General features: G+C 41.7%; 52 protein-coding genes and 1 rRNA gene (2 of these 53 running past the window's edge). 36 read left to right on the forward strand and 17 right to left on the reverse strand.

Features of this window, described 5'->3' with window-relative positions; translation table 11 throughout:
• The 8 genes from QSJ37_RS09120 to dnaA all read right to left on the reverse strand — a co-directional run.
• Positions 1-123: ribosomal RNA gene (locus QSJ37_RS09120) — 16S ribosomal RNA — on the reverse strand; it reaches 1,435 nt to the left of the window's first position.
• 402 nt (positions 124-525) lie between these two features.
• Positions 526-1,605 (reverse strand): HD-GYP domain-containing protein, encoded by a 1,080-nt coding sequence (locus QSJ37_RS09125; protein ID WP_285754846.1) that lies wholly within the window; start codon positions 1,603-1,605, stop codon positions 526-528.
• A gap of 124 nt (positions 1,606-1,729) precedes the next feature.
• The gene (gyrA, locus tag QSJ37_RS09130; RefSeq protein ID WP_285754847.1) at positions 1,730-4,207 is read right to left on the reverse strand and encodes a DNA gyrase subunit A; all 2,478 of its coding nucleotides are present in this window, start codon (positions 4,205-4,207) and stop codon (positions 1,730-1,732) included.
• A 62-nt stretch (positions 4,208-4,269) separates the two neighbouring features.
• Positions 4,270-6,192: a DNA topoisomerase (ATP-hydrolyzing) subunit B gene (gene gyrB / locus QSJ37_RS09135; protein ID WP_483313591.1), complete on the reverse strand. Its 1,923-nt coding sequence runs from the start codon at positions 6,190-6,192 to the stop codon at positions 4,270-4,272.
• A gap of 38 nt (positions 6,193-6,230) precedes the next feature.
• Positions 6,231-7,355, reverse strand: coding sequence for a DNA replication/repair protein RecF (recF, locus tag QSJ37_RS09140; protein ID WP_012748783.1), 1,125 nt, complete (start codon positions 7,353-7,355; stop codon positions 6,231-6,233).
• A gap of 11 nt (positions 7,356-7,366) precedes the next feature.
• On the reverse strand, positions 7,367-7,588 hold the full coding sequence (yaaA, locus tag QSJ37_RS09145) for a S4 domain-containing protein YaaA (RefSeq protein WP_285754848.1): 222 nt from the start codon (positions 7,586-7,588) through the stop codon (positions 7,367-7,369).
• A 102-nt stretch (positions 7,589-7,690) separates the two neighbouring features.
• Positions 7,691-8,827 (reverse strand): DNA polymerase III subunit beta, encoded by a 1,137-nt coding sequence (dnaN, locus tag QSJ37_RS09150; protein ID WP_062754547.1) that lies wholly within the window; start codon positions 8,825-8,827, stop codon positions 7,691-7,693.
• A gap of 177 nt (positions 8,828-9,004) precedes the next feature.
• Positions 9,005-10,357 carry a chromosomal replication initiator protein DnaA gene (gene dnaA / locus QSJ37_RS09155; protein WP_062679405.1) on the reverse strand — a complete coding sequence of 451 codons (1,353 nt, stop codon included), beginning with the start codon at positions 10,355-10,357 and terminating at the stop codon, positions 9,005-9,007.
• 468 nt (positions 10,358-10,825) lie between these two features.
• Here dnaA and rpmH point away from each other — a divergent pair, with 468 nt between their 5' ends.
• From rpmH to QSJ37_RS09210, 11 genes are all read left to right on the forward strand, one after another.
• On the forward strand, positions 10,826-10,960 hold the full coding sequence (rpmH, locus tag QSJ37_RS09160) for a 50S ribosomal protein L34 (protein ID WP_015865427.1): 135 nt from the start codon (positions 10,826-10,828) through the stop codon (positions 10,958-10,960).
• 79 nt (positions 10,961-11,039) lie between these two features.
• Entirely contained in the window at positions 11,040-11,390 is a 351-nt protein-coding gene (rnpA, locus tag QSJ37_RS09165) for a ribonuclease P protein component (RefSeq protein ID WP_015865426.1), read from the forward strand.
• Positions 11,391-11,513: 123 nt separating this feature from the next.
• Complete coding sequence (spoIIIJ, locus tag QSJ37_RS09170; RefSeq protein WP_285754849.1) at positions 11,514-12,281, forward strand: YidC family membrane integrase SpoIIIJ; 768 nt, start codon at positions 11,514-11,516, stop codon at positions 12,279-12,281.
• Positions 12,278-12,901 (forward strand): RNA-binding cell elongation regulator Jag/EloR, encoded by a 624-nt coding sequence (gene jag, locus QSJ37_RS09175; protein ID WP_285754850.1) that lies wholly within the window; start codon positions 12,278-12,280, stop codon positions 12,899-12,901. The genes spoIIIJ and jag overlap by 4 nt, the downstream gene beginning before the upstream one ends.
• Positions 12,902-13,138: 237 nt before the next feature.
• Positions 13,139-14,524, forward strand: coding sequence for a tRNA uridine-5-carboxymethylaminomethyl(34) synthesis GTPase MnmE (mnmE, locus tag QSJ37_RS09180; RefSeq protein WP_015865423.1), 1,386 nt, complete (start codon positions 13,139-13,141; stop codon positions 14,522-14,524).
• A gap of 21 nt (positions 14,525-14,545) precedes the next feature.
• The gene (gene mnmG / locus QSJ37_RS09185) at positions 14,546-16,435 is read left to right on the forward strand and encodes a tRNA uridine-5-carboxymethylaminomethyl(34) synthesis enzyme MnmG (RefSeq protein WP_285754851.1); all 1,890 of its coding nucleotides are present in this window, start codon (positions 14,546-14,548) and stop codon (positions 16,433-16,435) included.
• 22 nt (positions 16,436-16,457) lie between these two features.
• The gene (rsmG, locus tag QSJ37_RS09190; RefSeq protein WP_285754852.1) at positions 16,458-17,174 is read left to right on the forward strand and encodes a 16S rRNA (guanine(527)-N(7))-methyltransferase RsmG; all 717 of its coding nucleotides are present in this window, start codon (positions 16,458-16,460) and stop codon (positions 17,172-17,174) included.
• Between the two features lie 46 nt (positions 17,175-17,220).
• Positions 17,221-18,066, forward strand: coding sequence for a nucleoid occlusion protein (gene noc, locus QSJ37_RS09195; protein WP_285754853.1), 846 nt, complete (start codon positions 17,221-17,223; stop codon positions 18,064-18,066).
• Between the two features lie 137 nt (positions 18,067-18,203).
• Positions 18,204-18,965 carry a ParA family protein gene (locus QSJ37_RS09200; protein WP_015865419.1) on the forward strand — a complete coding sequence of 254 codons (762 nt, stop codon included), beginning with the start codon at positions 18,204-18,206 and terminating at the stop codon, positions 18,963-18,965.
• Entirely contained in the window at positions 18,958-19,815 is an 858-nt protein-coding gene (locus QSJ37_RS09205; RefSeq protein WP_285754855.1) for a ParB/RepB/Spo0J family partition protein, read from the forward strand. The genes QSJ37_RS09200 and QSJ37_RS09205 overlap by 8 nt, the downstream gene beginning before the upstream one ends.
• Positions 19,816-19,874: 59 nt before the next feature.
• Positions 19,875-20,576: a DUF554 domain-containing protein gene (locus tag QSJ37_RS09210; protein WP_015865417.1), complete on the forward strand. Its 702-nt coding sequence runs from the start codon at positions 19,875-19,877 to the stop codon at positions 20,574-20,576.
• 53 nt (positions 20,577-20,629) lie between these two features.
• Here the strand turns inward: QSJ37_RS09210 and yyaC are convergent, their stop codons facing one another.
• A complete protein-coding gene (gene yyaC, locus QSJ37_RS09215; RefSeq protein ID WP_285756091.1) occupies positions 20,630-21,253 on the reverse strand; it encodes a spore protease YyaC in 624 nt (207 codons plus the stop codon).
• A gap of 148 nt (positions 21,254-21,401) precedes the next feature.
• Between yyaC and QSJ37_RS09220 the strand changes: the two genes are divergently transcribed.
• From QSJ37_RS09220 to rlmH, 20 genes are all read left to right on the forward strand, one after another.
• Positions 21,402-22,301 (forward strand): mechanosensitive ion channel family protein, encoded by a 900-nt coding sequence (locus tag QSJ37_RS09220; protein WP_285754858.1) that lies wholly within the window; start codon positions 21,402-21,404, stop codon positions 22,299-22,301.
• 21 nt (positions 22,302-22,322) lie between these two features.
• Positions 22,323-22,520, forward strand: coding sequence for a DUF951 domain-containing protein (locus tag QSJ37_RS09225; protein ID WP_015865414.1), 198 nt, complete (start codon positions 22,323-22,325; stop codon positions 22,518-22,520).
• A gap of 41 nt (positions 22,521-22,561) precedes the next feature.
• A complete protein-coding gene (locus QSJ37_RS09230) occupies positions 22,562-24,571 on the forward strand; it encodes a molybdopterin-dependent oxidoreductase (RefSeq protein WP_285754860.1) in 2,010 nt (669 codons plus the stop codon).
• An 84-nt stretch (positions 24,572-24,655) separates the two neighbouring features.
• Positions 24,656-25,756 carry a redox-regulated ATPase YchF gene (gene ychF / locus QSJ37_RS09235; protein ID WP_285754862.1) on the forward strand — a complete coding sequence of 367 codons (1,101 nt, stop codon included), beginning with the start codon at positions 24,656-24,658 and terminating at the stop codon, positions 25,754-25,756.
• 104 nt (positions 25,757-25,860) lie between these two features.
• Positions 25,861-26,148: a 30S ribosomal protein S6 gene (rpsF, locus tag QSJ37_RS09240; RefSeq protein WP_285754863.1), complete on the forward strand. Its 288-nt coding sequence runs from the start codon at positions 25,861-25,863 to the stop codon at positions 26,146-26,148.
• 30 nt (positions 26,149-26,178) lie between these two features.
• A complete protein-coding gene (gene ssb, locus QSJ37_RS09245; RefSeq protein ID WP_081189413.1) occupies positions 26,179-26,673 on the forward strand; it encodes a single-stranded DNA-binding protein in 495 nt (164 codons plus the stop codon).
• 54 nt (positions 26,674-26,727) lie between these two features.
• Positions 26,728-26,967, forward strand: coding sequence for a 30S ribosomal protein S18 (gene rpsR / locus QSJ37_RS09250; protein ID WP_003253854.1), 240 nt, complete (start codon positions 26,728-26,730; stop codon positions 26,965-26,967).
• A 94-nt stretch (positions 26,968-27,061) separates the two neighbouring features.
• Positions 27,062-27,988 carry a YybS family protein gene (locus QSJ37_RS09255; protein WP_285754864.1) on the forward strand — a complete coding sequence of 309 codons (927 nt, stop codon included), beginning with the start codon at positions 27,062-27,064 and terminating at the stop codon, positions 27,986-27,988.
• A gap of 47 nt (positions 27,989-28,035) precedes the next feature.
• The gene (locus QSJ37_RS09260) at positions 28,036-30,012 is read left to right on the forward strand and encodes a DHH family phosphoesterase (RefSeq protein WP_285754865.1); all 1,977 of its coding nucleotides are present in this window, start codon (positions 28,036-28,038) and stop codon (positions 30,010-30,012) included.
• Positions 30,009-30,458, forward strand: coding sequence for a 50S ribosomal protein L9 (gene rplI, locus QSJ37_RS09265; protein WP_062679393.1), 450 nt, complete (start codon positions 30,009-30,011; stop codon positions 30,456-30,458). Before QSJ37_RS09260 ends, rplI begins: the two co-directional genes overlap by 4 nt.
• Before the next feature lie 125 nt (positions 30,459-30,583).
• Positions 30,584-31,948, forward strand: coding sequence for a replicative DNA helicase (gene dnaB, locus QSJ37_RS09270; RefSeq protein WP_285754866.1), 1,365 nt, complete (start codon positions 30,584-30,586; stop codon positions 31,946-31,948).
• 287 nt (positions 31,949-32,235) lie between these two features.
• Complete coding sequence (locus tag QSJ37_RS09275) at positions 32,236-33,522, forward strand: adenylosuccinate synthase (RefSeq protein ID WP_285754867.1); 1,287 nt, start codon at positions 32,236-32,238, stop codon at positions 33,520-33,522.
• Between the two features lie 176 nt (positions 33,523-33,698).
• Entirely contained in the window at positions 33,699-34,406 is a 708-nt protein-coding gene (yycF, locus tag QSJ37_RS09280; RefSeq protein ID WP_285756093.1) for a response regulator YycF, read from the forward strand.
• A 9-nt stretch (positions 34,407-34,415) separates the two neighbouring features.
• On the forward strand, positions 34,416-36,242 hold the full coding sequence (gene walK, locus QSJ37_RS09285; protein WP_285754869.1) for a cell wall metabolism sensor histidine kinase WalK: 1,827 nt from the start codon (positions 34,416-34,418) through the stop codon (positions 36,240-36,242).
• Complete coding sequence (locus QSJ37_RS09290; protein ID WP_285756094.1) at positions 36,235-37,584, forward strand: YycH family regulatory protein; 1,350 nt, start codon at positions 36,235-36,237, stop codon at positions 37,582-37,584. The genes walK and QSJ37_RS09290 overlap by 8 nt, the downstream gene beginning before the upstream one ends.
• Positions 37,571-38,353, forward strand: a complete 783-nt coding sequence (locus QSJ37_RS09295; RefSeq protein ID WP_285754870.1) for a two-component system regulatory protein YycI — start codon at positions 37,571-37,573, stop codon at positions 38,351-38,353. Before QSJ37_RS09290 ends, QSJ37_RS09295 begins: the two co-directional genes overlap by 14 nt.
• Before the next feature lie 5 nt (positions 38,354-38,358).
• Positions 38,359-39,153: an MBL fold metallo-hydrolase gene (locus QSJ37_RS09300; protein ID WP_015865401.1), complete on the forward strand. Its 795-nt coding sequence runs from the start codon at positions 38,359-38,361 to the stop codon at positions 39,151-39,153.
• 161 nt (positions 39,154-39,314) lie between these two features.
• Positions 39,315-40,526 carry a S1C family serine protease gene (locus QSJ37_RS09305; protein WP_285754872.1) on the forward strand — a complete coding sequence of 404 codons (1,212 nt, stop codon included), beginning with the start codon at positions 39,315-39,317 and terminating at the stop codon, positions 40,524-40,526.
• Between the two features lie 76 nt (positions 40,527-40,602).
• Positions 40,603-40,758, forward strand: coding sequence for a CxxH/CxxC protein (locus QSJ37_RS09310; protein ID WP_015865399.1), 156 nt, complete (start codon positions 40,603-40,605; stop codon positions 40,756-40,758).
• Between the two features lie 84 nt (positions 40,759-40,842).
• On the forward strand, positions 40,843-41,322 hold the full coding sequence (gene rlmH / locus QSJ37_RS09315) for a 23S rRNA (pseudouridine(1915)-N(3))-methyltransferase RlmH (RefSeq protein WP_285754874.1): 480 nt from the start codon (positions 40,843-40,845) through the stop codon (positions 41,320-41,322).
• Between the two features lie 91 nt (positions 41,323-41,413).
• On the opposite strand, the gene QSJ37_RS09320 is transcribed toward rlmH, so the two are convergent.
• The 3 genes from QSJ37_RS09320 to QSJ37_RS09330 all read right to left on the reverse strand — a co-directional run bounded on the left by QSJ37_RS09320 (position 41,414) and on the right by QSJ37_RS09330 (position 44,235).
• Positions 41,414-41,851 carry an OsmC family protein gene (locus QSJ37_RS09320; protein WP_285754875.1) on the reverse strand — a complete coding sequence of 146 codons (438 nt, stop codon included), beginning with the start codon at positions 41,849-41,851 and terminating at the stop codon, positions 41,414-41,416.
• A 607-nt stretch (positions 41,852-42,458) separates the two neighbouring features.
• Positions 42,459-42,848 (reverse strand): diguanylate cyclase domain-containing protein, encoded by a 390-nt coding sequence (locus QSJ37_RS09325; RefSeq protein ID WP_285754878.1) that lies wholly within the window; start codon positions 42,846-42,848, stop codon positions 42,459-42,461.
• 217 nt (positions 42,849-43,065) lie between these two features.
• Positions 43,066-44,235: an IS256 family transposase gene (locus QSJ37_RS09330; RefSeq protein WP_285754879.1), complete on the reverse strand. Its 1,170-nt coding sequence runs from the start codon at positions 44,233-44,235 to the stop codon at positions 43,066-43,068.
• Positions 44,236-44,591: 356 nt separating this feature from the next.
• On the opposite strand from QSJ37_RS09330, the gene desB reads away from it, so the two are divergent.
• The 4 genes from desB to QSJ37_RS09350 all read left to right on the forward strand — a co-directional run bounded on the left by desB (position 44,592) and on the right by QSJ37_RS09350 (position 50,077).
• Positions 44,592-45,731: a Delta(10) desaturase DesB gene (gene desB, locus QSJ37_RS09335; RefSeq protein ID WP_285754880.1), complete on the forward strand. Its 1,140-nt coding sequence runs from the start codon at positions 44,592-44,594 to the stop codon at positions 45,729-45,731.
• Positions 45,732-46,079: 348 nt separating this feature from the next.
• On the forward strand, positions 46,080-47,336 hold the full coding sequence (locus QSJ37_RS09340; protein ID WP_285754881.1) for a GntP family permease: 1,257 nt from the start codon (positions 46,080-46,082) through the stop codon (positions 47,334-47,336).
• 30 nt (positions 47,337-47,366) lie between these two features.
• Positions 47,367-48,509 (forward strand): glycerate kinase, encoded by a 1,143-nt coding sequence (locus QSJ37_RS09345; protein WP_285754883.1) that lies wholly within the window; start codon positions 47,367-47,369, stop codon positions 48,507-48,509.
• A gap of 104 nt (positions 48,510-48,613) precedes the next feature.
• The gene (locus QSJ37_RS09350; RefSeq protein WP_081189699.1) at positions 48,614-50,077 is read left to right on the forward strand and encodes an alanine/glycine:cation symporter family protein; all 1,464 of its coding nucleotides are present in this window, start codon (positions 48,614-48,616) and stop codon (positions 50,075-50,077) included.
• Positions 50,078-50,111: 34 nt separating this feature from the next.
• On the opposite strand, the gene manA is transcribed toward QSJ37_RS09350, so the two are convergent.
• The 5 genes from manA to QSJ37_RS09375 form a co-directional block, all read right to left on the reverse strand.
• Positions 50,112-51,086, reverse strand: a complete 975-nt coding sequence (gene manA / locus QSJ37_RS09355; RefSeq protein ID WP_171698820.1) for a mannose-6-phosphate isomerase, class I — start codon at positions 51,084-51,086, stop codon at positions 50,112-50,114.
• 64 nt (positions 51,087-51,150) lie between these two features.
• Positions 51,151-51,603: a PTS sugar transporter subunit IIA gene (locus QSJ37_RS09360; protein ID WP_081189698.1), complete on the reverse strand. Its 453-nt coding sequence runs from the start codon at positions 51,601-51,603 to the stop codon at positions 51,151-51,153.
• 19 nt (positions 51,604-51,622) lie between these two features.
• Positions 51,623-53,575 carry a BglG family transcription antiterminator gene (locus tag QSJ37_RS09365; RefSeq protein ID WP_285754888.1) on the reverse strand — a complete coding sequence of 651 codons (1,953 nt, stop codon included), beginning with the start codon at positions 53,573-53,575 and terminating at the stop codon, positions 51,623-51,625.
• 72 nt (positions 53,576-53,647) lie between these two features.
• Entirely contained in the window at positions 53,648-55,051 is a 1,404-nt protein-coding gene (locus tag QSJ37_RS09370) for a PTS fructose transporter subunit IIC (protein ID WP_081189696.1), read from the reverse strand.
• Positions 55,052-55,195: 144 nt separating this feature from the next.
• Positions 55,196-56,719 (reverse strand): FAD-dependent oxidoreductase, encoded by a 1,524-nt coding sequence (locus QSJ37_RS09375; RefSeq protein ID WP_285756095.1) that lies wholly within the window; start codon positions 56,717-56,719, stop codon positions 55,196-55,198.
• Positions 56,720-56,935: 216 nt separating this feature from the next.
• Here QSJ37_RS09375 and QSJ37_RS09380 point away from each other — a divergent pair, with 216 nt between their 5' ends.
• Positions 56,936-57,671: the 5' portion of an ATP-binding protein gene (locus tag QSJ37_RS09380; RefSeq protein ID WP_285754891.1), read on the forward strand. It continues 647 nt past the right edge of the window; only the first 736 of its 1,383 coding nucleotides appear in the window; its start codon is at positions 56,936-56,938; its stop codon lies off the right edge, out of view.

A 57,671-nucleotide genomic window follows, 5' to 3' on the forward strand; every position in this document is an offset into this window, starting at 1 on the left:
ACGTGTTACTCACCCGTCCGCCGCTAACCGAACAGAAGCAAGCTTCCGTTCGGTCCGCTCGACTTGCATGTATTAGGCACGCCGCCAGCGTTCGTCCTGAGCCAGGATCAAACTCTCCAAAAAGAAAGTTGATTAGCTTTTAATTCGGCACTGACACCAAAGGTGTCAAGCCGCCTCCGCTTTTCTTATTGTCTAGCTTCAGCGCCTAGCTCTCTTGTGCCAAATAACCTTCCCCCTCGAAGTGCAAGCACTTCATCGGGTGAAGAACATTTGGCTTCGAGAGCTGATCGCGTCGCTTCAGCTTTTCTTATTGACGCTTGCGTTTTGTTTAGTTTTCAAGGAACTTCAAACTCTAAATGATGACAGCTATTAAATAATAACTAAAAGCAAAATAAAAGTCAACATGTTTTTTATAAACATTTATAAATTTATTTGTTTTTTCTTCAAGACAGGCTTTATTCTATCACTATTATTGCTGTTGTTCAAGAGTATTTTTCTAGAAAAAATTTTTTGCTCCATCCATCGTTAATCAATAACTTCTTCAATATGAATATCTCGATGTTCACTTAGAGAAAGAAATTCGTCTTTATCTACGATTTTGACAATTGGTCTTGTTGGCGCTTCCCGCTGCATAAAAACAATTTCCGCCATTTCACCGTTCGATAATTTGACAACTTTCCCTATATGAAAATTTATCAAACTGTCCAGTAGTATTTGTATCGCTTCCATACTCAATTTACCAAAGTGCTCGACTTGAATTTTTTCAAGTGCTTTAAAAGGCGATTGTTTTCGTCGATAAAGACGTTCGGACGTCATCGCGTGATAAACGTCAGCTACGGCTACTATTTTACTATAAGGGTGAATTTGCCGATCACGAATTCCAAACGGATAGCCCGTTCCATCATTGCGTTCATGATGCTGCAATACAGTTAGCTTTACTCCTTCTTTTAATGACGTTATTTTTCGAACCATTCGATAGCCAAACACGGTATGTCGCTTTACTTCTTCATATTCGCTAGTAGTAAGCGCAGATTTCTTCGCTAAAATTCTCTGATCAACCTTCGCCATGCCACAGTCAGATAATATACCCGCCAGCACAATTTGATAACAGTCCCCTTTACTATAATCTAATTGTTTTGCTAAAAATCCAGATAATAAACCAACACTGACAGCGTGATGGTATAAATAGTCTTCTTTTGTGGCATAACGATATAGCGTTAATAGCTCTTTTCGATTATGTACAAATCTATCGAATAAAGGGATAATAATGTCTCTTATTTCCCCTATATCGATAGGAAAGCCTGACTGCCAAGATTGAAATGCTTTTTTATATTTTTGAACCGCTTTCAGATAAAGCGATATCGGCTGCTCATTGCTAGTGTTATCGCCATCATGCTGTCCAAACAATTCAGCTGGTCTAAATGGATTGCCATTTGCCAGAACTGGTCTGACGCACACTTCCTCAATCAAAAATTTTTCCAGTACATTTAATAACGCTGGCGTCAGTACAGTATTTTTGGGCATAATTGTCTTTTTTGTTTTACCTAGTACATCTTCAGCAAGAATACATCCTTCTTGCAATTGATGAAGTTTCGCCCGGATCATTGTACTACACTCCTACTTTCGTCCTTTATTCCATAATCTTATACTAACATTGATGGTACGATAGTTGTAGTGCTTTACATAAAAAATGGCTCAAAAGGCAACACCTTTCGAGCCATTACAGCAATTAATGATTCTCTTCTTCGTCTACTTCATTTTCTTTCTCTTCTTTTGGAACTTTCGCTACGGTAGCAACATATTCATGTTCATCATCGTCGGATAAGCGAATTAATTTTACGCCTTGTGTATTTCTTCCCATTCGTGAAATGTCACTGACCGCAATACGAATAAGAATGCCTCCTGCAGTAATGAGCATTAAGTCTTCTTCACCAGTCACCGTCTTCACCGCAACAACCGAACCATTTTTCTCCGTAATGTTGCACGTTTTGAGTCCTTTTCCGCCACGGCTTTGTATACGATATTCCGAAGCCGGGGTACGCTTGCCATAGCCCTTTTTCGTAACGACTAATACATCGCAATCATCTTCTAAAATTTCCATGCCAACAACTTCATCGCCATCTTCGAGGGTAATAGCTTTAACTCCTGTTGCGCTTCGTCCCATTGTTCGTACATCGGTCTCTGGAAAACGAATGAGCATTCCGTTTTTTGTCCCGACAATAATATGTTTCGAACCGTCGGTTAACTTCGCGGAAATCAACTCATCTCCTTCACGCAAATGAATGGCGATTAGACCATTGTTACGAATATGGGCAAACGAAGATAATGGCGAGCGTTTGGCGATTCCTTGTTTTGTTGTAAAGAACAAATATAAATTATCATCAAATTCATTGTTAATAGGGATAATGGTGTTAATCCACTCGTCTTTATCAAGTTCTAAAAGATTAATGATTGGGATTCCTCTAGCGGTTCGACCAAATTCAGGAATTTCGTATCCTTTCGCCTGGTATACTTTTCCTTTATTTGTAAAGAATAAAACAGTATCATGGGTCGATGTGATCAAAAGATGTTCCACAAAGTCATCTTCGCTCGTATGCATTCCTTGGACGCCTCGTCCGCCTCGTTTTTGGCTTTTATACGTTGAAACAGGAAGACGTTTAATATAGCCTTTATGCGTGAGCGTAATGACGATGTTTTCGCGCGGAATTAAATCTTCATCGTCAAATTCTTCGATTCCTCCAATGACGATTTCTGTTCTCCGCTCATCGTTAAACCGCTCTTTAATTTCCGTTAATTCATCGCGAATAATTTGTAAAACTTTCTCTTCATCGGCTAAAATTGCTTTTAATTCGGCAATTAAGCGAATAAGATCTTGATATTCTTGTTCGATTTTTTCTCTTTCCAATCCTGTCAATCGTTGCAAGCGCATGTCTAAAATCGCCTGTGCCTGTCTTTCGCTGAGCGAAAATTGCTGCATAAGTCCTTCTCTAGCGATTTCTGTCGTTTGCGAGCTGCGGATTAAGTTAATCACTTCATCGAGATGATCAAGAGCAATACGCAATCCTTCTAAAATATGGGCACGCGCCTCCGCTTTTTTCAATTCATATGCCGTGCGGCGGCGAATGACGGTTTTTTGATGATCTAAATAATGCTGCAAGCATTCTTTTAAGTTTAATACTTTCGGCTGGCCGTCAACAAGCGCGAGCATGTTAATACCAAAGCTCGTTTGCAGTGCCGTATGTTTGTATAAATTGTTTAATATTACTTTCGAGTTCGCGTCTCTTCGCACTTCGATGACAATTCGCATTCCGCTGCGGTCCGATTCATCGCGCAAATCAGTAATGCCGTCAATTTTCTTTTCACGGACAAGCTCGGCAATGCGTTCAATTAATTTTGCCTTGTTGACTTGATAAGGGAGCTCGCGGACAATGATCATTTCTTTCCCGTTTGATTGTTGTTCAATCTCGACTTTGGCGCGCAATGTAATCGAACCTCGGCCTGTTTCATACGCTTTGCGGATGCCGCTGCGTCCAATGATTTGCCCTGCTGTTGGAAAATCCGGTCCTGGAATATATTCCATTAAATCCGCTACAGTCATATCAGGATTTTTACTTAACGCCAAAATCGCGTCGACCACCTCGCCGAGCTGATGCGGCGGGATGTTCGTGGCCATCCCGACAGCGATCCCTGACGAACCGTTTACTAGTAAATTTGGGAAGCGCGACGGCAATACGACAGGCTCTTTTTCCGAACCATCATAGTTATCTTGATAATCAATTGTATCTTTGTTAATGTCACGCAGCATTTCCATCGCGATTTTGGACATGCGCGCTTCCGTGTAACGCATCGCTGCAGCCGCATCGCCGTCAATGGAACCAAAGTTTCCATGACCATCTACAAGCACATAACGATAGTTAAAATCTTGTGCCATGCGAACCATCGTATCATACACCGCTGCGTCACCGTGAGGGTGATATTTACCGATGACTTCACCGACGATGCGGGCAGATTTTTTATAAGGCTTGTCCGCGGTCATTCCGAGGTCATGCATTGCATATAAAATACGGCGGTGCACCGGTTTTAACCCATCGCGTACATCAGGTAATGCGCGCGATACGATGACGCTCATCGCATAGTCAAGAAACGAAGAGCGCATCTCTTGGCTAATATTGACTTCGCGGATGCGCGGATTTTGATTTTCTGACATTCATAAAAACCTCCCTTATAAAAAATTTTCGGCGGGGAGGGTGATTGCTCAACACTCTCCGATTAAATGTCTAAGTTTTTCACATATCGCGCATTTTCTTCAATAAACTGCCTTCTCGGTTCTACTTTGTCTCCCATTAAAATCTCGAATGTTTCGTCTGCTTCAATCGCATCTTGCAAACTAACTTGAAGAAGCGTTCTTGTCTCTGGATTCATCGTTGTTTCCCATAATTGTTCCGGATTCATTTCTCCAAGACCTTTATAACGTTGAATCGTCGGTTTCGGATTTTCCGGCAATTCCGCAAGAATTTTTTCAAGCTGCCGATCATTATACGCGTATTTTACCTGCTTGCCTTGTTCAATCTTATAAAGCGGAGGCTGGGCGATGTATACATATCCCCGCTCGATAAATTCGCGCATATAACGATAAAAGAAAGTAAGCAATAATGTGCGGATATGTGCCCCATCGACATCAGCATCTGTCATAATAATGATTTTATGGTAACGCGCTTTCGTAATATCAAAATCTTCACCAATTCCCGTACCTAACGCAGTGATGATGGCGCGAACTTCATTGTTCGATAAAATTTTGTCAAGCCGCGCTTTTTCGACATTGATAATTTTCCCGCGCAACGGCAAAATCGCTTGAAAATGGCGGTCTCTCCCTTGCTTTGCCGAACCGCCGGCAGAGTCTCCTTCGACCACATACAATTCACTGATAGAAGGGTCTTTCGAGGAACAATCCGCTAGTTTCCCAGGCAAGTTAGAAATTTCAAGAGCGCTTTTTCGTCTTGTAAGCTCACGCGCTTTTTTCGCCGCTAACCGTGCCCGCGCCGCCATCATGCCTTTTTCGACAATTTTTCTTGCTATCGTTGGATTTTCTAATAAAAATGTTTCAAATTGTTCCGAGAAAATTGCATCGGTAACCGCCCGTGCATCACTGTTTCCAAGTTTTGTTTTTGTTTGTCCTTCAAACTGCGGGGACGGATGTTTAATCGAAACGATCGCTGTCAATCCTTCGCGAACATCTTCTCCGGTTAAATTAGGGTCATTATCTTTCAAAATTTGATGTTTGCGTGCGTAATCGTTAATAATGCGCGTCAATGCTGTTTTAAAACCGGATTCGTGCGTTCCGCCTTCATGTGTGTGAATGTTGTTAACAAAAGAATAAATATTGCTACTATAACTATCGTTATATTGGAGAGCAATTTCCACATAAATACCATCGCGCTCACCAATGATATAAATCGGTTCCTCATGAAGCACTTCACGCGTCCGGTTTAAATGTTTAACGTAAGATTTAATACCGCCTTCGTAATGATATTCGTTTTTCCGATTTTCTACTCGCTTATCTTCAAGCGTAATTTTAAGGCCTCGATTTAGGAAAGCAAGCTCACGAAGACGGGTTGCTAACGTTTCATAATCAAATTCTGTCGTTTCCGTAAAAATTTCCGGATCAGGCTTAAAACGAACGGTGGTACCTGTCCGATCCGTTTCTCCAATCACTTCTAAATCCGTACAAGGTACGCCGCGTTGATATTTTTGATAATGGATTTTCCCGTCCCTGTGTACATATACTTCCAATTCTTCGGATAGAGCGTTAACGACAGAAGCGCCGACGCCATGAAGTCCGCCCGACACTTTATAACCGCCGCCGCCAAACTTTCCTCCTGCATGAAGCACGGTCATAATGACTTCGACAGCAGGGCGCCCCATTTTCTCTTGAATATCAACAGGAATGCCACGACCGTTATCCGTAACAGTAATGCTATTATCTTTTTCAATCGTAACGTTAATTTCTGTACAGTAACCAGCTAAAGCTTCATCGATGCTATTATCTACAATCTCCCATACGAGATGATGCAGCCCTTTTGGACCCGTGGAACCAATATACATCCCCGGCCGTTTACGGACTGCTTCCAGCCCTTCTAATACTTGAATTTGGCTCGCATCATACGTATGTTCGACTTTTTGTTCCATTGTCATGCGAATCACCTACGCTTTCTTTCCAAACGTTCAAAAGATTAATCACAAAGAGGGGCGGTAATGTGACCGGAATGGACTTTGTAAATTGCTGCTTCCTTGATGATGTCATGTTCGATTCCTTCAATGCTTGTTGTCGTCACAAACGTTTGCACTTTTTTCCGAATTGTATCAAGAAGGTGGGTTTGCCGAAAGTCATCTAGTTCAGATAGCACATCATCAAGTAAAAGAATGGGGTAATCACCAATTTCGGAAAAAATCAATTCGATTTCTGCCAACTTGATGGATAATGCTGTTGTGCGTTGTTGCCCTTGAGAACCAAATATTTGGACATCTTTTCCGTTCACGCTAAATGCAATATCATCACGATGCGGACCAGCAAGCGTCATTCCTCGCTGGATTTCTCTTTCTTTTATTGTAGCAAACTTTTCACTATATGCTTCTATTATTCTAGACAATTCTATCTTTTCTGATACATCAACAGAAGGTCGATATTGAATTTGTAATGTTTCTAATCCGCGGCTAATTTCGTGATGAATTGGCGCCGCCCATTTTTGCAGCAAAAGCAAAAATTCATACCGCTTTAGCGTGATTTTAGCTGCCAGCGGAATGAGCTGTTCTGTTAAGATATCTAGTACTGTTTCATCTTGCTGCTCGCGCGTTTGCAACATTTTTAAATAATGGTTTCGCTGCTGCAAAAGCTTTTGGTATTGGCTCAAATCATGTATATAAACAGGGGATACTTGCCCAATTTCCATATCGACAAAACGCCGTCTCACTTGCGGGCTTCCTTTTACTAAATTTAAATCTTCCGGGGCAAACATCACGATATTCAAATGACCAACATATTGACTTAATCGCTGCTGTTCAATATGGTTGCATTTCGCTTTTTTTCCTTTTTTTGAAATAATAAGTTCAAGCGATAGCGCCCCATTTTTTTTCATTGCCTTTCCTTCTATTTTAGCATAGTCTTCGTCCCAGCGAATGAGATCTTTGTCGTTTGTTGTCCTGTGCGACTTCGCCATCGCCAATACATAGATGGCCTCCATCATGTTTGTTTTCCCTTGAGCATTCTCCCCTAAAATAATATTTACGTTATTGGCAAATTCTATCGTTTCACTCTCGTAATTACGATAATTTTTTAGCGATAAATGTGTTAAAAACAACGGCCCTTCACCTACTCTGCCCTTGTTACAATAAACGTTCCGAGTCCTTTGACTTCGACTATATCCCCATTTTTTAATTTCCGTCCACGCCGATTTTCTCTTTCTCCGTTGACAAGCACTTCATTCGTTTGCAGAAACCATTTCACAGCACCGCCTGTCCCAACGGCTTGAATGAGTTTTAGCAATTGACCAAGCGTAATCGTTTCTGTCGTAATCGTTACTCTTTTCTCCATTCATCATCGCTCGCTTTCTAAAAACTGCCCATCTCTTTATTTTAACGAAAAAATAAAATATTAGCAAAGAAAGCTGCTAGAACTTAGCAGCTTTCATAAACATTAATACGTTCTTACTGGTAAAATAAGCTGAAGCATGGAGTCGCTATGGAGAGGACGAAGTAAAAATGGACGCATTGCACCAGTAAAGCTAATTTGAATGTCGGTGCCATCAAGCGCTTTTAGCGCATCCATCATATATTTTGCGCTAAAGGAGATCTTTAATTCCTCTCCTTCGATCGATTCGCTTTGAATTTCTTCCGTTACTTTTCCGATTTCCGGAGAAATAGAAGAAATTTCAATAATGCCGTCATTTAGCGTTGTCAGTTTCACAACATTGTTTCTTCCTTCTCTTGCTAATAAAGATGCGCGGTCAATAGCTTGTAAAAACTCTTTTGCGTTAACGATAATATCGGTTTTGCTATCTGTTGGAATAAGCCGGGTAGTTTCTGGATAATTTCCATCAAGCAATCGAGAGAAAAACAATAAATGTTTTGTTTTAAATAAAATTTGATTCGCCGTGATGACAATATCAACCGGGTCGTTGCTATCATCTAAGATTTTGCTCAATTCATTTAAACTTTTTCCCGGAATGACGACGTTATACGATTGCTGGTTTTCCGTTTCTATTTTCGCTTTTCGTAATGCAAGACGATGGCTATCTGTTGCAGTACAGATTAATTCCCCATTTTCGATTCTCCAATTTACACCTGTCAAGATCGGTCTTGTCTCTGAAGTAGAAACAGCAAATACTGTTTGACGAATGATTGTTTTTAACAAGTCAGTAGGAATTTTAAAAACATTTTCTTCCTCAATTTGTGGAAGTCTTGGATACTCTTCCGCGTCAAGCCCGTTTAAACTGAACTCCGCTTTTCCGGAACGGATCACCGTTAAAAAATTAGGCTGTACTTCAATTTCAATCGTATTTTCTGGTAGTTTTTTTACGATTTCTGAAAAAAAGCGAGCTTGCAGCACAATACTTCCGGTTTCTACTACTTCGACAAGCACTTTGTCTTCTTCTTCCGTAGGAATAAAAGATTCAATCGAAATGTCGGAATCGCTTCCTGTTAATGTTACTCCTTGTGAAGTTGCCGCAATTTTAATTCCAGTCAAAATCGGAATCGTCGTACGGGGGGACACAGCTTTCATAACATCTTGAACACTTTGAACTAGCGCTTCTCGATCAATTTTGATTTTCATCACGTAAGGCCTCCTACAATGATTAGGGAAATAAATTATTTTTTTATAATAAAATAAAAAAGAATAAAATCGTAATACTAGTAATAATGCTTGTTGAAATGTGGATAAGTAAAAAAAGTAAAGGAAACACAGTCTGTCCACATGTGGATAGACTGTGTGTAACCATTCGCTAGTTATTCACAATTGTTTTAATTTCTCTTCAATCTCTTTTATATGTTTTTGCAGCTGGGCATCTGTTTGGAGAAGCTTAGAAATTTTTTCATGAGCATGAATGACCGTCGTATGGTCACGGCCTCCAAATTCATCTCCAATTTTCGGCAATGAACAATCGGTAAGTTCTCGCGAAAGGTACATAGCGATTTGGCGCGGAAAAGCGACAGATTTCGTTCTTTTCTTAGCTTTAAAATCTTCTAGTTTAATATTGAAATGCTGGCCGACGACGCGCTGAATATCTTGAATGGTAATAACTTTTGGTTTTGTACTCGGAATAATATCTTTTAACGCCTCTGCCGCTAAATCAGCAGTAATTTCTTTATTGATCAGTGATGAGTAAGCTACAACGCGTATGAGGGCTCCTTCCAGCTCGCGAATGTTAGAGTCAATTTGATTAGCGATATACAGCATCACTTCATTCGGAATATCAAATCCTTCCGCTTTTGCTTTCTTTCTGAGGATAGCGATCCTCGTTTCTAAATCGGGAGGAGTGATATCCGTAATAAGCCCCCATTCAAACCGTGAGCGAAGACGGTCTTCCAATGTCGGAATCTCTTTTGGCGGTCGATCGCTGGAGATAACGATTTGTTTACTTTCTTCATGCAATGTATTAAACGTATGGAAAAATTCCTCTTGAGTTTGTTCTTTTCCCGCTAAAAACTGAATATCATCAATTAATAGGACATCAACGTTCCGATATTTGTTGCGAAAATCGTCGGGACGATTGTCACGAATCGCGTTGATAAACTCGTTTGTAAATTTTTCTGATGATAAATACACTACTTTCGCGGACGGATTATGTTCAATGACGTAATGGCCGATCGCGTGCATTAAATGCGTTTTACCTAAGCCAACCCCGCCGTAAATAAATAGCGGATTATATGCTTTCGCCGGCGCTTCTGCCACCGCTAAAGAAGCTGCATGGGCAAAACGATTGCCGGAACCGATGACAAACGTGTCGAACGTATATTTTGGATTCAGCATGCTTTGCGGAAAATCCGTTGATTCCTCGTATGACTTTCGGTGCTTTTTCGAAGATCGCTGAAATTCAAAATCATCTTCGGATTGATTAGGAGGAGTAATGAACTTGATCAACAGTTCTTCTCCAGTGATGTCGTAAATGGTTTCAGCAATCAAGCGAGAGTAGCGGGAATCAAGCCAGTCTCTTGCAAACTCGTTTGGGGCTATGATGACAAGCGTGTCACCTCGTAAAGAGTGGGCTTTTGTTGATTTTAACCAAGTTTCAAAGCTTGGCTTGCTAATTTTCTTTTCGATTTCCCCGAGCACACGATTCCATAAATCATGGATGTTTTCCACCCGTTGCCCCCTCCTTTGAGTCGTTTAAAAAAAGAATCTGTGGAAACAACATAATAATAAGGAAAAAAGATGGTATTTCGACAAAATCCACTACATGTGGATAACTTTATAAACAAGTTGTGAAAAAACATATCCACAATATATCCACAAAATGTGGATAAATTTTTTTATTCACACAATTATCCATAATGAAAACACAATAATAATAGCAAATAAACTAGCATGTTGCAATGGATTTTTAAAATTATCCACAAAAGAAAGGCGTTGTGAAAAAATAATTATCCACATAGGTAAAAGATGTGAAAAAATTGTCGATAAATTATGTGGATATGTAAGATGGTGTCTAAAAAAATTATCCACAACCTCGTGAACGAGAGAAAAATCCTGGAGCGGTTGACATTTTGCTAGATTGTTCAATATAATTAGAAAGACTGCCCGTAACAGTTATTCCTCAGGGAGGTGTCATAGATGAAACGGACATACCAACCAAATAAACGGAAGCGCAGCAAAGTTCATGGGTTCCGTGCGCGCATGAGTACGAGAAACGGCAGAAAAGTGCTTGCGCGTCGTCGTCGTAAAGGAAGAAAAGTATTATCCGCATAGGCCACTGAAACTTCAGTGGTCTTTTTTCTCAAGAGGATAGTGATTATAGAAACTGAAAAAGGTGGAGTGTTTCCGCACGATGAAGAAAAAGTATCGCATAAAGAAAAACAAAGAATTTCAAGAAGTGTTCCAGCGCGGTACATCGATGGCGAATCGACAGTTTGTTATTTATATGCTTGACCGTCCTGAACAACCGTATTTCCGGATCGGTTTATCAGTGAGTAAAAAACTTGGGAAGGCGGTTGTAAGAAATCGAATTAAACGTTACATTCGACAAGTTTTTTTGGAGATGAAAGACGATATTATGCCTCAAAAAGATTATGTGATTATTGCTAGGCTCCCAGTTGCAGAAATGACATATTTTGAGGTGAAGAAAAGCTTGCTGCATGTATTGCGCAAGGCGGGCGCGCTGAAAAGAGATATAAAATAAGGCATCTATTTTACTCCCGATGCTACGGTTTCTCGCTGAAAAAAGAGCGCCCACTTTGTTTGAAATGATGCTAAAATACATATTTAGGGTAATGTGAATTTGTTGGTTAGGAGGAAAAAGATAGTGAAGAGGCGAATTTGGTTAACGGTTGGGTTAATGGCATTGCTTGCACTCATATCGGGCTGTACGCAAATTAACGAACCAATTACGCCGGAGAGCAAAGGTTTTTGGAATGAGTATATCGTTTACCCGCTCTCTTGGCTAATTAAATATGTCGCTAATGCTTTAGGCGGAAACTTTGGATTGTCGATTGTTATTGTAACCATCTTCATCCGTTTGCTTATTTTACCGTTAATGATCCAGCAAACAAAAAATGCGAAAGCGATGCAAGCGCTACAACCGGAAATACAAAAGCTTCGGGAAAAATATAGCTCTAAAGATATGCAAACACAACAAAAGCTCCAGCAAGAAATGATGTTGTTGTTTCAAAAGCACGGTGTAAATCCGATGGCAGGTTGTTTCCCAATTCTTATTCAAATGCCGATTTTAATTGGATTTTATCATGCCATTATGCGTACGAGAGAAATTGCAGAACATAACTTTTTATGGTTTGATCTCGGTGAAAAAGACCCATATTATATTTTACCGATTGTCGCAGGGATTACGACATTTATCCAACAAAAAATAATGATGGCTGGCGCTGGACAACAAAATCCGCAAATGGCAATGATGCTTTGGATGATGCCGATTATGATCGTGATTTTCGCAATTAATTTCCCAGCTGCTTTATCGCTTTATTGGGTAGTCGGGAATATTTTCTCTATTGTGCAAACGTACTTCATTAAAGGGCCGAATGTGGACTCTGCTCATTCAGGAGGAAAGAAAAAGTGAAAGAAGTAACCGCGACCGCCGCAACCGTAGATGAAGCTGTGCAGTTAGCGCTGCAACAGCTCGGTGTTTCGAGGGATCGTGCAGAAATTACGGTGTTGGATAAAGGAAGAAAAGGGCTGTTTGGGATTTTTGGAAGCAGACCTGCAGTGGTAAAAGCAAAACTTATGATAGATCCAGTAGAAGAAGCAGAGTTATTTTTAAAAAATGTTGTAAAACAGATGGGAGTAACAGCAGCAAAAATAGAGAAGCAACAAGATGGCAAGCGGGTAACATTCATGATCACAGGAGAACAAGTAGGTTTATTGATCGGAAAACATGGACAAACATTAAATTCATTGCAATTATTGACTCAACTTGTCGCAAACCGCTACGCAAAAGAATATGTTTCCATTATCGTCGATGCGGAAAATTATCGGGAGAGAAGAGAAAAAACGCTGATTCAGCTGGCGCGGAAGTTGGCGGAAAAAGCGATAAAAACTGGAAAAGAAGTAAAGTTGGAGCCGCTTCCAGCGCATGAACGAAAAATTATTCATAATGCATTAGCGAACTATAAAAACGTAACTACCTATTCGGTTGGAGAAGAACCACATCGTTATGTTGTAGTATCTCCAATCATGTAAATCCACATTGATGAAAAGGGGGCTATCTCTGAAACAAGCGAGGCAGCCTCTTTTTCTTCTTTTTTTGTTTACATTTTTTAGGTTTAAGGATGAGCACTTCATGTTGTTATTCACATGTGGATAAGTTAAAATTGAAATGATTAACGAAAAAAATGTGGATAGATCGTTATTGACAACGGTAGTTGTCTAACATATAGATAGATTGGCTTTTTGTCAGCAAAAAGAGGTGAGGAATTGATGGAATTTGATACGATTGCTGCGATCTCCACGCCGATGGGAGAGGGAGCAATCGCGATTGTCAGACTGAGCGGCGACGAAGCGATTGCGATCGCTGACCGCATTTTTCAAAGTCCAAGCGGAAAACGTCTTAAAGACGTTCCGTCACATACGATTCATTACGGTCATATTGTGGATCCAAAAAGCGGCCAGACGGTCGAAGAGGTAATGGTATCAGTGATGCGAGCGCCAAAGACGTTTACAAGGGAAGATGTTGTTGAAATTAATTGCCACGGCGGTTTAGTATCGGTTAATCGTGTGCTGCAGCTCGTATTAACCAATGGGGCGCGGCTTGCTGAGCCAGGAGAATTTACAAAACGCGCATTTTTAAACGGACGGATTGACTTATCTCAAGCGGAAGCGGTCATTGATTTGATTCGGGCGAAAACGGACCGAGCGATGAACGTGGCGCTGCAGCAAATGGAAGGACGCTTATCAAAATTAATTCGTGAACTGCGGCAGACGATTTTAGAAACACTTGCCCATGTGGAAGTGAATATTGATTATCCGGAATATGATGATGTGGAAGAGATGACGCCGCATCTGTTAATGGAGAAGGCGCAATACGTGCGGGAGCAAATTGAAAAATTGCTGCAAACCGCGCAACAAGGCAAAATTCTGCGCGAAGGTTTGGCAACGGTCATTATAGGAAGGCCGAATGTCGGGAAATCATCGTTATTAAATGCGCTTGTGCACGAAAATAAGGCGATTGTAACGGATATTCCTGGAACGACGCGCGACGTGATCGAAGAGTACGTGAATGTCCGCGGTGTCCCACTTCGGTTAATCGATACGGCGGGAATTCGCGAAACGGAAGATGTCGTCGAGCGAATTGGTGTAGAACGTTCGCGACAAATGTTGAAGGAAGCCGATTTAATTTTGCTTGTGTTAAATTATCATGAGCCGCTGACAGAAGAAGATGAAAAGCTTTTTGAAATGGTAAAAGGGATGGATTTCATTGTTATCGTTAATAAAACAGATTTACCAAAAAATATCGATATGGATCGGGTCAAACAATTAGCGGACGGCCGCCCGATCATTACGACATCTCTATTGCAAGAAAAAGGGATTGAAGATTTGGAAACGGCCATTTCTGAAATGTTTTTCAGCGGCTCTGTTGAAGCAGGTGATCTTACGTATGTTTCGAATTCGCGTCATATCGCCTTGCTTCATCAAGCCAAAAAGGCGATAGAGGATGCGATTTCTGGAATTGAATCGGGAATGCCGGTCGATCTTGTACAAATCGATTTAACAAAAGCATGGGAGCTTCTTGGAGAAATTATTGGGGATACGGTGCACGAAAGCTTAATTGATCAACTGTTTTCACAATTTTGTTTAGGAAAATAACGAAGGAGGTACGTAAGCTGTATGGACTATCATGGAGGTTCATATGACGTCATTGTCGTTGGCGCCGGCCATGCTGGATGCGAAGCGGCGTTAGCGGCAGCGCGCATTGGTGCGAAAACGTTAGTGATTACATTAAACCTTGATATGATCGCATTTATGCCATGCAATCCATCGATCGGCGGTCCAGCAAAAGGAATTGTTGTTCGTGAAATCGATGCGTTAGGCGGGGAAATGGCAAAAAATATTGATAAAACGTACATCCAAATGCGGATGCTCAACACTGGAAAAGGTCCAGCGGTGCGGGCATTGCGAGCGCAAGCAGACAAAGTGTTATATCAACGCGAAATGAAAAAAACGCTTGAAAATCAAGAAAATCTTACATTATTGCAAGGAAAAGTGGAACGTTTGATCGTGGAAGACGGCGTGTGCAAAGGGGTTGTTACCCAGACGGGAGCACATTATTATGCAAAAACGGTTGTTATTACGACAGGGACATTTTTGCGCGGAGAAATTATTATTGGAGACATTAAGTATTCCAGCGGACCGAACAATCAACAGCCATCGATTAAGTTGTCCGAGCATTTAGAAGAGCTTGGTTTTAAGCTTGTCCGCTTTAAAACAGGAACACCGCCGCGCGTCAACAGCCGCACGATTGATTATAGCAAAACGGAAATTCAGCCAGGTGACGATGTTCCGCGGGCGTTTTCGTATGAAACGACGGAATATATTACCGACCAATTGCCATGCTGGCTTACGTATACAACGCCAGAGACACATCGGATTATCGACGAAAACTTACATTTATCGCCAATGTATTCCGGAATGATCAAAGGAACGGGTCCGCGTTATTGCCCATCGATTGAAGATAAAATCGTGCGTTTCCATGATAAACCGCGCCACCAAATCTTTTTGGAACCAGAAGGACGCGAAACGGAAGAAGTATATGTGCAAGGATTGTCGACAAGCTTGCCGGAGCATATTCAACGGCAGCTGCTTACGACGATTCCTGGTCTTGAAAAGGCGCAATTAATGCGGGCGGGCTATGCGATTGAATATGACGCAATCGTTCCAACTCAATTGTGGCCAACGTTGGAAACAAAACTAGTGAAAAACTTGTATACAGCTGGACAAATTAACGGAACGTCCGGATATGAGGAAGCGGCGGGACAAGGAATTATCGCTGGCATTAACGCAGCCCATCGGGCGCTTGGAAAAGAAGAAATTATTTTAAGCCGTTCGGATGCTTATATTGGCGTGTTGATTGACGATCTTGTCACAAAGGGAACGAATGAACCATATCGATTGTTGACATCCCGTGCGGAATATCGCCTGTTGCTTCGCCATGACAATGCTGATTTGCGTCTGACCGAGCTTGGGTATAAAATCGGCCTTATTTCTGAGGAACGTTATCAAAAATTTTTGGCGAAAAAAGAAGCGATTGAAAGAGAGAAAAAACGGCTAAAATCCTATATCATCAAACCAACTAAAGAAGTACAAGAAGTGATTCGCCAAGCAGGCGGAAGCGAGTTAAAAGACGGCATTCGCGCTGCGGACTTGTTGCGTCGTCCGGAAATGACATATGAACATATTAAACAGCTTGCTCCGGCGGAAGAAGAGATTTCACCGGAAGTGGCGGAACAAGTAGAAATTCAAATTAAATACGAAGGATATATTCAAAAATCGTTGCAACAAGTCGAACGACTCAAAAAAATGGAGAATAAAAAGATCCCAGAAGATATCGATTATGATGCCATTCACGGCTTAGCAACAGAAGCGCGTCAAAAACTAAAACAAGTGCGACCATTGTCGATTGCGCAAGCTTCGCGCATCTCAGGGGTAAACCCTGCAGATATTTCGATATTATTAGTGTATTTAGAACAAGGAAGAATCGCACGAGTGTCGAATGAATAAAAATTAGGGAAAGGATTGGCGTATGGATACAGCACAGTTTCATACCATGCTTGAGGAGAAAGGGATTTCTCTCTCTTCTCAAGCATTGGCACAATTTGAGCGGTATTATGAGTTGTTAATTGAATGGAATGAAAAGATGAATTTAACTGCCATCACGGACAAGCCCAGCGTGTATTTAAAACATTTTTTTGATTCTCTTTCTCCGGCTTTTTACTATGATTTTTCCCAATCATTATCCATTTGCGATGTAGGCGCAGGTGCAGGATTTCCAAGCGTTCCGTTAAAAATTTGTTTTCCGCATCTGAAATTGTCGATTGTCGATTCATTGCAAAAGCGCATCACCTTTCTCGAGCATTTAGCAGCCGAGTTAGGATTAACCGATGTCGCCTTTTATCACGATCGGGCCGAAACGTTTGGAAGAAAAAAAGAATTCCGCGAATCATTTGATATTGTCACTGCAAGGGCAGTGGCGCGAATGTCCGTATTAAGTGAGTTGTGTCTTCCGCTTGTCAAAGTGAATGGCACCTTTATCGCCATGAAAGCCGCCTCGGCACAGGAAGAATTGGAACAAGGGAAAAAAGCGATTGATGTGCTTGGCGGGGAAATTTCCGCGATCGAGCGGTTTATGCTGCCGATAGAACAAAGTGAACGAACGATTATTTTTATTCAAAAAGTGAGAAATACGCCAAACAAATATCCTCGCAAACCGGGAATGCCAAATAAGCAACCAATTCAATGAATTTTTTACAATCTAGGGGAGAGTTTTTAAAGGTGGTGTAAGGGGAATGAAGCATCCTTTCTCTCGCTTCTTTAGCTTTGGAGAAAAGGAACAGGAAGAGATGATGGGAAAACAAGAAAAAGAAGAAGTAAGAAAAATTCCGGTTTCTAAAATTGTTCCAAACCGCTTTCAGCCACGGACGATTTTTGACGAAGAAAAAATTGAAGAACTTGCATTAACGATCCATACGCATGGCATTATCCAGCCGATTGTTGTCCGCGAGTGCGAGGATGGAAAGTTTGAAATTATTGCAGGAGAACGAAGATGGCGCGCCGTTCAAAAGCTCGGTTGGTCGGAAATTCCAGCGATTATTAAAAATCTAAATGACAAAGAAACCGCTTCAGTAGCGTTAATTGAGAATTTGCAGCGTGAAGAGTTGACGCCGATTGAGGAAGCGATGGCGTATGCGAAGCTATTAGAGCTACATAATTTGACACAAGAGGCGTTAGCGCAACGGCTTGGAAAAGGACAATCGACGATCGCAAATAAACTGCGTCTGCTGAAGCTGCCGCAAGAAGTGCAGGAAGCTCTGTTGCATCGAACCATTACGGAACGTCATGCACGCGCATTAATCGTCTTAAAAGATAAAGAAAAGCAATTAAAATTGTTGCAAGAAATCATTGATAAGCAATTAAACGTGAAGCAAACGGAAGATCGTGTGTTGAAAATGCTAGAAGCGGCGAATCCGAAACCGAAACCAAAACGAAAAGCATTTAGTAAAGATATGCGCATCGCCGTCAACACCATCCGGCAGTCGCTCACCATGGTGGCAAACAGCGGCGTTGCTGTTGATTCAGAAGAAGAAGAATTTGAAGACTATTATCAAATTACGATTCGCATTCCGAAAAAGTAATGAACCAAAGAATGTTTTGCCTCATCAAGTTATCTTTGATGGGGTTTTTTTCTTTCTATAAAATAGAAAACAAGTCCATTTTATTTGTTTCATGTTAAAATAAACAATATGAGTAAGAATTAGAGGTAGGTGGCATCGTGGGCAAAGTAATTGCAATCGCAAATCAAAAAGGCGGAGTCGGAAAGACGACGACAGCGGTTAATTTAGCAGCTTGTTTAGCGCATATTGGAAAAAAAGTATTACTTGTGGATATCGACCCACAAGGAAATGCGACGAGCGGAATCGGAATTGAAAAAGGAGACGTCGATGAGTGTATTTATAACGTTATTATTGGGGATTTAAAAGCGAAAGATGTGATAAGACCAACCAATATTGAAAACTTACATATTATCCCGGCAACCATTCAATTAGCGGGGGCGGAAATTGAGCTCGTATCGGTTATTTCGCGTGAAATTCGTTTAAAAAATGCGCTCGATCCGTTGCGGGAAGCATATGACTTTATTATTATCGACTGCCCTCCTTCATTGGGATTATTAACGCTAAACGCATTAACGGCAGCCAATTCCGTTCTTATTCCTGTTCAATGTGAATATTATGCGCTTGAAGGACTTAGTCAGCTTTTAAATACGATTCGGCTTGTACAAAAACATTTAAATCATGATTTACGGCTTGAAGGCGTTTTGTTAACGATGCTGGATGCCCGTACGAATTTAGGTATTCAAGTTATTCAAGAAGTAAAAAAATATTTCCGCGAAAAAGTATATAACACGATCATCCCGCGAAACGTCCGGTTAAGTGAAGCGCCGAGCCATGGAAAACCAATTATTTTGTACGATGTCAAATCACGGGGCGCGGAAGTATATTTAGAATTGGCGAAGGAGGTGTTAGAGCGTGGCTAAAGGTCTTGGCAAAGGAATTGATGCGTTGTTTTCCAATTTGACGTTAAAGGAAGAAGAAACAATAAAAGAAGTGGATATTCGCGAACTTTACCCAAACCCTTATCAGCCGCGGAAAGTGTTTCATCAGGAAGCGATTGAAGAATTAAAGCAGTCGATTTTGCAGCACGGGATTTTGCAGCCATTGATCGTGCGGAAAAGTATAAAAGGGTTTGAAATTGTCGTTGGGGAACGGCGTTATCGCGCCGCAAAAGAAGCGAATTTAAAAACCGTTCCGGTTGTCGTGCGTGAATTGACAGATGAGCAAATGATGGAACTGGCTCTGTTGGAAAATTTGCAGCGTGAAGATTTAAATCCGATTGAAGAGGCAATGGCTTATAAAATGTTAATGGAAAAGCTGCATCTTACACAAGAAGAGATTGCTAGCCGCGTAGGAAAAAGCCGCCCTCATATCGCCAACCATCTTCGTTTATTGTCGTTGCCAAAGGACGTACAAAAGATGCTTGTAGATGGAACGCTTTCGATGGGGCATGGCCGTGCGCTGTTAGGGCTGAAGCACAAAAATAAGATGAAATTCGTTGTTGACCGTATTATTCGCGAGCAGTTAAACGTCCGCCAACTAGAAAAGCTCATTCAAGAAATGAATAAAAATGTTTCACGTGAAACACCAAAGCGAAAACCGGTGGAAAAAAGCGTTTTTCTGAAGGAAAGTGAATCTTTGTTAAGGGAAAAATTTGGAACGAATGTAACGATTAAACAAACTCGAAAAAAAGGAAAAATTGAGATTGAATTTTTCTCTTCTGAAGATTTAGAAAGAATACTAGAATTGTTAGATGTGCGATTGGATGAATAAGTAGGCCATCATCTTTGGTGGTTTATTTTTTTATGGTAATGAACGGGAGGAAACGCATCGTGGTACTATTAGGGACGATTGTAAATGGAATTTGTATTGTGGTCGGGTCATTGCTAGGGAAATTATTCCAACATATCCCGGAACGATTAAAAGCAACGGTGATGGGAGGAATCGGGCTTGCCGTAGCGTTGCTAGGAATTCAAATGGGGATGAAAAGCGAACAATTTCTCATTGTCATTTTTAGTCTTGTTTTTGGCGGAGTGTTAGGAGAAATATGGGATTGGGACCAAAAACTAAATCAGCTCGGTGAATGGGTCGAGAAAAAAGTAGGAGGGGACCAAGAAGGAAATATCGCAAAAGGGTTTGTCAGCGCCACATTATTATTTGTCATTGGAGCAATGGCGATTGTTGGCGCGCTTGATAGTGGATTGCGCGGCGACCATCGCGTCCTGTATACAAAATCGATTTTAGATGGCTTCACGAGTATTATTTTAACAACAACACTCGGTATTGGCGTTATTTTTTCGGCGATTCCTGTTATGATGTATGAAGGAGGAATCGCGTTGCTTGCGACGCAAATTGAGCGATGGGTGCCAAAAGAAATTGTTGATTCATTCATTACTGAATCGACGGCAACAGGAGGAATTTTAATTATGGCGATTGGTTTAAATATGCTTGGTATTACGAACATACGCGTAGCGAATTTGCTGCCTAGCATTATAGTAACTGCTTTCGCGGTTTCTGTTCTTCATTTTTTTTAAAAACAAAGAACCCCCCTTCTTGTTCATCGCAACAAAGAGGGGATTTTTTATGATTAGAATGGCTGTTGGGGATCTTTGACGATGGTTGTATTCGTCCAAAATTCCTTTCGGCTTAATTTTCGATCAGCCTCATAAATGCCGTTGGCGATCGTTTTTGCCATGTTCATCACAAGATGAAGACGAGTATTTTGCAAAACGAAAAATTCCATAAATCCGCTAACGTTCACTACTCCGGTAATATGAAGATCACCGACAGGTGGAAGCTGTTTATTCACCCCGGCGCCTGGCCGTACCGGCCCTTTTGCGATTGTAATGGCGCCAACGCTTTTGAGCCGTCCTAAGCAAGCGTCAATTGCAATCATGAATACGTCGTCATGAATTGAACGAATCGCGGTGATTTTTTCTTCTAGGTTTACGGCATGGATCGGCTCTTCCAATGTCCCATATACATGGAAGTGAGAAAGGTGCTTTTCTTTTAGCATCGTACCAACAAGCGGTCCGAGCGAATCGCCGGTAGAGCGATCCGTACCGATACAAACAATGGCGGCAGGCTGCGATAAAGGGGAAGGAAGCAGTGAAATAAGCCGCAGCGCTATTAACGTAGAAGCTCCTTGTTCATCATGAAAAATACGCTCTCTATCATCTTTGGATGAGAAAAAAATAGATGGTATACTCATCATACCCACTCCTAATTGTCATCAAAGTATTAACAGTATACGGAAAAAACGAAAATTATATACATTATGTTTATTGCTACAAATTGATTTGTAATCTTGTTAAAATAGTTGATGCAAAGCGTAAAATGATGCAGAGGTGTGAACAACATTGGATACAGTGAAAAAGATTTTAGACCCTTTATTTGGATTTGCCGCAAATGAAGATTTTTGGGTGAAATTAGGGGCAGGAACGCTCAAAATCATTATTATTTTAGTATTATGCATGATTGTGACGAAGGTTTTAAAAGTTGCGATACATAATATTTTTAAAATGCGGCAAAAAGCTCCAATCCGCATTTCGGAGCGGCGGGAAGCAACGTTGTTGCGACTGCTGGATAATGTGATTAGGTATGTACTATATTTTATTGCGCTGATTATGATTTTAGATACGTTTGGCGTGGAAGTAAAAGCAATTTTGGCAGGTGCCGGTATTGTTGGGCTTGCTGTCGGTTTTGGCGCGCAAAGCTTAGTGAAAGATGTCATTACCGGATTTTTTATTATTTTTGAGGATCAGTTTGCGGTTGGGGATTATGTACGAATAGGTAATTTTGAAGGATATGTTGAGGCAATTGGCCTAAGGGTAACCAAAATTAGAAGTTGGACAGGGGAAATTCATATTCTGCCAAATGGAAGCATTGCGCAAGTGACGAATTATTCTTTGAATAATAGCATTGCGGTAGTGGATGTCAACATCGCTTATGAAGAGGACATTGAAAAGGTAGAGGAAGCGATTCTCGAACTTCTGCCGCAATTGCCGGCAAAATATGAAGATATGGTTGCCCCGCCTGAGTTGTTAGGCGTTCAAAATTTAACGGCTTCTGAAGTGGTCATGCGTATCATTTGTGAAACGAAACCAATGCGCCACGTTTCCGTAGCAAGAGCGATTCGCAAAGAAGTAAAAATGCATTTAGATGAAAAAGGAATTAAAATCCCATATCCACGCCTTGTTCTTCATGATCGCAATGAACAAGAAAAACAATCTGCTCAGCAAGCAAAGGGAAACGCCTAAGCAAAAGACGGGGGTGAGCCAATGGAAAATAAAGAGTTTGGATTATATGATATCGTGGAAATGAAAAAGCCGCATCCGTGCGGAACAAACCGCTGGAAAGTGATTCGTTTAGGCGCGGATATTCGCATCAAATGCGAAGGTTGCGCTCATAGCGTGCTGCTTCCGCGAAAAGAATTTGTACGAAAGATGAAAAAAGTGTTAGTGAAGCATGAGGAGTAACAGCCTCATGCTCTTTCTATAACGAAAAGGAGAGGAGAGTTATGGAAGAGATACGCGTCACATCGTGCCCGTTAAATTGTTGGGATGTGTGCGGATTAAAAGTAACAATTCAAAACGGAAAAGTAATAAAAGTAGACGGAGATGAAACACATCCGATTACGCAAGGAAAGATTTGCAGCCGCGGCCGTATGCTGGAAACGCGGACGAATTCCAGCAAGCGTCTTCTTTATCCGCTGAAAAAAATCAATGGCCAATTTGTCCGTATTTCGTGGGAGCAAGCATTAGACGAAGTCGCGGAAAAAATGAAAGAAATAAAAGAGCGTTATGGAACAACTGCTGTACTTCATAGCCATGATTATGCGAATAACGGGCTGTTAAAAAATTTAGACCAGCGTTTTTTTAATTGCTACGGCGGTGTGACTGAATTGACAGGCAGTCTATGCTGGGGGGCCGGCATCGAGGCGCAAACTTGGGATTTTGGCAATTCTTATAGTCATGCTCCTGAAGATATTTATCATAGCCGTCACGTTGTCATTTGGGGACGAAATGTGGCGCGGACGAATATGCATTTATTTCAGCATCTTCTTGCCGCAAAAAAACGAGGAACAAAAATCATCGTCATTGATCCGCTATTTCAGCAAACGGCGCAAATTGCCGACATGTATATATCGGTCAAACCGGGGATGGACGCATTTTTGGCGATGGGAATTATAAAAGAAATGCTGCGCTTAGGTTTGGAAGACCGAGCGTTTATTGAACAGCATACCATTGGGTTTGCCGATGTCGAGGCGGTACTGGAAAGTATAACGATGGAAAAAATTGAGCGTCTCACGGAAGTAGACCGCGACGTGATGACGCAATTAGCTGTTATTTACGGAGATCGTCCAACTGCGACATATTTAGGGCTTGGCATGCAGCGATATGCCAATGGCGGCAATACGATTCGCTGGATTGACGCGCTTGTAGCGATAAGCGGCAATGTTGGCATTCCGGGGGGCGGGGCGAATTTCGGCAATCTACAAGTCGGACAATGTTTTGATATTGCCGCGCTTGCGCTTCCAGAGCGAAAAACAGCGTTCCGCACGTTTACAATGATGAAGCAGGCGGAAGGAATTTTACAAGCGACGAATCCTGAAATAAAAATGATCGTCGTCACATGCGGCAATCCGCTTACACAAGTGCCAAACACAAATGTCGTGAGAAAAGCGTTTCAGTCGGTGGAAACGGTCGTTGTGTTCGAACAATTTATGACCGATACCGCCGAACTGGCTGATTATGTATTTCCGGTAACGACGGTATTTGAGGAAGAAGACATTTATTATTCGTCGATGTACCATGCTTATGTCAACTATGGGCCAAAGCTCGTCGAACCGCCGGGTGAGGCAAAATCCGATCTTTGGATTTGGACGGAGTTGGCAAATCGTCTTGGGTTTGGAGATGATTTTGCTTATACGAGAGAAGAGTTTTTAAAAATGGGGTTAAAGCCGTTGGAACGCTACGGAATCACGCTCGAACGGCTGAAAGAGGAAAAACATTTGCTTCTCCCGGTTCAGTCTGTTCCATGGAGCAATTGCCGTTTCCAAACGCCAAGCGGCAAATATGAGTTTACTTCCGCGTTGGCGAAGCAAAAAGGAATGAACGGCAAACTGCAAATCATGTATCCGGCTGAGTCGGAAATAGCCAATCCGTTATTAGCAAAAAAGTATCCGTATCGTTTATTAACCATTCATCCGCTTCGCTCCAACCATTCGCAACATTATCATCTTGTTGAATCCATTCAATCGATCAAAATTGAAGTATCAAAAGATGTGGCCAAGGAGAGAGGATTGGCGGAAGGAGATAAAGCAAGAGTGTTTAACGACCGAGGCGAATTAATTGGAACGGTAAAAATTCTTGCGAAAGCCCATCCGAAAACGATCAATATCGATGAGGGGCAATGGGCGAAGTTTGGCGGTGCTGTCAATGTATTAACATCGGACCGCGAATCTGATAACGGATGCGGAAGCACATTATACGACTGCTTAGTGAATATTGAAAAACTAAAGAAATGACTAGCTTACGAATGCGCTTGTCATTTTCTTTTGGACTCACTATAATGAGGAAAGATGTGAACGGAAAAGAGGAGTGGAAAAATTATGGGATTAACAGCAGGAATCGTCGGTTTGCCGAACGTCGGAAAGTCGACGCTATTTAATGCGATTACAAAAGCGGGAGCAGAATCTGCTAATTATCCTTTCTGTACAATTGAACCAAACGTTGGTATTGTTGAAGTGCCGGATGAGCGGTTGAAAGTGTTGACGGAAATGTTCAAACCGCAACGTACGGTACCGACCGTGTTTGAATTTACCGATATTGCCGGAATTGTAAAAGGGGCAAGTAAAGGAGAGGGGCTTGGGAATAAATTTTTATCGCACATTCGCCAAGTCGACGCCATTTGTCAAGTTGTTCGTTGTTTTAAGGATGAAAATATCACCCATGTAGCGGGAAGAGTCGATCCGCTTGCGGATATTGAAACGATTAATTTAGAGCTAATTTTCGCCGACTTAGAAACGGTCGATAAACGCATAGACCGCGTCGGCAAAATAGCGAAACAAAAAGATAAAGACGCCGTTTTTGAATATGATATTCTGGTGCGCCTGAAAGAAGCGTTCGAAGCAGGAAAACCAGCGCGTACGCTTTCATTTACAGAGGAGGAAATGAAAGTAGTCAAGCAGCTTCACCTATTAACGATCAAACCGATGTTATATGTTGCTAATGTCGGTGAAGAGGATGTCGCTAATCCAGATGCCAACCCGTTCGTCAAACAAGTTCGCGAATTTGCGAAAAGCGACAATGCTGAAGTGATTGTTGTTTGCGCGAAAATTGAAGAAGAAATCGCTCAATTGGATGATGAGGAAAAAGATTTGTTTTTACAAGAACTTGGCATTCAACAATCGGGGCTAGATCAATTAATTCGTGCATCATATAACTTGCTTGGATTGGCAACGTTCTTCACTGCAGGGGAACAAGAAGTGCGCGCATGGACGTTCCGCCGAGGGATGAAAGCGCCAGAGTGCGCGGGAATTATTCACTCCGATTTTGAACGGGGATTTATTCGTGCGGAAACGGTTTCTTACGAAGATTTAATCGCAGCTGGGTCGATGGCGGCGGCACGCGAAGCAGGAAAAATCCGGTTGGAAGGAAAAGATTATGAAGTACAAGATGGCGATATTATTTATTTCCGCTTCAATGTTTAATATTGCTTATCGTTTTCTAGCATGATATAATCAAAAAATGTGAGTAATCTTTTACTCCTTGCCCTTATCAAAAGGGCCGTTTAGACCAAAAGGAGGTGACTAGCGTGAGAAAGTACGAAATCATGTACATTATCCGCCCAAATTTAGACGATGAAGCGAGACAAGCAGTAGTGGATCGTTTCAATAATATTTTAAAAGAAAATGGTGCGGAAATTACAAATGTGACGGATTGGGGCAAACGCCGCTTAGCATATGAAATTAAAAAATACCGTGACGGTCATTACATGATTGTGAATGTCGTCTCTGAGCCAAAAGCGGTGCAAGAGTTTGACCGTTTAGCAAGAATCAGCGACGATATTATCCGTCATATTGTCGTAAAAGAAGAAGAATAATTTTTTTTTAAAAATTAAGAGGTGGTTCTGATGATTAATCGCGTAATTCTTGTAGGAAGGTTAACGAGAGATCCGGAATTACGCTATACTCCAAGTGGGGTGGCTGTTGCCACGTTTACGCTTGCTGTCAATCGTCCGTTTACAAACCAGCAAGGTGAACGTGAAGCGGATTTTATTAACTGCGTTGTTTGGCGTCGTCAAGCCGAAAATGTCGCGAATTTCTTAAAAAAGGGAAGTTTAGCCGGAGTAGACGGTCGTTTACAAACCCGCAGCTATGAAGGTCAAGATGGAAGGCGTGTATATGTAACGGAAGTGGTTGCTGATAGCGTCCAATTTCTTGAGCCGAAAAGTAGCACAGAACAGCGTGGAGTGGCAGCAGGCGGCTACTATGGGGAGCCATTCCCATTTGGACCAGATCAGAACCATCGCAATCCAAACGAAAAAGATTTTAGTCGCATAGATGAAGATCCTTTTGCAAACGATGGTCAAACAATCGATATTTCGGATGATGACCTACCGTTTTAATCAAAAAGCAAAAGGCGCCTTGATCGGATAAAGATAAAGGAGAAAGGAGGATATATGATGGCAGGACGTAAAGGCGGACGCGCAAAACGCCGGAAAGTATGCTATTTCACAGCGAACGGAATTACACATATCGACTATAAAGATGTAGACTTGTTAAAGAAATTCATTTCGGAGCGCGGCAAAATTTTACCTCGCCGTGTTACTGGCACAAGCGCGAAATATCAACGCAAATTGACGGTTGCTATTAAACGCGCTCGTCAAATGGCATTATTGCCATACGTAGCAGACGAATAAAATACGAAAGCAGTAAGGGGGAAATCCTTACTGCTTTTTCTATTTATTTCTCCGTCATTGCGATATGATGGACGTAAGGAGGGAGAATGGAAAATTGCGAAAAACGCAAATCATTACGGAGGCGGCGATTCAGCTTGCTCTGTTTGCTGTTTTATTTTTAGTTTCCCTATATGTACCGCTGTTAGGGATGGTTGCTACATTATTTTTATCGTTGCCGTTTACGATTTTTACGATGCGGCACGGTTATGCATATGCGCTTCTTTTGCTTGTGGCTTCACTTATTATTTCTACGCTGATTGGTTCACTGCTTTCTTTGCCGGTTGCATTGATGTTTGGAACGGCAGGGATTGTGATTGGGGGAATGCTTGCCAAAAATAAAAGCCGTTATATGATTTTACTGACGGGCGCGCTTATATTTCTTATGAACATAGTCATCGATTATATCATCTCCGTAAAATTTTTGCAGATGGATATTATTCAGGAAATGCTCTCAGCATTTCGCCAATCATTTGAGACCGCGATGCAAATTATGAAAGGAATGGGGCAGACGCCGACAAAACAATTACAGGAACAATTTGAACAAGGATTGGAACTTATAAAATATGTAACCCCGACGCTGTTTGTCATCGCTGCTTTCTTGCTTGCCTACGTAACAATGGCCGTCTCTATCCCAATTTTAAAACGATTAAAGCTGCCAGTCGGCACGTGGCCTCCGTTTCGTGATTTTACATTGCCAAAAAGCTTATTATGGTGCTATTTGCTCGTGCTTGTTATTTCATTCATTCCGTTAGAAAAAGGAACATTTGCCTATCTTGCCGTTTTAAACGTATATTATTTATTACAGCTGCTTTTTATTGTTCAAGGGTTTTCTTTCTTGTATTATGCTGCCAATAAAAAGAATGTACCGAAAGGAATCGTGATCGGTGGAACGATCCTATGCTTATTCCTGCCTTTTTTACTTTATCTTATCGCGATATTAGGTATAATTGATTTAGGATTTGATTTGCGAAAACGCATATGATAATTGAATAAGGCAGATTATTTTTCTATGTAGGAGCTGACTTTTGAATGTCTCATTTTTATGAAAGGAAAGCGTATCGCTATCCCTTATACGCTTTTATTGCATTATCGGTTGTTTTTGCAGCGTTTTTGTTTTATTTTCAATGGATATTAGGGATAGTTAGCTTTTTGCTCCTTGGTTTTGTACTTTATTACGTGATCCATTCACAACGGTCATTATATGCAGAGCTTGAGCAATATATTTCCAACTTGTCGTATCGAATTAAAAAAGTTGGCGAAGAAGCATTAATGGAAATGCCCATTGGAATCATGTTGATTAATGATGACTATGAGGTAGAATGGGCGAATCAATTTTTAGCTTCTTGCTTTAAAGAGCAGACGTTAATAGGCCGTTCGTTATATGATCTTTCTGATCCATTAGTCGCTTTATTGAAGCAGGAGCAAATAAATGAAGAAATCATTAACATTCATGGAAGGCAATTTAAAGTCATTATAAGACGCGAGGAAAGGCTTCTTTACTTTTTCGATGTGACGGAGCAGGTAGAATTACAAAAACAATATGAGGCAGAACGATTAGTATTAGCCATTATTTTCCTTGATAATTATGATGAAATTACACAAGGAATGGATGACCAGGCGAAAAGCCAGATGAATAGCCATGTGACGTCCATTTTGAACAAATGGGCGAATGATTATGGGCTATTTTTAAAACGGACGTCGTCCGAGCGGTTTATCGCTGTCTTGAATGAGCATATTCTCAAGCAATTGGAAAAAAGCAAGTTTTCCATTTTAGACGAAGTCCGTGAACAGACGATGAAATATAATGTCCAGTTAACGTTAAGTATTGGGATTGGCACTGGTGTATCATCGCTTCCGGAATTGGGAGCGTTGGCACAATCCGGTTTAGATTTAGCGCTAGGCCGCGGCGGCGACCAGGTTGCCATTAAACAAGGCAACGGGAAAGTGAAGTTTTATGGTGGAAAGACCAATCCAATGGAGAAACGTACAAGGGTTCGTGCCCGTGTCATTTCTCATGCGCTTAGGGAATTGATTACAGAAAGCGACAAAGTGCTGATTATGGGGCATAAATACCCAGATATGGACGCACTTGGAGCTGCTATCGGAATTTTAAAGTTAGTACAATCCAATCAAAAAGAGGGATTTATCGTCATTGATACGGCACGAACGAATTCTGGGGCACAACGTTTAATTGAGGAATTGAAAAAGCATTCGGAGCTATGGTCAAGATTTATTAAGCCAGAACAAGGGCTTGAGTTGGTTACGGAGGATACGTTGGTTATTGTTGTTGATACGCACCGTCCTTCATTAGTCGTAGAAGAAAGATTATTATACCGTACAGATCATATTGTTGTTATTGACCATCATCGTCGCGGTGAAGAATTTATTAATGATCCGATTCTTGTTTATATGGAACCATATGCGTCTTCCACTTCTGAACTGGTGACTGAACTGTTAGAATATCAGCCAAAACGGATGAAGCTGTCGATGCTGGAGGCGACGGCGCTTCTTGCAGGAATTGTGGTTGATACGAAAAGTTTTACGCTTCGCACAGGTTCACGGACGTTTGATGCTGCTTCTTATTTACGTGCTCAAGGCGCTGACACTGTTTTAGTGCAAAAATTGCTAAAAGAAAGTATCACAAATTATGTAAAGCGGGCAAAAATTATTGAAAATGCGTCTATCGATTCGAGAGGAATCGCCATTGCAAAAGGGGATCCAACAGAAACATATGATCAAGTGTTAATTGCCCAAGCGGCTGATACGCTATTAACATTAAGCGGAGTCGTTGCTTCGTTTGTTATCTCAAAGCGAACGGACCAAACGATTGGCATTAGTGCTCGCTCCTTAGGAGATATCAATGTTCAAATCATTATGGAAAGCTTAGGAGGAGGCGGCCATTTAACCAATGCTGCTACACAGCTTTCCGATATAACGATAGAAGAAGCAGAACAGCGCCTGCGAGCAGCAATTAATGATTATCTAGAAGGAGGTAAGGAATCATGAAAGTCATCTTTCTTAAAGATGTAAAAGGAAAAGGAAAAAAAGGGGAAATTAAAAACGTCGCTGACGGATACGCAAACAATTTCCTTTTTAAACAAGGGCTTGCCATTGAAGCAACACCAGCAAACATAAAAGCGCTAGAGGCGCAAAAACGAAAAGAACAACGGCAAGCGGAAGAGGAGCTTGCAAAAGCAAAACAATTAAAAGAAAAGCTAGAACAAATAACGGTGGAATTGTCCGCGAAAGCTGGGGAAGGCGGTCGTTTATTCGGATCGATTACAAGCAAACAAATTGCTGAAGCTCTTCAATCCCAGCACCAAATTAAAATTGATAAGCGTAAAATCGAACTGGACGATGCCATTCGTTCATTAGGATATACGAATGTACCTGTAAAACTTCATCCGGAAGTCACAGCAACATTAAAAGTACATGTGACCGAACAAAAGTAAATTCGTTTCCCCATCAGGTATATCGGTAACATGAGAATAAAATGTGATTTTATGAGGATGTTTTCCTCATATAATCACATTTTTCTTATGGCAGGAAAAACGGGGGAAAAAGGTGGTGAAATCACATGAACGATCTATTTTCAGAACGAATTCCTCCGCAAAGCATCGAGGCGGAACAGGCTGTGTTAGGCGCTATATTTCTTGATCCTTCCGCCTTGACATTAGCTTCGGAAATTTTAATTCCGGAAGATTTTTATCGTGCTTCCCATCAAAAAATTTTCCATGCGATGCTTCGCGTTGCGGATAAAGGAGAGCCTGTCGATTTAGTCACAGTGACGGCGGAGCTTGCCGATACGCAGCAATTGGAAGAAGTCGGCGGAGTGTCATATTTAAGCGAACTGGCCGATGCTGTACCAACGGCGGCAAACGTTGAATATTACGCGCGCATCGTGGAAGAAAAATCGGTGTTGCGCCGCTTGATTCGCACCGCCACGTCGATTGCGCAAGACGGTTACACAAGAGAAGATGAAGTAGATGTTTTGCTTGACGAAGCAGAACAGAAAATCATGGAGATTTCACAGCGCAAACATTCAGGCGCATTTAAAAATATTAAAGATGTCCTTGTGCAGACGTACGATAATATTGAAATGCTCCATAATCGAAAAGGCGAGGTGACGGGAATCCCGACTGGATTTACCGAGCTTGACCGCATGACATCGGGATTTCAGCGCAGCGATTTTATTATTGTTGCGGCCCGTCCTTCTGTAGGGAAAACGGCATTTGCTTTAAATATTGCGCAAAACGTAGCGACAAAGACGAATGAAAACGTCGCGATTTTTAGTTTGGAAATGAGCGCCCAGCAACTAGTGATGCGGATGTTGTGCGCGGAAGGAAATATTAACGCGCAAAATTTACGGACAGGGAGGTTAACGCCGGAAGACTGGGGCAAGCTAACGATGGCGATGGGAAGCTTGTCGAACGCCGGCATTTATATCGATGATACGCCTAGCATCCGTGTCAGCGATATTCGCGCCAAATGCCGCCGCTTAAAGCAAGAAAGCGGTCTTGGCATGGTTGTCATCGACTACTTGCAGCTCATTCAAGGAAGCGGCAGAAATAGAGAAAACCGCCAACAAGAAGTTTCGGAAATCTCCCGTTCTTTAAAAGCGTTGGCTCGTGAATTAGAAGTGCCGGTGATCGCTTTATCCCAGCTTTCTCGAAGCGTCGAGCAGCGCCAAGATAAGCGGCCGATGATGTCCGATATCCGTGAATCCGGAAGCATCGAGCAAGATGCGGATATTGTCGCCTTTTTATACCGCGACGATTATTACAATAAAGATTCGGAGAATAAAAATATTATTGAGATCATTATTGCCAAACAGCGGAACGGCCCAGTCGGGACCGTACAGCTTGCATTTATTAAAGAATACAACAAGTTCGTTAATTTGGAACGCCGTTTTGATGATGCGCAAATTCCGCCAGGAGCATAATGAAGAACAGGTGCCGCTTTTTTCATAGGCACCTTATATTTTTTTCATTTTCACGAGAAGCCTCCCGATGCAGGCTCGAGTAGAAGGAGACCACCTTCTCCTACGCGGAAGCTTTTTCGATGGAGGTAGTAACAAACTCCCACCTCTTTATGGAATGAAGATGCGAGGGATTTATACACGAATAATAAATGATTAATATATATAAATGTTCGTGTTTTATTGACTTTCCCTTGAAAAACTGCTACACTTACAATGTTTATATCGAGTTAAAGGTGGAGGTGCTCGCCATGTCGTCAGTCGTCGTTGTCGGGACGCAATGGGGCGATGAAGGAAAAGGAAAAATTACTGACTTTTTATCAGAAAATGCAGAAGTCATTGCAAGATACCAAGGCGGAAACAATGCTGGGCATACGATTGTTTTTAACGGAGAGAAATATAAATTGCATTTAATTCCGTCCGGAATTTTTTATAAAGATAAAATTTGTGTTATCGGAAACGGAATGGTAGTTGACCCGAAAGCGTTAGTGGCGGAGTTGAAATATTTGCACGATCACGGCATTTCAACTGATAATTTGCGCATTAGCAATCGTGCGCATGTTATTTTGCCATACCATTTAAAACTGGATGAACTCGAAGAAGAGCGGAAAGGCGCGAACAAAATCGGCACGACAAAAAAAGGGATCGGACCTGCGTATATGGATAAGGCGGCGCGCGTCGGCATCCGCATTGTCGATTTGTTAGATCGCGAAGTATTTGAAGAAAAATTGGCTCGTAATTTGCAAGAGAAAAATGTCCTTTTTGAAAAAGTATACGGCGTCGAAGGACTTAAACTAGAAGATATTTTAGATGAATATTACGAATATGGACAACAAATTGCCAAATATGTTTGCGATACGTCTGTAGTGTTAAATAACGCGCTTGATGAAGGGCGCCGTGTTCTCTTTGAAGGCGCACAAGGCGTCATGCTTGATATTGACCAAGGAACCTATCCATTTGTTACTTCCTCAAATCCAGTCGCTGGTGGCGTGACGATCGGTGCTGGGGTCGGACCAACGAAAATTAAACATGTCGTCGGGGTTGCAAAAGCGTATACGACTCGTGTCGGCGACGGTCCATTCCCGACAGAATTACATGATGAAATTGGCGACCGCATCCGCGAAGTCGGCCGTGAATATGGAACAACGACAGGCCGTCCACGCCGTGTCGGTTGGTTTGATAGCGTTGTTGTCCGCCATGCTCGTCGGGTTAGCGGTATTACAGATTTATCGTTAAACTCGATTGATGTTCTTACTGGTATTGAAACGTTAAAAATATGTGTTGCTTATCGCTATAAAGGAAAAGTGATCGAAGAATTTCCGGCAAGCTTAAAAGTGCTAGCGGAATGTGAGCCAATTTATGAGGAACTTCCAGGATGGTCAGAAGATATTACCGGTGTAAAAAGTCTGGACGAACTGCCAGTCAACGCCCGCCATTATGTAGAACGCATTTCTCAATTAACGGGTATTCCGTTATCGATTTTCTCTGTTGGTCCAGATCGTTCGCAAACAAATGTTGTTCGCAGCGTATATGCGTGAAATATTTATAATATGTATAATAAAAGCGTAGATGCAGCAATGTATCTATGCTTTTCTTTTTGTTTCTCCTTTAAATGGCAAATGGTTATGAGTGATTTCATTTTGATAACATGATAAATTAATAATGGTAAATCTATTTCTGATTCCATCGTAAAAGGAAGGATGTGAAGAGAATGATGGAAAAACGAATTCTCGTTGTTGATGATGAGAAGCCGATTGCGGATATTTTGCAATTTAATTTGCAAAAAGAAGGATATGAGGTAATTTGTGCCTACGATGGAGAAGAAGCGTTGCAAAAAGTCGAGGAAATAATGCCGGATCTTATTTTGCTTGATATTATGCTTCCACAAAAAGACGGTATGGAAGTTTGCCGGGAAGTACGGAAAAAATACGATATGCCAATTATTATGTTAACTGCAAAAGATTCAGAGATTGATAAAGTACTTGGTTTAGAATTAGGGGCGGACGACTATGTAACAAAGCCGTTCAGTACGAGAGAGCTGTTAGCGCGGGTAAGAGCGAATTTACGCCGTCATTCACAAATTGCCGCGCAGGAAGAAACGAACGATACGAATGAGATTATTATCGGTTCTCTTGTTATTCGTCCTGATGCATACATCGTTTCGAAACGGGGAGAAACGATTGAATTAACGCATCGCGAGTTTGAATTGCTGCATTATTTGGCAAAACATATTGGACAAGTCATGACAAGGGAGCACCTGTTGCAAACCGTATGGGGATACGATTATTACGGTGATGTTCGTACTGTTGATGTCACGGTGCGCCGTCTCCGCGAAAAAATTGAAGATAATCCATCACACCCTTCATGGATTGTCACACGACGGGGAGTCGGATATTATTTGCGCAACCCAGAACAGGAGTAACGAAAGCAAATGAAAAAAGTAGGCCCATTTCGTTCGATTCATTTCAAGTTTGCCGTTATATACGTTTTGCTTATTCTCATAGCGATGCAAATTATCGGTGTTTATTTTGTTAGAAAGCTGGAAACGGAGTTAGTGCAAAGTTTTAAAAATTCCCTGAATGAACGGGTGACGCTATTAGCGTATAACGTGGAACAAGCGATGAATAAAGAAAGAGATTCGAAAAGTCCGATGTTAGAAGAAGATATCCGCTCCCTTCTCAATGATTTTGTTTCCGATGACATTTCTGAAGTCCGTGTCATCGATCATAAAGGCAAAGTGTTAGCTACATCGAATCCATATATGCAAAATATCGTTGGAAAGCGGACAACGGAAATTTATGTGAAGCGATCGCTTGTGACTGGGGAAATCGTCGATCAAATGTTCATAGATCGGAAAGGACACCGTATGTATATTTCTTCTACTCCAATTAAATCGAGTGGAGAAATAAAGGGAGTTATTTACATCATTGCTTCGATGGAAAACGTATTCTCGCAAATGAAACAAATTAATACAATTTTAGCAACGGGAACCGGAATAGCTCTCTTTATTACTGCGGTACTCGGGGTTCTTTTGTCACGCACGATTACTCGTCCGATTTCAGATATGCGAAAACAAGCGTTAGCGATGACAAAGGGAGATTTCTCCCGCAAAGTAAAAATTTACGGTTATGATGAAATCGGACAATTAGCAATGACGTTTAACAATTTAACGAAAAAGCTGCAAGAAGCACAAGCGACAACAGAAGGGGAACGGCGCAAGCTTGAATCCGTATTAACACATATGACAGATGGAGTGATTGCCACAGACCGCCGCGGCAGAATTATACTCATTAATGATGCCGCCTTAAACATTTTGAATGTTTCACGTGAAACAGTACTGTCGAGTTCCATTATCGATGTACTTGGAATTGGCGACCAATATACGTTTGAAACACTGTTGGAGGAGCGGGATTCGCTCATTTTAGATTTTAGTACGGATGAAGAGCTATATATTTTGCGTGCATCGCTTTCTGTGATTCAAAAAGAATCAGGATTTATTAACGGATTAATTGTCGTATTGCATGATATTACGGAACAAGAAAAAATTGACCGCGAACGTAGAGAATTTGTTGCCAATGTTTCACATGAGCTTCGCACTCCGTTAACGACGATGAAAAGTTATTTGGAAGCATTAGCGGAAGGAGCTTGGCAAGATAAAGCAATCGCTCCTCGGTTTATCGAAGTAGTGCAAACAGAAACAGAAAGAATGATTCGCTTAGTCAATGACTTATTACAGCTTTCTAAACTGGACAGTAAAGATTATAAGCTAAATAAATCATGGGTAAATTTTTCGGAGTACTTTCATAAAGTGATTGACCGTTTTGAATTGACAAAAAGCGAAAACATTACGTTTGTGCGAAAAATCCCAAAAGAAGCGATTTTTATTGAAATCGATAAAGATAAAATTACGCAAGTATTAGATAATATTATTTCCAACGCCATCAAATATTCTCCACAAGGCGGAAAAATTACGTTTCGCGTTAGAGAGCTTGCCGATGAAATTATTGTGAGTGTCAGCGATGAAGGAGTCGGTATTCCTAAGGCGGATCTCGCGAAAGTGTTCGAACGGTTTTATCGTGTCGATAAGGCAAGATCACGCAAACTCGGCGGTACAGGGTTAGGATTAGCAATTGCGAAAGAAGTGGTGATCGCTCATGGAGGAACCATTTGGGCGGAAAGTAAGGAGCATAAAGGAACAACGATTTTCTTTACTTTACCGTTGGAAAGAGATCAAAAGGATGACTGGGACGATGTATGAAGCAGCAAAAACAGTCGTGTTGACGTTTTTAGTATTAGTGAGTATTGTGCTGACGTTTGTATTATGGACATACCACCCAAAATACGATGTTTTGCAAAATGATGAGTACGTTCAGAACGTTTCCGTCAGCAACACCCAAGTAGATCCAGCGATGATTGTTCAACCTTCACAGCTGTTGTTTCATAAAAATAATGCTCATTATGGAATTGTACAAGAAGAAGAAGCAAATCAGATTTTAAAAGAAATCAAAAAATGGTCCATTGATGATTTTGAAAATATTTCCGATACGATTCCAAAAGGAAAATTTTTATCGTTTTTACACGAAAAAGAGAGACTAGAACTCGTTTATCCCGATAGCATCCCTATTGATGTTTATCGTTCTATTTTTCAAATTGAAGACAAAGGAATAAAACATATTAGTTTTGACCGTATAATCATTCCATTAGTGAACAAGGACGAGCTTTCTATTTATTTTATTTCTACGGAAAAACGCAAGGTATATAAAGCAATTGCAACGGATGTATCACTTTCTGAAATTAACAAACTCGTAATGGAGCTAGATAAATACCCGCGCTATTTCCCTTATGTGATTAATGAAACAAAGCAAATTTTTTTGCCTGAAAAAGAGGTCACAATGAATCGTCTTCAATATTATACGGACGAGCTTGACTCTGATAAATTTAAAGAGGCGCTGTTTAGCGATCCTAGTTTTGTGAAAAAAGATTTAATTACATTTGGCGAGGAATATACAGATGGATCGCGATTAATGGATGTAGATTTTTTACAGCGAATGTTGTTATATGTAAACCCAGCGGCGCGGACATTGAACGGTAGCGAGAATCAAAAAAGCGATAATTTAATTCAAAAGAGCATTGACTTTGTCAATGAACATGGCGGCTGGACCGATATGTATCGCTTTGCTAGATGGAATGAGGACGAACGGACCGTCGTATTTCGCCTAATGGTCAACAACCACCCTGTATTTAACGAATATGGCATGTCTGAAATAGTACAAATATGGGGAAGCAGCGATCTTGTAAAATATCAGCGTCCTCTATTTCGTTTAGAAGTTGCCGACCGTGTGAATGTGCCAAGGACGTTATTATCTGGTCATGAAGTGATTAAAAAAATAGAAATGATGAAGGGATTTAAAAAAGAATTAGTAAAAGATATTGCGGTAGGATATGAGCTGATAAAAGATCCGGAACGAGAAAAAGTGATTATTTTAGAACCATCATGGTTTTGTTTATACGGTCAGACGTGGAAGAAGATACCTTTAGATGACCAAGAAAAAGAACAAGACAGCAAAAAGAGAGGAGGGAACGTAAGTGGATTGGAGTAAAACAAAAACGATTTTTATTATTACGTTCCTCATCCTCGATTGTTTTTTAGGATATCAATTTATGGAAAAGCGAAATAGCAGCCAATTAGATGTCATTTTGGAAACAACGATTGAAGAACAATTGGAGGCAAACGGCATCACTTATGTAGAGCTTCCAAAAGAAATAACGAAAGCCACTTATGTCAGCGGGAAAAGCAAAAAGTTTACCGATGAAGAAATAAAAAAATTGCCTGGCCAAAAGGTGACGGTAAACGATGGAACCGCTTTGAAAGGGACATTTATTCATCCGATATCGTTAAATTTCAAAGATCCATATCGATTGAAAGAATTTTTACAGCGGCATATTATCGATGGAAAAAAGTATACGTTTTGGACATTTGACGAAAAGTCAAATACCGTCGTTTGCTACCAAACGTATAATGGAAAAATAATTTACAATAATGAAAGCAGTAAACTATTGATACATTTAAATGAAAAAAGCGAAGCGGTATCGTATGAACAAACGATGTTAGATGATTTACAAAAATATGAGAGAAAACAAGATATCGTCCCAGCTATTAAGGCAATTGAAACGTTATACAAAAAAGGGTATTTACAACCCGGGGACCGCGTCACATCGGTTGAACTAGGATATTACGGCCTGGTTCAGTTTACCACTTCTCAAGTATTAACGCCGACGTGGCATATCGTCATTAATGGAAAAGAAGACTATTTTATTAATGCATTCGAAGGACAAATCATTAATGATGAAGGAAAAATTTTGGAGTGAGAAAAATGGCGATGCAGTTTAGCGTTTTAGCAAGCGGCAGTACAGGAAATGCATTTTATATAGAAACAGGACAACAGAGGCTGCTTGTCGATGCGGGATTAAGCGGAAAGCAATTAGAACAATTATTCGAGCAAATTGATCGCGATTTGCGTGACTTAACGGCGATTTTAGTGACACATGAGCATAGCGATCATATTAAAGGATTAGGCGTCATTGCGCGAAAGTATAAACTGCCTATTTATGCGAATGAAAAAACATGGAAGGCAATGGAAGGGTTAATTGGTGATATTCCCACCGAGCAAAAGTTTATTTTTCCATTAGGCAAAGTGCGTTCTTTTGGCGATCTTGATGTAGAGTCGTTCGGTGTATCACACGATGCGGCAGAGCCGATGTTTTACGTATTTTATCATGAAGGAAAGAAACTTGCGTTAATTACGGATACAGGCTATGTTAGCGATCGAATGAAAGGGACGATCAAAAATGCCGATGTATTTATTTTTGAAAGCAATCATGATGTGGAAATGCTGCGAATGGGAAAGTATCCGTGGAACGTCAAGCGCCGCATTTTAAGCGATGTTGGTCATGTTTCTAATGAAGAGGCGGGGCTAGCGTTAGCCGATGTGATCGGAGACCGCACAAAACGAATTTATTTAGCGCATCTAAGTCAGGATAATAATATAAAGGAATTGGCTCGGATGACGGTAGCGCAAACGTTGGCAAACAGAGGATTGGCAATCGGAGATCAGTTTGATTTATATGATACCGACCCGAAAATAGCAACGAAACTTGTGTATGTATAATCGCCATTTCGTCAAAAATAGGTAAATATGTTTGTCATGAGTGTTGGTTCATCAGCACGTCTATGTGTTGATAAATGGATTTTCCATTCTTTAAAAGAGTATAATGGGAATAGATATGCTTTCTTTTTGAACAATGATCGTTGCTGAAAGGGTTGATGCGCATGGGATATTATGATGATCACTACGAATACCAAAAACAAAAGGGAAACCGTGGCCGCTGGTTTTTTTCTGCGTTAGTTGGAGCTGTTTTAGGAGCGTTATTAGTAGTAATTTCTGTCCCGGCTCTTTCAAAATGGGATGTGCTTCCTTATCAAGTTACACCGAGAGAGAGTGAACAGGTACAAAATGGAGAAACAGCAAAAGAACCTGCTATACGGCAACAAGTTTCTGTCGACGTGTCAAGCCAAGTAACAAAAGCGATTGATAAAGTATCCGATGCGGTTGTTGGCATTGTAAACATTCAAGAAGCGAACTTTTGGTCGCAGGGCGGAGAAGCGGGAACTGGTTCAGGCGTCATCTATAAAAAAGAAAATGGGAAAGCATTTATTGTGACGAACCATCATGTTGTCGAAAACGCCAGTGAATTAGAAGTAAGCTTAAAAGATGGAACAAGAGTTCCAGCGAAGCTGTTGGGAAGCGATGTGTTAATGGACTTAGCAGTATTGGAAATTGATGCGAAGCATGTCAAAAAAGTAGCTGAGTTTGGCAATTCAGATACAGTCAAACCGGGAGAACCAGTCATTGCGATCGGCAATCCGCTTGGGTTGCAATTTGCAGGTTCTGTTACGCAAGGAATTATATCAGGAACGAATCGAACCGTAGAAGTTGACTTAGACCAAGATGGTACTCCGGATTGGAATGCAGAAGTATTGCAAACGGATGCTGCCATTAACCCGGGCAATAGCGGTGGCGCCCTTGTCAATATTCAAGGGCAAGTTATTGGCATTAACTCCATGAAAATTGCCCAAGAAGCAGTGGAGGGAATTGGATTTGCCATCCCAATCAATACAGCGATTCCGGTAATTTCAGATTTAGAAAAATACGGACAAGTACGCCGCCCATATATGGGGGTAGAACTTCGCTCCTTAAGCGATATTTCTTCTTATCATTTGCAAGCAACCTTGCACTTGCCAAAAGATGTGACAGAAGGTGTGGCTGTCATTCAAGTAGTGCCAATGTCTCCAGCAGCGCAAGCCGGATTAAAGCAATTTGATGTGATCGTAGCATTAGATGATCACAAAATTCGTGATGTGTTAGATTTAAGAAAATATTTGTACACAAAAAAATCGATTGGCGATACAATGAAAGTAACATTTTATCGAGACGGCAAAAAACATACAGTGACGATAAAATTAGAGAAAGAATCGTTTTAACCATAAATAAAAAAACAAGGAGCGCTATCTTCGCTCCTTATTCTTTTTCCACATGTGGATAAAAGGAGATGAGAACATGTTTTTCTGCTGTGAAGAACATATCGATTTAGCCATCGACATGTATGTGGATAAAATGGAACAAGCGCCTAATATTTCGTTTATTTCTGTGGATAAGTCGGAGAAATCATGCGATTTTTGTACGAATAAAGCCGCATATATAGTGGGGAACTAATGTTTTTTACACAATATGTGGATATATACTGTGTATATGTGGATAAATACTGTGGATATTTTGTTTGTAAAGTGGGGATGAGTTGTGCATATTCACATTATTTCTGTTGGTAAGTTAAAAGAAAAGTATTTGATGCAAGGAATTGACGAATATAAAAAACGATTATCCAGTTATGCGAAAGTTGACATCATTGAAGTTCCTGATGAAAAAGCGCCGGAACATTTAAGTGAACAAGAAATGGAGCAAATTAAACAGCGGGAAGGGGAACGCATTTTAGCGAAAATTCCCAATGATGCGTATGTGATTGCCTTAGCGATCGAGGGAAAGATGAAATCGTCTGAGCAATTTGCCGCCAGCATAGACAAACTTGCCACTTACGGAAAAAGCAAAATCGCCTTTATCATCGGCGGTTCGCTCGGCTTAAGCAAACAAGTGATGCAGCGCGCCGATGAAGCGTTATCGTTTTCCAAAATGACGTTCCCGCACCAGCTGATGCGTCTCATTCTCCTTGAACAAATTTACCGTGCGTTTCGGATTAATCGGGGGGAGCCGTATCATAAGTAATTTTATGAACGAAACCCCGTTTCTGGTTGGATCGTAATCAAAATCAAGAAAAGGAGCGGCACCTAAGACGCCACTCCTTTTGTCTTTTTATTTATGCTTTTTTCCAGTTCGTTACGATTTCCACACCAGCTGCTTTCAATGTATTAAATACTGGGCAGCGGCTATCGGTCAACTCTTGAAGCTTCTGGATGCGTTCTTCTGGTTCACTCGTCTTTACTTCTGCGGAAATTTCCACTTTTTCGAAGTAAGTACGAACGTTTGGATCGCCCATATAGCCGCGCGGGTCGAGTTCTCCTTTTACAGAAAAAGATATTCTTTGAAGATCAAAGTTGATCTCTTTTGCCACCATGTTTGCCATAATGCTTTCGCAGCCGATAAGCGCGCCCAGCAAAGTTTGAAGTGGATTCGGCCCCTTGTCGTTGCCGCCTAGTCTTTCCGGTTCGTCAATATAAAAAGTATGGTTGCCCGTTTTAATTTCGGATGTAGTTCCTTCAGCAACACCTGAAGCTGTTAATTGTACGCGTGCCATTTTCCATACCTCCTAATGGTGGTTTCATTATAGCTCTTGTTTGAATAGCAAGTCTGTAATCCAGTTCCTTTATAAAATGTGAAATAGCATACATTATGATTACCATCCTTTAAGTTAGTCATGCATATCCTTCCTATTGTTAAAGTAAAAATAAACCACTATATGTTTAGGGAAGAATTGTTTGTAATTTACAAATTATGGTACTTGTCGCAAATAGAATTATTTTACAATTCCCCTCCAGAAGATATGGAAAAGATTAATAAATGGACACACCACGCTAAAATACGAAAACATACGATTATCCAGACCGCCCGAGATGGTTCGGGGTGGACTTTACTTTATAATGGAAGGCGCCTTACGCCTTTATACTGTCAATAAAGATAGAAGCCGTGATCAAAAAAGTCACGGCTTTAAGTTTACCCTTAATATGATCCTGCTTCTTTGTTATCCATTTTCGTGTAGAACGTTAATGGGAAGACAATGATCTTGACCTACTATGTAGACGAAAAAGAGCAATCATTATGTTTGTTTCACGTGAAACAGTCATAACTCTTGTGCTTTTTTCGTATTCTCCTGATATGAACCTCTCCCACCTATACTCCGTTTATCACGCCAAAAAGGCAGCAGGGGGTCTATTATTTTTCTCTTTCCAATGGATCAACGTTGATACATCATTGTTCCTATCGAAATGGTTGTATATGGATATTTCACTTCTAGCCGATACCCTATCTTTCCCGAGTTGTTTCGATTGGAGCAACAATTCATCTGCGTAAACGTATGCTTTTTCCATTGATACAGCACCGCCTGTTTGAAAGAAATACAAACCGAAGGAAGAAGTATAGGTAATGGATGTTTCTTTTAATTCATATTCTACTTGTACAGCGCTATTTCGAATCGCTTGCAAAATCGTTTCTATCAAATGAATGCTTTCATCGAACGTACGGTTTCGGAGGAATATCGTAAATTCCTCTCCGCCGCTGCGGAATAAGAATGACAATAGAAATAAAAAAGATAGTAAAAATTACTTTCCCCGCTTGTAACAACATCGTTCATTCGGTACCGTCAAGAATTTTGTGTAATGTAAGATAGATAGGGTATCTCTGAAATGGATTTAGAATAGAGGGGGGGATATTTCCTCCACACAGGAGACTGAATATTCAGTCTCTTGTGTGGAAAGGGAGAATCCCCTTATTTTGTTTATTTACAATATTTGGTTAACAATAACGTTCTTCAAACATTCGTTGAAGAGCTTCATGCGCTTCGGCAAATCCTCGTAACTTTCTTCCTGCCCATTTCTCGTTAAAATCTTGAATCGTCAAATACACGATTTTTTCAGCGGCTTCTAAACTGCTCAAACTGTTCATGGGCTTGAGACGTTTCCGAATCTCCTTGATCATTCGTTCGATGGCATTGGTCGTGTAAATCACACTTCGAATACTGCTTGGATAATCCATAAATGTAAGGAGGACATCCAATTCATTGGCCCAAGATTGGACTTCTCTCGGATACTTGCTTGACCATTTCGATTCAAACTGTTGAAACATCTCCAGTGCCATTGTTTTATTCGGAGATCGATAAATGAGTTTCAAATCTTCCGCCATTTCGAATTGGTCTTTTTTCCGAACACGACTGAGCGTGTTACGGACTTTGTGAACGACACAACGCTGTACATCGGCTTTCGGATACACCGCCTTAAAGGCTTCCTCCAACCCAGGTAGTCCATCGAATACGCCCAGAAGCACTTCCTTGACGCCCCTGTTGTATAGTTGTTGAAGAATCTCCTGCCATACATAGGCACTTTCCTGTCCTCCCACAAAGAAATCAAGAATTTCGCGATATCCTTCTTCGTTCACCCCTAACACCACATAAATGACTTCTTTCTCCACGGTTTCGCGACGAAGTTTTACGTATAAGCCATCCAAATATAAGACGGAATAACGCTTGTGCAGTGGACGAGTGTGCCATTTCTCGATGTCTTCCTTCACTACATCGGTAATACGGCTGATCGTTGCAGGAGAATAGGCATTGCCTAAAATTTGTTCAATAAACTTGCCAATTTCACGCGTACTCACGCCACTTTGATACATTCTGATGACGGCTTCCTCGAGCCAGCCGGTGTGGCGTTGGTAAGGAGCGAACAATTGGGTTTGAAATTCTCCGTTTCGGTCTCTTGGGACCAAAAGACCTTCAATCCGGCCGTATTGTGTATCTAGATTTCGTTGATAGTAGCCGTTTCTCATATTCGATGTTCCGGCCTGTTCTATTTCGAGGAAATTCTTGATTTCTTCCCGCATGATCAGTTCTAATTTTTCCTTTACAAACTGACGAATGACACTTTCCAGTTGATTTGCCCAGTCGACATTCGGTATACTTCTTTTAGACATAGGTAGGGTTCTCCTTTCTCTGGAATGTGTTGTGGTCCAAATCAGAGAATACCCTACCTTTTTTCTTTTGGTCTAGCAAAATGCTTTACACAAAATTTTATACATCATCGTTTAATACTAAGTCATAGAACTACATAATAATTTATTGACAGGACAAGCTAAAAAGTGTTAGCATGAGTTTTAAATAACCAATAATGAATGATGGATATGTAATTGTCTGATTTGATATCCACGTATATGGTTATGAAATATAATACCCTTCATTGATTTTAAGCATTGAATCGATGCGATGACCCGAAAGGTGAGATTACGAGCGGTTGCTTGTCAATCGAAGGTGGTTTGAAAGGAGCTATTCAATGAAAGAGTTTCATACGTTCGGTTGGTATGCCGCCAGGATTTCTCCACATTTGCCGAAAAAGGCGTTTCAACCTGTTCCGTCCCGCCTATTTGGAGGTTTCGCTTATTTGTCGTTAACCATCGGCTGCATCCTCGCTGTTTCTCTCTTGCATCTTCATCCTGTATGGAATCTCCTCCTAGCTGTTGTGTTAGGTTCCAGCTTTGCGGCATTGGGATTTTTAGGACATGAAATTTTGCACGGCACGGTAGTACGAAAGCCGTGGCTGCGTGATATTCTTGGCGCGATTGCATTTTGGCCTCTATGCACAGGTCCGAAGCTGTGGCGAAAATGGCACAATGTGACTCATCATGTACACACACAAGATGAAGAAATGGATCCGGATGCATGGCCTAGTTTAGAAAGGTTGGCCAAAAGCCGTCTATTGCGCTGGGTATACAAAATTCCGTTTCCAATTCGTGCGTTTTTCGCTTTTAGTTCATTGTCTGTTATGTTTACGCTTCATTCCATCAAGATGTTAATCTATTTCTTCAAAGATTTTCAGCCGAAAAATCGCAGTGTGGTGCTGCTTCAGTTTTTCCTGCCATGGTCCACATGGATTGGGCTGTTGTTTTTCATTGGATTTGAGCGTTGGTTTTTTGCCTTTTTGCTGCCTTTGCTGATTGCTAATTTTATTGTAATGAGCTATATCTCTACGAACCATCATTTAAATCCGTTGGTGCCGGTGAATGATCCGCTGGCAAACAGCCTTACCGTAACGGTGCCAAAGTGGATAGATGTGCTTCACTTTAACTTCTCGTATCATACCGAACATCATCTGTTTCCAGCGATGAGCTCGAAATATTACCCGTTAGTGAAGGAGCACGTTAAACGAATGTGGCCGGATCGGTATCACGAATTGCCAATGGGAAAAGCGTTAGCCGCGCTTTGGAAAACACCGAGAGTATATTATCAGCAAAACGAGCTGATCGAGCCGCGGCAAGGACATGTTTACGGTTCGTTAGGCAATGGGTTGGATCCAGAAAATATTACTTATCGAAACATGGAGGCAGTGCCGTTTTCCAGCTTGGAAGAGAAACCGATAATCATAAAAAAAAGCAGTGGGAAAAGAGAAAAAGTAACAAAGGATTCTTCATCATGAGAGTGATGAAGAATCCTTTTTACTTGATGTTGTCTTGTTCATGACGCCTGTCATCCGTCGTTTCGTTTGAACCATATTTGACACTCCTTTTTCTTATTTTTACAATCATTATGATAAAAAAGAAAATTGAAGCGATTATTAATAAAGTGTAATTATTGTGAAAATGTTGAAGAAGGAAGGAGATGTGTTGTATCCATTTACGAAGGGGTTATCGTTAATCGGATGATGAAGATTTTAGGGAGAAATATAGATGTGATGGAATGAGAAGGTATCATTATTGGTTTTGGAGATAAAGGGAGAATTGGTCATGTTCATGAGGGCGTTGTTTGTATGAAAGGGGAAGCTGTTATGGATATTCAAGTAAGCGCCGCAGGAGCCATCGTAGCACTGGTTGTTGCCATTGTGTTGATTTTACGGAAAGTTTCCCCCGCCTACGGGATGATTGCTGGTGCTTTTGTCGGCGGAATCATTGGCGGGGGGAACGTGACAGATACGGTCACGGTGATGATGGATGGAGCAAAAGAAATGATTCCTGCGGTATTGCGCATTTTGGCGGCAGGAGTGTTAGCCGGGGTTTTAATGGAATCGGGGGCAGCGGCAGCGATCGCTGAAACGATCGTTCGAAAGCTTGGGGAAAAGCGGGCTTTGCTTGCGCTTTCAGTGGCGACAGCGCTGCTGACTGCGATCGGCGTGTTTGTGGATGTCGCAGTCATTACCGTTGCGCCGATTGCGTTAGCGATCGCAAGCCGCGCCAACTTATCAAAAACGGCGATTTTACTGGCGATGATTGGCGGCGGGAAGGCGGGGAACATTATGTCACCGAACCCGAACGCCATCGCTGCTGCGGATGCATTCCATATTCCGTTGACATCATTAATGGCAGCTGGAGTCGTCCCAGCAATATTCGGGCTCGCTGTTACGTATATTATCGCCAGAAAACTTGCGCAAAAAGGAACGCTTATTTATGATGTGCAGGAAAGAAAAAGCAGCGGACAAACACCTTCGTTCTTTGCGGCTATTATTGCTCCGCTTGTCGCGATAGTATTGCTTGCATTGCGGCCGTTGTTTGATATTGCGATTGACCCAATGATCGCCCTTCCGGTCGGCGGTATCGTTGGTGCGCTGGCGATGAAAAAAGGGAAGAAGTTGAATGATTATGCTATATCCGGGTTATCCAAAATGTCTGACGTTGCCATCATGTTAGTCGGAACAGGGACATTAGCGGGCATTGTTGCCAATTCCTCGCTAAAAGATGTTATCATTAACGGTTTGGATCATTTCGGGTTACCAGCATACGTGCTAGCGCCGATTTCCGGGATTTTGATGTCTGGGGCGACTGCTTCCACGACGGCGGGAACAGCTGTTGCCAGCAGTGTATTTGGTGAAACGATGATGAGTCTAGGTATTTCCGCGTTAGCCGGGGCAGCGATGGTTCATGCCGGGGCGACCGTATTGGATCATTTGCCGCACGGAAGCTTCTTCCACGCGACAGCGGGCAGTGTCCATATGGAGGTCAAAGAACGGCTGAAACTAATTCCGTATGAGTCACTCATCGGCTTGACACTGGCTGTCGTATCGATGATGATTTTCGGAGTCTTCCAATGATTTTCATAATCACAATGAGGAGGAAAGAGGATGAAAGTGATTATTGCGCCAGATTCGTTTAAAGAAAGCTTATCCGCGCTTGAGGTGGCGAACGCGATTGAAAAAGGGTTCCGCGATATATTTCCTGAAGCGGAATACGTGAAAATTCCGATGGCAGACGGCGGAGAAGGGACGGTTCAATCATTGGTCGATGCGACAGGCGGGCGAATTGTGAAAACGGAAGTGACAGGACCGCTTGGGGATCGTGTCCAAGCCTTTTTTGGCATGCTTGGGGATGGAAAAACAGCAGTCATTGAAATGGCGGCCGCCTCTGGATTGCACCTTGTTCCAAGTGAAAAGAGAAATCCGCTTGTGACGACAACGAGAGGGACAGGGGAATTGATTCTCGCCGCGCTAGACGAAGGAGCCGAGCATATTATTATCGGCATCGGTGGAAGCGCGACAAACGACGGCGGGGCTGGCATGATTCAGGCGCTTGGCGGGCGTCTTTTAAACCGACATGGACAGGAAATCGGACCAGGGGGCGGGAGCTTATCCGAGCTTGCCGACATTGATTTGTCAGGACTCGATCAACGGTTAAAATGTGTAAAAATTGAAGTTGCGTGCGATGTTGACAATCCGTTGACAGGTCCAAAAGGCGCCTCGGCGGTTTTCGGTCCGCAAAAAGGAGCGACGCCCGAAATGGTCGTGACATTGGATAAAAATTTACATCACTATGCCGATGTCATTGAACGAGTGTTAGGAAAGCAAGTAAAAGATATTCCTGGTGCCGGGGCGGCTGGAGGACTTGGCGCTGGATTACTTGCCTTTCTCGATGCGAAGCTGAAGCGTGGAGTGGAGATTGTGTTAGAAACGGTGAATTTTCATGAACGAATTCAAGGCGCATCGCTAGTGATTACGGGGGAAGGACGCATCGATGGGCAGACGATTTTTGGAAAAACGCCGATCGGCGTAGCAAAAGCGGCAAAACAATACAATATTCCGGTCATTGCCATTGCCGGCTCTGTATCCGATGACAGCGATGTCGTGCGAAGCCATGGAATTGATGCGCTTTATAGCATTGTCCCGGGAATTATTCCATTAGAAAAAGCATTAGCAAATGCTCGGTATTATGTTACCCAAACCGCCCGAAATATTGCGGCGGTTTACAAAATTGGAACAAATATGAAGTAAAAAAGGTTCTTTATCCCAGAACCTTTTTTAATTTTTACTATTAAAAGAAAATTTAAAATATTTTATAATAAATATATTATTATAGTAAATACAGGGGGATGAATATGGAACAATTTGTGGATTGGTTAAACAGCATTATTTGGAGCCAATATTTGGTCTATCTTTGTTTGGCAACCGGTCTTTTCTATTCGTTGCTCACTCGCTTTTTGCAAGTGAGGCATATGAAAGAAATGATTAAACAAATGTTTCAAGGCAAGAGCTCTGAAGCAGGAATTTCTTCTTTCCAGGCTTTATCGCTCGCGTTATCCGGACGGGTTGGGACAGGAAACATAGCAGGTGTCGCGACTGCTATTGCATATGGAGGTCCTGGTGCCGTATTTTGGATGTGGCTCATTGCTTTCGTAGGGGCAGGTTCCGCTTTTGTGGAAGCAGCGCTCGCGCAGGTGTATAAAACGAAGCAGGACGGTCAGTTTCGCGGCGGACCAGCCTACTATATTGAAAAAGGGCTAAAAATGAAATGGTATGCGGTATTGTTTGCTATTGTTACGGTGTTGGCGACCGGGGTGCTGTTGCCGGGTGTGCAAGCCAACAGCATTGCCGCGGGAATGGAAAACGCGTTTGGCATCAGTCCGACGATTACAGGAATCGGAATTGCCGTTCTTTTAGGCGTCATTATTTTCGGGGGTGTGAAGCGGATTGCCCGTGCGGCCGAATTGATTGTTCCATTTATGGCGTTAGGATACATTATAGTGGCTTTATTTATCGTATTTGCGAATATTACCGAACTCCCTCATGTACTCAGCTTAATTTTCCGAAGCGCCTTTGGTATGGATGCGGCGTTTGGAGGAATTCTTGGTGCCGCAATTTCGTGGGGAGTCAAACGAGGAATTTATTCCAATGAAGCGGGACAAGGAACTGCACCGCATGCAGCCGCTGCCGCAGAGGTGTCGCATCCGGCGAAACAAGGCTTAGTTCAAGCATTTTCGGTCTATGTCGATACATGGTTTGTTTGTTCGGCAACTGCATTTATGATTTTAATTACCGGCATGTATAACGTAACACCGGAGGGAAAGGCGCCGATTGTGCAAACACTTGGCGATGTAGAGCCGGGACCTATTTTTACGCAGAAAGCAGTTGAAACGGTATTCCCAGGATTCGGTGCCCCGTTTGTTGCGGTTGCTCTATTCTTCTTTGCGTTTACGACCATTATGGCGTATTACTACATGGCAGAAACAAATTTAGCTTATATTACAAGGAGAATGAAAGCTAGCTGGCCACAATATGTGTTAAAAGTGGCGATTTTAGGGGTAGTGTTTTACGGATGCGTCAAAACAGCAAAACTAGCTTGGACACTTGGCGATATCGGTGTCGGAAGCATGGCATGGCTCAACATTATCGCGATTCTTTTATTAACGAAACCAGCATTAAAAGTTCTTAAAGATTTTGAAGAACAGAAAAAGGCTGGCAAAGACCCAGTCTTTGATCCGGTGAAACTAGGCATTACCGGCGCGGACTTTTGGGAAAAAGAATATCCAACTTCCCATGCTAAAGCGGTAAATGAAGATTGATTATATCGTAAAAAGAAAGGGAGCTGTCTCATATTTAAGAGGCAGCTCCTTTTTGTACTAGAGGCCATGAAGCAATCATTTCGAGCGTTCCGTTTATGGAAAAACGCCCAAATTGATATGGAAGAATGAAATGATCCCCTTTTTTTAGATCGTATGAACCGCCTTCCGACACTAGCTTACCTTCTCCATTAAGAACGCTAACGATGAGAAAATGTTTCGTTTGGTCCAAGTTGACAGTTCCATTAATCTCCCACTTTTGTACACCAAAGTAGTCACTTTCGATAAATGTTGTAATGGTGGCATCGTCAACTTGGGTGATGTTCGGATGAACATTCGCGTCGCGATGTGGAACGGTAATGACGTCTAACGCTTTGTCTAAATGCAGTTCGCGTTTTTTCCCGTTGCTGTCGACGCGGTCATAGTCATAGACGCGGTATGTTGTGTCAGAGCTTTGTTGTGTTTCTAAGACAAGCGTCCCTTCGCAAAGGGCGTGAATTGTGCCGCTAGGGACATAGAAAAAGTCGCCAGGTTTAATCGGAATTCTGCGAAGCAACTTGTCCCATTGGCCGGTTTCCATCATTTCTTTCAGTTCTTCTTTCGTTTTCGCATGATGTCCGTAAACAAGTTCCGCATCTTTTTTGCAGTCAATAATATACCAACATTCTGTTTTTCCAAATTCGCCATTTTCATGTTTTTGTGCGTATGCGTCATCAGGATGCACTTGCACTGATAAATCAGCGTTGGCATCTAAAATTTTCGTCAACAAAGGAAAACGGTCTGATGGAAAGTGGCCGAATAAGTCGCGTCGCTCTTCCCATAATTGTCCAAGCGTCATTCCTTGAAACGGCCCGTTTTTAATCACGGTTTGTCCGTTTGGATGTGCGGAAACTGCCCAGCATTCCCCTGTGTGTGCTGACGGGATGGAATAGCCGAATTCGTCCGCCAATTTCGTGCCGCCCCAAATTCGCTCTTGAAAAATAGGAGTGAGAAAAATTGGTTCGATTTGCACGGAAATCACCCCTTTATAGAGTTATACAGGCTTTCCTAACTTCATTATACAAAAATATTTCTGTTTATACTTGTTCAAATAATTGCATGACTTCCTCTTTTGTTTTGGCTTGTAGAAGATGTTCGCGAAACTCGTCATCCATTAGTTTCCGTGATAAAAGCTGAAGAATTTTTAAATGTTCGTTACCCGCTTGTTCTTCCGGTACAGCGATCATAAAAATGAGCTGAGCTTTTTCACCGTCTAAGCTGTCCCAGTCCACGCCGCTACGTTTTACCCCGAAAGCAACACACGTTTGTTTTACAGCATTGCTTTTTCCATGAGGAATCGCAATTCCAAATCCGATGCCTGTACTTCCTTCCATTTCTCGATGATAAAGTGATTGTTTATACGCTTCTTTGTCGTATAGGGCGCCAGAACGATCAATCATGGCAACCATTTCTTCCATAATCTCATCTTTCGTTTCCCCTTTTAGTTGCAACTCAATTAATTCCATAGTCATTAATTCTGTTAATTTCATTTTTGATTTCTCCCCTTTTCTAGATTTGAAGTAATTGATAAAATTCATCTGCTGTTTTGCAGGTAGATAGCTGTTTTAGCGTTTGCTCGTCTTCGGAAAGAAGAGCTATTTCTTGAAACAGTTTTTTTATTTGACTGTTATCGTTGAGACGGTGGGCAATCATCAAAACAAATTTTACCTGCTCGCCATCCCAATCAATTGGCGACGATAAACGAGCCACGGCAATAATAGATTGATTAATCCATTGAATTTGGCCATGTGGAATGGCGATTCCTCCACCGATATATGTTGAGGAAAGTGTTTCCCGCTCTTTGGCGCTTTGTCCATATAGCGATTCTACGTATCCTCGTTTGCAAAGTTCATTTGCTATATAATCAATCGCTTCAAAGCGACTGGCAACTGATATATCAAGAAAAATACATGAGGGGTTTATTAGTTGTCTCAGCATTTCATAACGGCGTGGCTGAGACACACGTTCTACCCATTGTTCTATCATGTCAAGTTCTTGTTTTGGCAGCAACGGGCTTACCGTGATCACAGGAATTTTTCGATGTTCTAATGGAACAGTACTAATAAGCAAATCTGGCTTTGTTGCAGCAATGATTTCATTGAGTTTCGCGATAGATGCAACAGCAGCAATCTCTAATTTTGGAAATGCAGCGGATATCTTTGCTTCGATGAGTCGGGATGTTCCTGAGCCAGTGGCACAAACAATAACCGCTCTTATTTTTTCAATTTTATGCTGTATCCGTTCCAAAGCCGCTTGAATGTGAAGAACAATATAGGCAACCTCATCTTCGGGAATTGGAACGTTTGCTTTTTTCTCCACCTTTGGAATCAGTGACAATACGATTTCAAACGGATAGCGATACATTTGTTTGATATCTTTTAATAACGGATTTTTTACGGCTAACCCGTTCCGCAATCGATTGAGTGTAGAATGAACATGAATCGTAAGCCCAATTAATAACTCTTTATCTTCACGTAACCGTTCATCGGTATGCAAAGAAATATCGTGAATAAGCTCTTTGACGATTTGCAATGCTTCGTTGTCCATTTTTATTAACAGTTGCTCGATATCTTTTTTTTCGTTTGTCTGATCGTATCGCAATCTCGCGCCAAGCAGATGCAACGTGATATACCCGATTTCTTCATCGGGGATTTTTACGGCAACCCATTGTTCGATTTGTTTTGCCAATTGTTCGGCAAGCCGATACTCTGGTTTCATTTGCAGCTCTTGCAATTGATTTGCATTGATATCGATACGATGACCCGTTTTGATCCGTTTGATTGCGATAGCGATATGCACGGTTAGACTGATCACAGATTGATCGGTAAGAGGAAATTCAAGCCATTCATCCATTTTTCGTATTTCTTTTTCAATCAAAGCGAGTTCGTATGGCTTCAATACGTCTTCGATTAATTTTAGTTGCTTGGCATCGAATATATAGTAAGAATGGTCTACAAGAAGTTCTACTAATCGCGATAAGGCGGTTCGCCATGCCTGTTCGGTTCCTTCTACTTTTATGCCGAGGTTGGGTTTCCGGATAAGTACAAGGCCGAACGATTGCAACCATTGTTCGATTTCTTCTAAATCATTTTGAATAGCTGATTTACTAATATAAAATCGTTCGGCGAGCTGTTGCATCGTTACCGGTTTGTCTTCTGTGAGAAGTATTTTTATGAATTGAAGTTTTCGGTAATCTTGAGAAGGATTTGTTTCTTCAAGCCGGGTCAAATCATGAAGAAGCTTTTGTTTTTCCGTCTCCTTCCCTCTAATAATGACTCCGACACTTGGTTTTCGCTCTATAACAATGTTTGGGTATTTCTCGGAAAGAAATTCATCGAGTGCTTTTAAATCGTTGCGAATCGTTTTTTCCGAACAAACTAGTTGATTTGCCAACGTTGCAACCGAAGTATGCGTATGAGCAGCTAATAACTGCTTTAATAATTGTTTGTGGCGGGAAAGCATCGCTGCTCACCTCCTTTTTCAATAGATAAAAAGCGAGAATCTTTGCTATAAGCAAAGATTCCGGAAATCGAACTAAACTGGTTTTTTAATGGCATTGACAAGTAAAGCAGTGACAACCATTCCGATAATGATAGATACGAAAAACATCGGTACATGTTCTACAGCTTGGAATACGGCAACAATCGGACCACCATGTGGTACATGGTCGGTAACGCCGCTTAACATGGCGATGACGGAACCTACCATCGAACCGATCATAATGCTTGGGATGACGCGAAGAGGATCTCGCGCTGCGAATGGAATAGCACCTTCAGTGATACCGACGAGTCCCATAGCGAGTGCCGCTTTTCCAGCTTCCCGTTCTTCTTCCGTAAATTTGGATTTATTCAGTAACGTTGCTAATCCTAGTCCAAGAGGCGGTATACAAATTGCTACAGCAATCGGCCCCATAATATGGGTATTCCCTTCTGCAATCATAGCAGAACCAAATAAAAAGGCAACTTTATTGACAGGTCCTCCCATGTCAAACGCAATCATTGCTCCGAGAATCATGGCAAGAATAATCTTGCTAGCTCCTTGCATACTATTGAGCCACGAAGTAAGCGATTCCATAATGCCGGCAATTGGCTGTCCAAGGATGAAAATAAAAATGACAGCTACAAGGATCGAAGAAAATAATGGAATGACAAGTATTGGCATAATAGGTTGAATGATTTTCGGAACAGGAATGCTTTTAATCCATTTTGCGATGTAACCAGCTAAAAATCCAGCGATAATTCCTCCAATAAATCCAGCGCCTGCTTCACTGCCATAAAAACTTCCATTTGCAGCGATATAACCACCAATCATGCCAGGCGCGAGACCAGGTCGATCAGCGATGCTCATTGCGATAAAGCCAGATAAAATTGGAACCATGAAGGTAAAGCTAGCCGATCCTACATTGAGAATATCATTCCATATAGATCCTTTTGGAATAACGAGCCCTTTGTCCGTCGGCTCACCGCCAATAGCGAGAGAAAGAGCGATTAAAAGTCCGCCGATTACGACGAATGGAATCATATAGGAAACGCCATTCATCAAGTTGCGGTAAATTGGATTTTGTTTTTGTTTTCGTTCTGTTTTCACTTCTTCAATAGTTTTGAGTGTATCGGACTGTGGCTTTCCGTATACGGGAACTTCATTGCGTTCAAATTTAGCAATGAGCTCTTCAGGTTTACGGATACCGTCTGTGACGGATGCCTCGAGCACTCGTTTTCCATAAAAGCGGCTTTTATCTACTTGTTTATCGGCAGCGATGATAATTCCGTCTGCGGATTGAATATCCTCTGGAGTTAGCTCATTTTCCACTCCAATGGAACCTTGTGTTTCTACTTTTATTTCATGTCCCATTTTTTCAGCTGCTTTTGCTAGTTTTTCAGCGGCCATATATGTGTGGGCAATACCGTTAGGGCATGAAGTAATGGCAAGCAGTTTCATGTTGTTACCCCCTTTTTATTGTAAACCTTTTCACAACTTCATATTAACGTAATTCGACATCGGAAATAGAATAAATAGATACCGTAAGTTCCGGTAAAAAGTTGTGGAATAGAGAAAAGGGCCGCCTTATCGGGCAGCCCTTTGTTATGATGGATCGTCCTCTATTTTGTTTAAAGGATATTTCGCCGGTCCTTCGACGACATCGCCGTGAATGGAGAATCGCGAGCCGTGGCAAGGACAGTCCCATGTGCGGTCGCCGCTGTTCCATTCCAGTTCACATCCCATGTGGGTGCATGTCGTGTCAACGATGAACAATGCCCCGTTTTCGTCCTTATACGCACCGGCACGTTTCCCGTTCACGACAACAACTGCGCCTTCGCCGTTTGCCAAGTCTTCCGGATTGCGGACGACCACCTCCACTTTTCCTTCGATGAGGTGTTTGGCGACATCAAGGTTTTGCGTGAGAAAATGTTTGACGCTCGGATCGGCATAAAAGCGCGACGGCGTATATAAGTCATGGTAGCGGTTGTCGCGTCCCATGACTAAGTCGCTGAGCAATAGCCCCGCGATTGTCCCGTTGGTCATCCCCCATTTTCGGTATCCTGTCGCGACATAGATGTTCGGCGTGCCTGCGGTCATGTTTCCAATGTAAGGAACTTTATCAAGTGTCGTTAAATCTTGCGCCGACCAACGGTATGGGATGTCAGTGACGGTAAATAGCTGAGAGGCAAAGCTTTGCAGTGCCTCGTAATGTCGCATCGTCGGGACGCCCTGTCCTGTCTTGTGGTTTTCGCCTCCGATTAAAATCAAGTTTTCCCCGTTCATCGTTGTGTAGCGGATGGACCGCTTCGGGTTATCAGCGCTCAAATACATGCCGCCTGGGTATTGCTCCGCTATTTTGGCTGCCAATACGTAAGAGCGCTCTGCGTACATGCGTGAAAAATAAAAGCCGCCGTCATAAAACGGAAAATGGGAACAAATGATGACATGTTCACACGTAACCTTTTTTTTGTCGCGGGTGACGACGGCAAGCGCCGCTCCTTGCTCGATATCGGCGGCGGGCGTGTATTCGTAGATTTTTCCACCTGCCTCGACAACAGCGTCGACTAGTTTCATTAAGTATTTCAGCGGGTGAAATTGCGCTTGATTTTTCATCACTACCGCAGCTTTCACAGGGATCGGAAGAGGAATCGATTCAACAAACGCTCCGTCAATGCCAAGCTTTTCATATGCCTTCCATTCGTTTATTAATTTTGTTAACGATGAGGAGGAATTGGTGTATATATATGCATCTTGCTCAATAAAATCGCAGTCAATCGCTTCTTGTTCGATTGTACTTCGAATAAAACGCAATGCTTCCGTACATGCTTCGTAGTACAGTTTCGCCTTTTCCTGTCCAAGGTGGTTGATTAATTCATCATAAATGATATCATGCTGAGCAGTAATTTTCGCGGTCGTATGTCCTGTCGTTCCGTTCAGAAGACGATCCGCTTCTAATAAAGTGACGCGCACTCCCTGTTTAGCAAGCAAATAAGCGGTCGTGATACCAGAAATTCCTCCGCCGATAATGGCGACATCGGTGCGAATATCTTCTTCTAGTTTCGGAAACGATGGAAGCTCGACAGATGTCCGCCAATACGGCTCTAGTGATGAAGGAAGAGATAGCATATGTAACAAAAGCCCCCTTACTGTGTTTTAATTTATATTAGTTTTGCTCACTTTTAGAAAAACTATCCATCTATTTTCCAACATGCAATAAACGTGTTGGGCATCTTCTTTCTTCTTTTTTTGGCAACTACACGCAACGAAAACGAAAGATGATACAATAAGAATAAAGAAGGAAGTAAATATTTTTATAAAATAATAATTAAAGGAAGATCGGAAGTGAATAAATATTCAAGTTTTTATGATGGGAATTCAACTGTTTGGCATGATAGTTCCATTTTGGAACACTATGGACTGCATGAATTAAATTTTGAATCGGTGAAAAGCTACCGGGAAAAGTTTGCAGCTGTCAAGCCAAACCATCCATGGAATGGGTTGGAGACGAAAGAATTTTTATACAAGATCGGTGCATGGGGGAAATTGCGAGATAGCAGCAAAGAAGGAGTTACATTAGCAGGGTTATTGATGTTTAGTGAGGAACGCATTATTACAGAAGTTTTACCGCAATATTTTCTCGAATATCGGGAAAGTTTGAACGGTATAGTAACGAACGATTGGACAAAGCGATTCACCTCTCAAGATGGTACATGGTCTGGCAACTTATACGATTTTTATTTTAAAGTGATCTCACAGCTTAAAAATAATGATATGGATCGCTCCATGCAAATTGCGCTGCATGAGGCGCTTGTAAACGCGATTGTTCATGCGGATTATTTAGGAGAAGGCGGGATTATTGTAGAAAAAGAAAACGGTGTGTTTCGCTTTGCCAATCCAGGATTATTTCGCATTCCGATTGATTCTGCTCTTTCCGGTCATATGAGCAATCTTCGCAATCCGAATTTGTTTAAAATGTTTATTTTGATCGGTCTTTGCAAGCGGGCTGGTTTCGGGTTAAAGCATATTGTTACAACATGGAGCAACCCTCAATACAAGCAGCCTGAATTTATTCAACATT

Origin of the sequence: Parageobacillus sp. G301, from assembly GCF_030268025.1 — a bacterium.
GTDB classification, from domain to species: domain Bacteria; phylum Bacillota; class Bacilli; order Bacillales; family Anoxybacillaceae; genus Parageobacillus_B; species Parageobacillus_B toebii.

Coding starts and splice junctions, on each gene's coding strand:
- QSJ37_RS09290 (WP_285756094.1), top strand. CDS start 36,235: ATGTATGAAGCAGCAAAAACAGTCGTGTTGACGTTTTTAGTATTAGTG.
- QSJ37_RS09320 (WP_285754875.1), bottom strand. CDS start 41,851: ATGGCACGCGTACAATTAACAGCTTCAGGTGTTGCTGAAGGAACTACA.
- rpmH (WP_015865427.1), top strand. CDS start 10,826: ATGAAACGGACATACCAACCAAATAAACGGAAGCGCAGCAAAGTTCAT.
- yycF (WP_285756093.1), top strand. CDS start 33,699: ATGGAAAAACGAATTCTCGTTGTTGATGATGAGAAGCCGATTGCGGAT.
- QSJ37_RS09305 (WP_285754872.1), top strand. CDS start 39,315: ATGGGATATTATGATGATCACTACGAATACCAAAAACAAAAGGGAAAC.
- QSJ37_RS09330 (WP_285754879.1), bottom strand. CDS start 44,235: ATGTCTAAAAGAAGTATACCGAATGTCGACTGGGCAAATCAACTGGAA.
- ychF (WP_285754862.1), top strand. CDS start 24,656: ATGGGATTAACAGCAGGAATCGTCGGTTTGCCGAACGTCGGAAAGTCG.
- gyrA (WP_285754847.1), bottom strand. CDS start 4,207: ATGTCAGAAAATCAAAATCCGCGCATCCGCGAAGTCAATATTAGCCAA.
- QSJ37_RS09365 (WP_285754888.1), bottom strand. CDS start 53,575: ATGCTTTCCCGCCACAAACAATTATTAAAGCAGTTATTAGCTGCTCAT.
- yyaC (WP_285756091.1), bottom strand. CDS start 21,253: ATGAGTATACCATCTATTTTTTTCTCATCCAAAGATGATAGAGAGCGT.
- QSJ37_RS09350 (WP_081189699.1), top strand. CDS start 48,614: ATGGAACAATTTGTGGATTGGTTAAACAGCATTATTTGGAGCCAATAT.
- yaaA (WP_285754848.1), bottom strand. CDS start 7,588: ATGGAGAAAAGAGTAACGATTACGACAGAAACGATTACGCTTGGTCAA.
- gyrB (WP_483313591.1), bottom strand. CDS start 6,192: ATGACAATGGAACAAAAAGTCGAACATACGTATGATGCGAGCCAAATT.
- QSJ37_RS09300 (WP_015865401.1), top strand. CDS start 38,359: ATGGCGATGCAGTTTAGCGTTTTAGCAAGCGGCAGTACAGGAAATGCA.
- dnaB (WP_285754866.1), top strand. CDS start 30,584: ATGAACGATCTATTTTCAGAACGAATTCCTCCGCAAAGCATCGAGGCG.
- desB (WP_285754880.1), top strand. CDS start 44,592: ATGAAAGAGTTTCATACGTTCGGTTGGTATGCCGCCAGGATTTCTCCA.
- QSJ37_RS09225 (WP_015865414.1), top strand. CDS start 22,323: ATGGAAAATAAAGAGTTTGGATTATATGATATCGTGGAAATGAAAAAG.
- QSJ37_RS09230 (WP_285754860.1), top strand. CDS start 22,562: ATGGAAGAGATACGCGTCACATCGTGCCCGTTAAATTGTTGGGATGTG.
- QSJ37_RS09375 (WP_285756095.1), bottom strand. CDS start 56,719: ATGCTATCTCTTCCTTCATCACTAGAGCCGTATTGGCGGACATCTGTC.
- QSJ37_RS09275 (WP_285754867.1), top strand. CDS start 32,236: ATGTCGTCAGTCGTCGTTGTCGGGACGCAATGGGGCGATGAAGGAAAA.
- ssb (WP_081189413.1), top strand. CDS start 26,179: ATGATTAATCGCGTAATTCTTGTAGGAAGGTTAACGAGAGATCCGGAA.
- QSJ37_RS09340 (WP_285754881.1), top strand. CDS start 46,080: ATGGATATTCAAGTAAGCGCCGCAGGAGCCATCGTAGCACTGGTTGTT.
- rnpA (WP_015865426.1), top strand. CDS start 11,040: ATGAAGAAAAAGTATCGCATAAAGAAAAACAAAGAATTTCAAGAAGTG.
- QSJ37_RS09360 (WP_081189698.1), bottom strand. CDS start 51,603: ATGAAATTAACAGAATTAATGACTATGGAATTAATTGAGTTGCAACTA.
- rpsR (WP_003253854.1), top strand. CDS start 26,728: ATGATGGCAGGACGTAAAGGCGGACGCGCAAAACGCCGGAAAGTATGC.
- walK (WP_285754869.1), top strand. CDS start 34,416: ATGAAAAAAGTAGGCCCATTTCGTTCGATTCATTTCAAGTTTGCCGTT.
- rplI (WP_062679393.1), top strand. CDS start 30,009: ATGAAAGTCATCTTTCTTAAAGATGTAAAAGGAAAAGGAAAAAAAGGG.
- dnaN (WP_062754547.1), bottom strand. CDS start 8,827: ATGAAAATCAAAATTGATCGAGAAGCGCTAGTTCAAAGTGTTCAAGAT.
- QSJ37_RS09125 (WP_285754846.1), bottom strand. CDS start 1,605: ATGATCCGGGCGAAACTTCATCAATTGCAAGAAGGATGTATTCTTGCT.
- mnmE (WP_015865423.1), top strand. CDS start 13,139: ATGGAATTTGATACGATTGCTGCGATCTCCACGCCGATGGGAGAGGGA.
- rsmG (WP_285754852.1), top strand. CDS start 16,458: ATGGATACAGCACAGTTTCATACCATGCTTGAGGAGAAAGGGATTTCT.
- mnmG (WP_285754851.1), top strand. CDS start 14,546: ATGGACTATCATGGAGGTTCATATGACGTCATTGTCGTTGGCGCCGGC.
- QSJ37_RS09310 (WP_015865399.1), top strand. CDS start 40,603: ATGTTTTTCTGCTGTGAAGAACATATCGATTTAGCCATCGACATGTAT.
- QSJ37_RS09260 (WP_285754865.1), top strand. CDS start 28,036: ATGTCTCATTTTTATGAAAGGAAAGCGTATCGCTATCCCTTATACGCT.
- QSJ37_RS09345 (WP_285754883.1), top strand. CDS start 47,367: ATGAAAGTGATTATTGCGCCAGATTCGTTTAAAGAAAGCTTATCCGCG.
- QSJ37_RS09370 (WP_081189696.1), bottom strand. CDS start 55,051: ATGAAACTGCTTGCCATTACTTCATGCCCTAACGGTATTGCCCACACA.
- noc (WP_285754853.1), top strand. CDS start 17,221: ATGAAGCATCCTTTCTCTCGCTTCTTTAGCTTTGGAGAAAAGGAACAG.